Origin of the sequence: Thalassospira sp. MBR-102, assembly GCF_040549275.1 — a bacterium.
GTDB lineage: Bacteria > Pseudomonadota > Alphaproteobacteria > Rhodospirillales > Thalassospiraceae > Thalassospira > Thalassospira xiamenensis.
The window spans coordinates 287470-345140 of record NZ_JBEPTC010000003.1; the positions used below are offsets into that span (position 1 = coordinate 287470).

Consider the following 57671-nt stretch of genomic DNA (forward strand, 5'->3'; position numbering starts at 1 on the left):
AATATATGCTGCCCGCCCCCTATGAAGTCTGGCTGACCCTGATCAAGCGTCATGACGTGTTGCTTGATCATGCCAGATACACGATTGCCGAAACCGTGATCGGGCTTTTTGCCGGGGCGGCATTGGGGGCTTTGGCAGCGCTTCCGATGGCGCTTTTTGCCCCCGTGCGGTTCTGGCTGATGCCGATCCTGCTCGTGTCGCAGGCGATCCCGTTTTTTGCGCTGGCACCGCTTCTGGTATTATGGCTGGGCTTTGGTCTGGGCTCAAAAATCGCGATGGCGGCCTTGATCATTTTCTTCCCCGTCACGGTCGCGTTTTTTGACGGGTTATCACGCACCGAACCGGGCTTCCTCGACCTTGCCCGCACCATGGGTGCCAGCCGCTGGCGGTTGCTGACCCATGTGCGCCTCCCCGCCGCATTGCCTTCATTTGCCTCTGGTTTTCGGGTCGCGACCGCGGTTGCCCCCATCGGGGCTGTGATCGGCGAATGGGTCGGATCAAGTCATGGCCTTGGCTATCTGATGCTGCATGCCAATGCCCGGGTTCAGATCGACATGGTCTTTGCCTGCCTTCTGATCCTGTGCGCGTTTTCGATCACGCAATATTTCCTTGTCGACCGGGCGTTACGTGCGGCTTTGCCATGGCAGCCCGACAGCCTGAAACCGGCAAAATAAACCGAATTCCCCGCGAAAAATTGCGGGCAGAACATCAAAAATATTCCGATATCCGATAGGAGGTTCATCCATGTCACGCCTGAAATCCATGATCACCGCGGCCACGATTGGTGCGGTTGCGATGGGAATGACCAGCCCGGCCTTTGCCGCCGACAAGCTCACCATTCTTCTCGACTGGTTCGTCAATCCCGATCACGCGCCCCTGATTGTCGCCAAGGAAAAGGGCTTTTTTGCCAAGCATGATCTGGATGTTGAACTGATCGAACCGGCCGATCCATCCGCCCCGCCGCGTCTTGTTGCCGCCGGTCAGGGTGACGTTGCCGTCAACTATCAGCCGCAGCTTCACGTGCAGGCCGCCGAAGGCCTGCCGCTAACACGCATCGGTACGCTGGTCGCAACCCCGCTTAATAGCCTGATTGTCCTCAAAGACGGTCCGATCAAGGAAATTGCCGATCTGAAAGGCAAGAAAATCGGTTATTCGCTGGCCGGTTTCGAAGATGCGTTACTCGGCACGATGCTTGGCAAATACGGGGTTTCGATTGACGATGTCGAGCTGGTGAATGTCAATTTCTCGCTCTCGCCCTCGCTGTATTCCGGGCAGGTCGATGCGATCATCGGCGGCTATCGCAATTTCGAGCTCAACCAGATGGAAATCGAAGGCAAACCGGGCAAGGCATTTTATGTCGAGGAAGAAGGTGTTCCGCCCTATGACGAGCTGATCCTGACCGTGCGTAACGACAAAACCGATGATCCGCGCTTTGCGCGCATGCTGGCTGCCCTTGAAGAAGGTGTGCAGTATCTGGTCAATCATCCCGATGACAGCTGGCAGGCCTTTATCGCGGCCTATCCGAACCTGGATGACGAGCTTAACATCAAGGCATGGGCCGATACCCTGCCGCGCTTTGCGCTCCGTCCGGCTGCTGTTGACCGCACCCGTTATGCCCGCTTTGCCGATTATCTCAAGGATCAGGGCATTATCGAAACCGTTCCACCGCTTGACAGCTACGTAACCGTGATAGAATAAACCGACTGGAATGCAGGCCGGAACCAAACGCGGTTCCGGCCTTTTCCATTGATCAGCCCGCACTTGCACAATTCCCGATCCGCGACACATTCATAAGATCGAAAACAACAATCAGCCGATCAGGGGATTTGACCGCGTGACTGACGAAAAACGCCCAACGCACCACACAGCATTCGGATTTGAAAACCGCTATCCCCTGCCGGAAACCGGCAAAAGATCATTCTGGCGCTTCCTGAAGCGGCGTTATTTCGGCTCTGAAAACTGGCCAAAAGCCAAACACCAGCACGGCAAAATCCCGACCGAGGCCCCGGATATGGACGCGATCCACAATCCCGATCCGGCGCGCCTGCAAGTCACATGGATCGGCCATGCAACGGCTCTGGTGCAATATGGCGGGCTCAATATCCTGACCGACCCGGTCTTTGCCAAACGGGCATCGCCGTTCCGATATGTCGGCCCCAAACGATACAGCCAGCCGGGATTGCGGATCGATCAGTTGCCAGATCTTGATCTGGTGCTGCTGTCGCACAATCATTACGACCATTTCGATGTGGAAAGCCTTGGAAAGATTGGCAATGGCCCGCGCTATATCCTGCCGCTGAAAAACGGAACTCTTCTGGAAAAGGCCGGAATGTCCCCCGACCAGTACGAAGAACTCGACTGGGACCAAAGCCTTTCGCATGGCGGCGTTACCATCACCCACGTGCCCAGCAATCACTGGTCCGCGCGCACCACCAAGGACCGCAAGGAAATGCTGTGGGGCGGCTACATCCTTGAATTCTCAGATGGTTATCGTTTCTATTTCGTCGGCGATACCGGCTGGAATGAACGGCTGTTTGCCGAGATGGGCGAACAATATGGCGGGATCGATTTCGGCCTGATCCCGATCGGGGCTTACGAGCCCAGCGATTTCATGCGCAACGCCCACACCAACCCCGAAGAAGCCATTCAGATCATGCAGGTAATGGGCATCAAGCAGGCGCTTGCCATTCATTGGGGGACTTTTGTCCTGACCGCAGAACCGGTTGACGAACCGCCGGTGCGATTGGCATCGGCACGCAAGGATGCCGGCATTGGCGCGAATGACTTCATTGCCGCCCCGATTGGGGCAACACGGTTTTTTGACGGCAAAACCAATCATCAGACGAATGATTTACCCGAAACCAAAGCCGCGCAATAGAGCATAACAGATAGGTGAAGACCGGCAACGTGCAGATCGTTGCCGGTCTTCGAAAGCCGAAACCCTGGCCGCAATGTTTGGGAGAACTGCGATCATGGTCCCAGCTTTAGGCGATTTGTGCTGCACCGAAAAGAGCCAGACCAACACCGGCGACCGATGCAAATTTCATCATGAGCCTCAAATTAAAAGTTACGTTATAACATAACATTTAATTGCATGACAGATACCCTGCGTCAAGACCGTTTGAAAACGATCCCGACGCCAGATTATTCCTCATACAAAAAGATCAGACCCGCGTGCGCGGTTTGCGGATGGTGCCGTCCTCAAACCGTGAAAGCGCCATCCCGGCAAGCGTAATGGATGGCTGTCCGGTCGTGATCCAGTCCGCCAGCACCTTGCCGACAACCGGCCCCATGGCAAATCCGTGGCCGGAAAAACCGGTGGCGACAAAGAAATGTTTTGGATTGTCGAACTGATCGATCACCGGTATGGCATCGGGGGTAACATCGATATCGCCCGCCCATTTATCGGCAATACCGACCTGTTTGATTTGCGGAAAGACCTTTTGCAAATTGGCCATCGCGTTATTCACGCGCACCTCGTAGGGCTGCGCCTGATTTTCCCGCCGCCCGATCAATGGCTGCTTTGATGCCGCCGAACCCGGCAGGCGATCAACAAGGTCATCAACAAACCGCCTGTTCAGATGGAATTTGAAGGTCGCCCAATTAGCAAACAGGCCCGGTGCAAAATCGCGGGCATATTTGAACCGGCCCAATGTCAGATCCAGATCGGTCATGAATTCGTCAGCGATATTCATCGAGCCATCGGCACGTTGACGAAACGCCAGACCGGCGGCCAATGTACCGGCGGCTGAAATTTCCGGCACCGGGGTGGTGCGGATCACCGTGCCGCGCGTGGTTTGCTGCGGCAGGCGACGGCCGAATTTGGCAACGAATTTATGCGTCGCGGCCCCAGCGGCACAGATCACGTATTTGCATTTGATCTCGCCACGTTCGGATATGACCGAACTGATTGCACCGCCACTCGTTTCAATGCCAATGGCACCGCAACCTTCGGCAATAAAGGCGCCGAGTTCACCGGCACGTTTTGCGATTGCCGGGGCGGCCTTTTTCGGTTCGGCCTGCCCGTCAGACGGGGTATAAATCCCGCCAACGCCGGGGCGCGTGATGCCCGGTGCGATCCTGGCAACCCCCTTGGGATCAAGCACCTGCGTTTCGATATCAAATCCTTTGGCGTCTTCGATCCATTGCTCAAATTCCGCCATTTCGGCATCATCACGCGCAACGAACATGACCCCGCCCTGCCGCCATTCCAGATCAGCGTCCAGTTCCTTTTCAAGCCCCTGCCAGATGCGGTTGCATTCGATCATCAGGGGCAGTTCAACCGGATCGCGGCCCTGCTGACGCACGAACCCCCACGCCCGCCCCGACTGATGCGAGGCAATGGTGTCCTTTTCCAGAAGGACAACCTTCATGCCCGCCTTGGCAAGGTAGTACGCGCTGCTGGCACCATGGATACCGCCGCCGATAACGACAACATCGCATTCTTTGGGAAGGTCGAATTGGGGATCGTTCGTGATATGGGGCATCTGAATCAGTCGTTCTTTTGTTTTCGTTTTGGGATGTGGCGTGTTCCACGTTATGTTGCGCGGCAATAAATGACAACAAAATCAGGTGCCACCATGTCTGCCGATAACAAGAAACAGAACCCCGCAACCATCACGGCTCAGGCCCTGGGCTGGGTCGAGGAAACCACCCGTTCGGTCACCCCGCCGATCTATCCGTCGACCACGTTCGAACGCAATACCGATCTTAGCTATCACGATGGCCGATGCTATACTCGCACCGACAACCCGACCTATGATCAGGCCTGTGCAGTTCTTGACGCGCTCGAAGGTGGCACACAGACGCGGCTTTTCGCATCGGGCATGGCCGCAGCCGTTGCATTGCTGCATGCGTTATCACCAGGCGATCATGTGGTCGCGCCAAAGGTAATGTATTGGGCACTGCGCAGCTTCATGCTCGATAGCGGTGTGCGGGCCGGACTGACATTTGATTTTGTCGATAATGGCGATACCGCCCAATGGGTAAAACATATCCAGCCGGGCAAAACCAGAATGGTCTGGCTGGAAACGCCCGCCAACCCGGACTGGCAGATCACCGATATCGCCGCCGTTGCCGATGCCGCGCACAAGGCCGGGGCAATTGTTGCGGTTGACAATACGGTTGCCACACCGCTTCTGACCCGCCCGATTGAACTGGGTGCAGATATCGTCATGCATTCGGCAACCAAATATCTTAACGGACATAGTGATGTTCTGGCCGGCACACTTACCACTGCAAACAAGGACAGCGAATTCTGGCAACGCGTTTGCAAACAGCATGCAGGCGGCGGCGGTGTTCTGGGTGTGTTCGAAGCATGGCTGCTTTTGCGTGGTATGCGTACCCTGTCAATCCGGGTCGAACGGGCCAGTGCCAATGCCATGGCAATCGCCCGCCATTTCGAAAACCACCCTGAAATCGCGCAGGTCCAGTATCCCGGCCTTGAAAGCCATATCGGCCATGACATTGCCAAGCGTCAGATGACCGGCGGATTTGGCGGCATGATGTCGATCCGGGTCAAGGGCGGCGGCAAACGGGCCGTGGATTTCCACAATCAGTGCAAACTGTTTAAACGCGCGACGTCACTTGGCGGGGTCGAAAGTCTGATTGAACACAGATCATCGGTCGAAGGCCCAACAAGCCCTGTGCCCGATGATCTGTTGCGTTTGTCTGTCGGTATCGAAGATGCCCACGATTTGATCCATGATATTGAAACCGCCCTGAATTTGAGTAAATAAAGTCGGAATGAAAATCGGCCAATCAACGGACTGGAAATTCCACGCGTGATGAAAACTGTGTTTCGTGCCCGCACACGATCTTGTTTCAAACAATCACTTTCGCTGTGTCTTGCTTTTGCAGCAATGATCGCGGCGACGGAATTTCCGGTTCGTTCGGCGCAGGCGCAAGCCCGCACCTCAAGCCAACCGGCAGGCATGCGTGATATTCCCGATGCCAATTCCCTGCCCCCGGCACCGGGACTGATTTTCGATATGGCCGGGCAGCGCTATATCATGTTTGACGACTTGGTTTCGCATCTTGCCGGGACGCGTTTTATCCTGATCGGGGAAAAACACGACAATCCGATCCATCATCATCATCAGGCACAATTGGTCCGCGCGCTAAGCAAACGCGAAGGCACCAAGCGTGCAGTTGTCTGGGAAATGTTTAATCGCGACCAGCAGGAAAGCCTTGATCTGGCTTGGCAGGCTGTACCGCCCGAGGAACTTGGCAGTGAAATGAAGTGGGGCGAAAGTGGTTGGCCATCATGGCATGACTATGCCCCGATTGCCGAGGCGGCAAAGGAAAACGGGCTGCCGATGGTTGCAGGCAATCTGCCCCGGGATGTCCTGCGGCCCATGATCAACGAAGGTATCAGCGCCCTGCCGACCGAGCTTGCGCAAAAGCTCTCCCTGCCGGCGCTACCCGATGATATTGCCGCACGATTTGATCAGGAAATTGCAGACGGTCATTGCAACATGTTACCCAAATCGCAATTACCTGACTTTTCGCTTGTGCAGTTTGCCCGCGATGCGTCGCTTGCGCGCGCAATGATTGATGCGAACAAAACCATTAGCCCGGATGGCGCATTCCTGATTGCCGGTGCCATGCATGTGCGTGATGACATTGCGGTACCCTACCATCTGCGGCGTTATGCACCTGATATCGACGATAACGATATTGCAGTTGTCATTCTGGTCGAGGCAGATGACCCAGGTGAAGACCTTCCTGGTGCGCGTGATTATGCGCTTCGGATGGGATCAGAAAATGTGGCGGATTTCATGTGGTTCACCAATGATCTGCCACGTGCCGATCCGTGCGAAGATATTCAGATCGGTCAATAGCGCTACACAATTATCGAAAATTATTTGATTCGACGGGGCAACCAATCGGTGGTCGCAACCGGTTTGCCCTTATGCGAACGCATGACACGCGGGCGGACAACTTCTTTTGCCTCAGGCGTGGTGGCACTTTTACGGACCGAGGCATAGAAATCCACCATCACCTGAAACGGGATCACTGTCCCCGGCCCCTGTTTATATGCATCAAGATAAGGCGGATGATTGCGCACGGTTTCGCTAAGATGTTCGACAGAGTGATGACCAAACTGCGACCAGATACTTTCGATAAAATGCTGCGTTTTGGGATCAACCGATTTAAGCCGCACATCCGGTCGACTTTCTTCCATGACGGCATAGACGTTCGGTTCAATCGGACCAATATCATCTGCGATGAAAACAGCGGGCATCAACATGCGACCGTGATAATTGGCCCCGTAATAGGCCTGCGCCAGATACAGCAGACGATGAAGCTTTTGCGGTTGCAGATATTCGTTGTCGTTTAATGCATGATCAATCAGGCGAAAAACGGCTTCGAATACGGAATTGAGGACCGGCTTGTTCTGCATATCTGCCCCAGCAAACGAAACGCATGGCGGATCAGGATCATAATGCCGCTTGGGCACGACAACAAGGACCGGAACGGAATGTATTCACTTTTCAGGGAAATCCGGGAAGCTGTCAGATCAAAGCATCAACCCGTGTGCCGCGAATACCCGCACCATGCACAACAGCATTAACCACCGCATAGAATGATGTTCCGCTATTCGCGCTTAGATCGAATGGAATTTCCGGATCAAGAAGGCTTGCGAAATCGATATCGCTTTCGGGTGAAATCGCACCTTCGCGGTCGCTTGCCCGACGAGCCGCCGACAGACGGCTTTGTTCGGCGCGCTGGTCTTTCTGATCACCCGCACTTCCCTGCCCGGATTGCTGTTTGCCTTTGCCGTCGATATAGGCATTGAACAGGATATCGTCATTATCGGGGTCATAAGTGTAATGTTCGCTGGGAGCCTGAATCTGGCTATTGCGGTCAACCGTCGCAACACCGCGCGCACCAGCAGCCGCAAGTCGGCCATACTGGCTGACCTGGCTTATGGACTGGTTGTTGACGACAGGTGCGACCATTTTCCTCTCTCCAGCCGGAACCGGAACATGTTGCAGTATTATTCAACTGTAAGATTATATCCGAATTACGGCTCAAAAGAGACAAGAATCGTCATTTTCGGTGGGTATCGAGCTGTTTTGAAGCATTAGTCGCCGTCAAATTCGACCAGATGGAAGACATCGACACCGCGATCACGGATTTTTTGTGCCCCGCCAATATCAGGAAGATCGATAATAAAGGCACAACCGGCAACTTCGCCGCCTGCCTTTTCGATCAGATCAATCGCGGCAAGAGCCGTGCCACCGGTTGCGATCAGATCATCCATCACCAGAACACGCTGTCCGGGCTTGATCGCATCGGTGTGCATTTCGATCACGTCCGATCCATATTCCAGTTCATATTCGACTTCGATGGTTTCAGCAGGAAGCTTGCCGCGTTTGCGGATCGGAACAAAACCGACACCAAGGGCTACGGCGACCGCCGGGCCGATGATAAAACCGCGCGCCTCAATCCCGACGATCACGTCGATCTGTTTATCCTGAAATTCGGCAGCAAAACTGTCGATCACATCACGCAAACCATCTGCATCGGCAAACAGGGTCGTGATATCGCGAAACATGATCCCCTTTTTCGGGTAATCGGGAATGGTACGGATCAGCGACTTGATCGACATGGGAGAACTCCGGCCGGGGTTAACCTGAAAAACAAAACCGCCATCTTTAACACCAGATGGCGGTTTAAAATCAAGCGTTCCCGAATATTGGCAGCAAATCGGGTTTGCCGCCTGCAATCGCAGCTAGGCCGCGTGCGCCGTGTTTCGATGCATTACGGCGTTGTTTGCCGTGACAAAGTCATTTGCAAGTTTCTTGCTGATTTCAGCACGTGTACCACGCGGCAAACCGGTCCCGGCGGCCTGCCGGTTACCCCATACTGCGCGATAAAGGCGGTAATCATGGTCATTGATCTGACCAAATACTTTTTCAACTTCCATCAAGGTCTGGACATAACTTTTGTTCATGTCAGCCATCCTGTTGCTCGTGATGTTCCGAATGACAATCCCCTTCGGAATAACGACGCCCGGCTTTGCCAGCGCATCTTCAAGCAGCGATATAATCCCCTAAAGGCCGCCTCTCAACGGCAGGACGGTGACAAGATCGGGAATATTTTGTGACACCTCGCCTTAATCGAAAAAAATGCAATCAGAACAAACTGCTATCAGACAGAAAAAAGACGCCAACCGGCGAATAGCCAGCCCGGTTCAGTGCATCTTTTTCTGGGCTTCGGCCTGACGCGCTTCTTCATCAAACTTCTTTTGCAGCGCATCGGCATATTCGCCGTAGATACGGCCTTCGATCGACAGCTCCAGAAACCGGATATAGTCCTGCTGGTTGTCGATTTTGGCGCGTGCAACCGGGATCACATCAAACGGACTTTCAGCATCCAAACCATATTTTCGGATCAGCTCCAGCATTTCGGCTGTGATCTGTTCGAGCTTTTTCTGCGCGTCCGAGAATGAAATGCTCATGATGTTTCCTGTTCTGATGCGATAACCACGCGCCTTATGCCCTGCCAGTTACCAGATGACAAGTTTCCGCCCCCGCGAACTATACCGGCGCGCCCTTACCTATCCGAATGATCCAGCCATTTTGCCATCCGACTTGAGACAAATCAAAGACCTGCATCCCGCATGGTCCGATGCTGCATTCGGGACAGTTTGATACGGACCATCAGTGGATCATTGATGGTCTGTGCGCGTGCATTTGCATAATCCATTCGGGGATCAGTGATGAAGTTGTTATCGGCTTTCAATGCCATGGGCATTCGCAAACGCTTTATGTGGGCGTCGGCCTTCGGCGTTACTTCCACGGTGATCATCGCACTTGCCATGATGATGTTTGCCGAAGAAAAGGCAATGGATGCCAAGCTTAATCAGCTAAGCCAGAATGAACTGACATCGCTTCATGCGCTGATTGTAAATGTGATGGCCGCCCGTCCTGATGACTCTGATGACATCGGTATTGATGTTTTCAACAACTGGTTTGAAAGCCGAAATCTGGATTATCCCGGCGAATTATGGTCGGCATGGGGCCCGACCACGCTGGCCTATATGAAGGAATATGGCGACAAGGACCTGAAAACGCCGCGCGATGCGATTGATCAGGAAGCCATTGAAACCGGTCAAACCATTGGACGTTATACCGACGAAGGCACCTATCGCCTGTCGATGCCAATTGTTCTTGGTGTGACCAAAGGTGCTGATCGCGAGGTTTGCTTTAGCTGCCATGGCGCAATGGAAGCCGAAAAGGGCGACGTGATTGCAGTTCTGTCATCAAGTCTTTCGGTTGCCCCCGAACAGGCGAAAACCAATCAGATCCTGATCGGTATTGTGATTGGCGGCATCATCATTGCACTTGCCACCATCTTTGGCATGCGGTTGCTGCTGTCGAAAATCGTTACCGAACCGCTTAGCAAGCTGGGTTCGGTGATGACCGAACTTGCCGATGGCAAAACCGACCTGATCATCCATGACCTTGACCGCAAGGACGAAATCGGTCGCATGGCACAATCGGTCGATGTGTTCCGCACCAATGCGATTGCAAAAAAACGCATGGAAGTCGAACAGGAAGCGGCATCGCGCAAGCGCGAAGAACGCATGAAAACGCTTGAAAAACACATTGGCGGGTTCGAAGGGGTAATTGCCAATATTGTCGGTTCGGTTTCCACATCGGCCGACCGGATGCAAAGCACGGCCCGTGCCTTGGTCGGTGCCGCCGATCTGGCAAGCAAAAGTGCCACAACCGTTGCTGCCGCCTCCGAAGAAGCCACGGTTAATGTCCGCACCGTGGCCGACGCAGCGGAAAATCTGTCGCATTCGATCACCCAGATCGGCAATCAGGCGCATCATTCAACCGAAATCACCGCCGAAGCATCGCGCGAAGCCGAAGTTTCCAGCAAGACCGTCGCCGGACTTTCAGAAGCCGCCGGTCGCATTGGCGAGATTGTCGAACTGATCAGTGACATTGCTGGTCAAACCAACCTTCTGGCGCTTAACGCAACCATCGAGGCCGCCCGCGCAGGCGAAGCAGGTAAAGGTTTTGCCGTTGTTGCCGCAGAGGTCAAAAACCTTGCCAACCAGACGGCACGCGCAACCAGCGAAATTTCCGAACAGATTTTGGCCATCCAGGAAGAAACCGGAAAAACGGTCCAGTCAATGGACGACATTTCCAACGTTATTTCGCGGATTACCGACATCACAAACACGATTTCCGATGCAGTTCGTGAACAGGCCGATGCCACCGGCGAAATTGCACAGAATGTCGAACAGGCCGCTATTGGCACGCAGGAAGTCAGCAGCAATATCGAACGCGTCAGCGATACGGTGGCCGAAACCGATCAGGCCGCCCACCAGGTCCTGAATGTGGCTGAAGAACTGGGGCAACTTTCGACAGAACTTCGCCGAGAGGTCGATAGTTTCCTGATCAGTATCCGGTCGGCTTGATCCTGAAATTTTCCGGAACTGCATTTTGTGCCTCGCACCATTTCTGGTGGTGCGGGGTTTGTTTTTTGGTGTACAGCAATTCCCCGGCAAAATCTTGGCATTAAAATTAACCTGACGATAACCGCCAATTTGTCTATTCTGAAAAAAAGGTGTTAAACCTTTAAAATTCTAATCGGGTTGGGGGTATTCGAGCGGTTCACGCTTGGAGAAAATAAAAGACAATGTCTTTTACGACGATCTTGGGGATTCTGGTCGGTTTGGGGCTTTTTGTCGGCTCCATCTTTATTTCGACCGACAACTATTTTGTGTTTATCAGTCTGTCGAGTGCGTTGATGGTGATCGGCGGGACCTTGGCAGCGACTTTTATTGCCTACGAAGCACGCTATGTTCTGCTTGCGCTCAAGCTGATTTTCAAAATCTTTCGTGCACCGCAGATGGGCCGGGGCCAATTGACCGGCGAAGTCGGGCGTGTTGTCAAATGGGGCTATCTGCTTCAGAAAAAAGGCATCAACGCGCTGGAGCAGGAAGCACAGCGCGTCGGTAAGGACGAGCCATTTCTGGGCTGGGCGATGGAAGTCGTCATCACCGGTTATAACGGTGATGAAACAGCCGAAATGCTCCATAACGCGATTGAAAACGCGTTCAGCCGCAATCTGGTACCTGTATCCATCCTGAAAAGCATGGCGGGTGCCGCGCCGGCATTTGGCATGATCGGAACGCTGGTTGGTCTTGTCATCATGCTTGATAAAATGGCCGATGATCCGACACAGCTTGGTTCGGGTCTTGCGATTGCGCTGATCACGACCCTTTACGGGATTGTCGCCGCCCGATTCTTTTTCATGCCGGCCGCCAGCAAAATCCAGCAGCGCGAGGAAATCATGCGGTTTCGCAATTACCTGATTGCCGAAGGCCTGATCATGCTAGCCGATCGCAAGGGACCGCGCGCCATACAGGACAAAATGAATTCGTTCCTTGATCCGGCGATCCATTTCAATATCGACAAGTCCGCAAAATAGCGGCCACAGACGATATGCTTGACGACAGGAGGCCATGATGGCCCGACGCAAATCACCGATGGGGCGACGCCAGGAAGAACTGGTCGAAGAAGACTGGATCGTAACCTATGCCGATGCGATCACGCTTCTGATGGCGTTCTTTGTGATGCTGGTCAGCTTTTCCAAGGTCGAAATCCCGCTTTTCGAAAAAGTACAATCAGGTATTGCCGAACAGATTGGCAAACGCGAGATCGTCCGCCCGACGCAGGTTCTCGAAACCGATCTGAAGGATGTTGTGTTCAACACATCAATGGATAATGCCGTCAATGTTTCGACCGACGACGAAGGTATTCTGATGGAACTTGGCGGCGGCGCATTTTTCCATCCCGGATCAGCCAATTTGACGCAGGATGCGGTCCTGTTCCTTAAAGATGTTGGGGACCTGTTAAAAGAACCCCGTTATCTTGGCTTTCAGGTCGAAGTGACCGGGCATACTGACGACAGCCCGATCAACACACCACGTTTCCCGTCGAACTGGGAACTGGCGGCCGGGCGATCCATTGCCGTTGTGCGCTTTTTAAGCGCGGTCGGGGTTGATCCGGAAAGTGACCGCATGCGGGCAATTTCCTATGGCGATACCAAGCCGAAATTGCCAAACCGCGGCGATGATGGCAACCCGATCGAAGAAAACCGCGAAGCCAACCGCCGTATTGAAATTCGCATTTTCCCAAAATATTCGCGCGTATTCTGATGTTGGTGGTGCGCGTTCTGCCGGGTACCCTATTCGATAACGACGACCATTTCATCGCGCGCGGCAAAGACATTTGACCATTGGCTGCGTGCCTGCTGTTCGATCCCGGCCATTACCGCATCATTGTGATCGGGATCATGATGAAACAGGGCAAGCCGTTTGACGTTTGCCGCCTGACACAGCCGAACTCCCTCCTGCCAGGTCGAATGCCCCCAACCAACTTTGGCCGGGAATTCATCGTCGGTGTAGGTGCTGTCATAAATCACGAGATCAGCATTCCGGATGAAATCAAGAATCACCTCGTCAGGTTGGCCCGGCATATGTTCGGTATCGGTGACATAACAGACAGACTTGCCGCCATGCTCCACACGATACGCCGTCGCCCCGTTGGGATGACGCAACGGCGCGGTCCGAACGGAAATCCCATCGGCCGGGTATAAAACCGTCCCGACCGTGAAATCTTCGAATGTCAGTTTTGACTGCATGGCCGAAAGCGGTACCGGAAAGGTTGGATCGGCCATCTGGGCCGAAAACACGCGCTCGACCCCGCCCTGCTCTTTCAAATGTCCGGCCAGCACGTGAAAACGTGCAGCAGGATTATAGGCCGGGACAAAAAACGGGAACCCGTTGATATGGTCCCAGTGGGTATGCGTCAGATAAATGCTGGCTTCGGTTACCTTGCGCCGGATCAGATCCTTGCCAAGATTGCGAATACCGGTTCCGGCGTCAAAGATCAGGGTACGATCACCGATCCGCATTTCGATACAACTGGTATTGCCGCCATAAACAACATGGTCGGGGGAAGGACAGGCAATGCTCCCACGAACTCCCCAGAACTTTACATCAATTGCCATTCGCTGCCCTTCACATATGTCTGTGGCTGTCGTCCGCGACAGACGAATGCATCAATCCCGTTGAAATATAACACTCATTTCGCAAAAGAAAATTACCCGCGTTCTAATTCTGCGGCTTGATAAACACCGCTGTACCGATCTCTGCCCCGAACGCCTGATCGGCACGTCCACAGTTTACGGCAACCTCACAAAGTCCGATTGAATTTCGGTAATGAAAGCCCTGCCCCAGCGCGACATCGGAGAATGTCCGGGCAGGCGAAAGAGACTGTCCGTTGATCAAAAGCTTCAGATTGCGGTTCTGCCACCCCGGTGCGGCAAGAAGACCGGTCATCAGATTGCCATAGCTGTCGATATAAATGATTTCTGAAAGCTCATCCGGCCAGCTCTGGGGCGGGACATAACACAACCCGACATCGATATCGCCAAGTGCCACAGGTTCACCCTTGGCAATCATGCAGGCCACCGGGGCGAAAATATCTCGCCCGTGAAAGCTTGCCGATGCATTTTCGGGATGCCAGTTGATCACTCTCACCCGGCATGTTTTCGACCGCCGGATCAGTATTTCGAACAATCCGTTGTCGGGACCGACGTAAAAAACGCCATCGCATTCAACAACAATGCCGCGACGCTGGCTGCCGACACCCGGGTCAACGACGCAAAGCACGACATCGCCCGGTTGAAATTCGCGCGACAATGCGGCCAGAAGATAGGCTGATGCACGTGGATTGCGATCCGGCGCATCGACCATCAGATCGCAAACCGTAATGTCGGGGGCATTGCGATGAACAACCGCACGCATCGCCCCACTATAAGGGCCGATTACGCCAAAATCGCTGAAAATCAGGATCATGTCGGACATCCGGATCGTCGGCAAACCTGCCTGATTTCAGTCAGGTTGCACGCAAAGCGCTGTTACTTGACCTCGCAGAACTGACCGCGACGTTTAAGCTCAGCACAGATTGCACTGGCAGAACTGTCACTAAGCCCGGTCGCCATCAAACGGAAATAGGTCCCCTTGCCAGGAATGTTTGCCTGCGTGACTCCGTGCTGAAGTGGCGCAAGCTCGGCATAACGTTGCGTCAGGATTTGCCAACCGCGTTCGGCCTGTGCCTGATTGCGATAAGATGCCAGATGAAGGCTTTTGCCCCCGGCTGTTGCAGCAACCGGATTTGCCGTCCCCATGGTCGGGGCCGCGGCCATTTCGCCGCCCGACTGAACCGCACGGCTTTCGCCGGTGGCGACACGACGAACAGGCTCGCCCGCGCTTAAGGTCGTTACATTGGCCTTTGCCGGTTCGACAATGGCGGCTTCGATTGCATCACGCTCTCGTTTGAATTCGTCGGGCGTCACCAGTTTCATCTGCGAAAAATCTTCGATACGCGCAATCTGGCGTGCGGCATCCATCAAGCCTTGTGGTGCCGGCGGCGGGGTTGCGCGCTGGCGCGGTTGGGCCGGTAAAAGCGCATCCAGAATAGCGGTACGTTCATTGACATGTTCCTGCACCGTGATCGCCCCGATCTGAAGGGCACGGTTCAACTGGTTCAGGCGCTGCTCGATTTGCGTGCTGTCCGGTGGCGGATTATCCAGAAATGCCGCCGGTGCTGACTGGCTCATGGGCAGCAATGCCCCCAGATTGGCAGACCGGCGCGCTGAAAATTCCTCCGGCGTGACAAGGCCAGCGGCCTGTAAATCACGCAGAATGGCAAACCGCTTTGCGATGGCTTCGTCACCCGTGCTCAATGCAGCACCGGCAGGCATATCGGCACTTCTCGCACGCGGTTGACTGCTGGCGACCATCGGGGCTGCGACCATGGCATTCGACGGTGCCATGACGGATTGATTTGCCGTCCCCAACCCGGCCGGAGCCGTCGCAATCTGGTCATTGATGCTAAGCGATCCCGGAAGACCGCGCTGCAAACGCATCAGGTTGAATTCAGCCGCATCGCGCAACGGGCGCGGTTGCGTGCCGTTGGCCGTTGTCATCAAAACCGTTCCGGGCGGGTTCATGGCGATCAGGGTATCGTAACCATCCCGCGCACGATCGGCACGGTTGGTGTTTTGATACATCACCGACCGCCATAAAAGCGCGTGCCCGTCCTGGGGATTTTTGCGTAATGCTTCGTCAAAGAATTTTTCCGCAGAGGCATAATCGCCGGTTGCAAGCTGCTGCAAACCATTGGCGGTATAATTTTCGTCGGTAAATGAAGTCGCCTCGTCCCAGAAATCCTGATCAAGCAGTGGCGCACAGCCAGACACCCATGAAACCATGCCGACAACGGCAAGGCTTCTGCCGCCGATCTTCAGCCAGTTCCCGGTCCGCATTGCGGATACCTTCATGGTGTCAACCCCCTATTATTAAAAGACAATTCAGGGAGCATGTTTCGCAGGCTGTCGTCAAGTCCAACGCGCACCGCCCCATCATTTCCCTGATGGTGATCCAGTTTGCCCGATGGCTGCGAACAATTCGTTAAAAGCATTTTCCAATGTCAGAAACTATGCAATAGGACATGTCCAAAATATAATTCGTAAAAGTAAACTATATAACTGTCGCACCTGTTAACGCAGCATTCAGGGACAATATGGTTTGATAGATCGTCCCATACCATTGTATGAATTCAAAATATCAGGAATTAATCCTGTCTCTTTCGGGGAAGTAGATTGATTGAGCCCAAACAATATGGCCAACAGGCCCTTCAGGAATACCTGATGCTTGATTATGTCCAGCGCCTGGAAACCCGCAAATTCGGGCACCGCGCTGTTCATATCCATTTGTCCCGGCTCAAGCCATTTCACCGACGCGATTATCATATCCGGGTCGCGACCAATACCTTTGAAAGCTACGTAAAGCTTTATGTCGGCCGTATCTTTGTTCTTAGTAACGATGACCTTCTGTTCATCTGGAAAGACAAATCGATCGCCGACGTGGAACCGGCAGTTGACACGCTGCGCTACCTGTTCCGCGATGATCCGCTTTCGCAGGACGAAAGCGAGGAAACCGGATTCTGCACATGGTACAATCTGAATACGGAATTTCAGGAATTCCTGCTGCTGTGCCAGCATCTTGATGAACGCGCCAAAAAGCTGCAGCAAAGCAGCAATATGCGCCCGGCTCAGAAGCCAACCAATGTTCTGAGCCCGATCAATGCGGAAAATCTGGCCCAGTTGGAAGACACCATTCATTCGGCTGATCTTTCCGAACATATCCGTCAGCAACCTGTTTGCGTGTTTGCCCGCGCGGGGTCCAAGGAACTGCATCCGGTTTTTGACGAATTCTTTGTCTCGATCTCGGACTTGCGCAACGCGATCATGCCCAACATTGACCTTGCGTCAAACCGCTGGCTGTTTCAGCATATGACCGAAGTGCTTGATAAACGCATGCTGAATTATCTGTGCAAGCGGACGTTCAAGACACATGCCAGCTCATTCTCGATCAACCTCAATCTGGAAACGCTGACATCCAAGGATTTCGAGCGGTTCGATGAAGTTGTCCGTAAAAAATGGCCGGGCAATGTGATCATCGAGCTCAATCAGGTCGATCTGTTCTCAAACCTCGAAACCTATCTGCGGCTGCGTGACGAATTCCATGAACGCGGCTATCGCGTTTTGATCGACAATCTGACTGTCGAAGCCCTTTCGTTTGTGGATCGCAAAAGCCTTAAGGCTGATTTCATCAAGGTCGCCTGGCGCGAGGAAATGACAGACAACGTCATTCGCAAGAAATATTCCGAAATGGACAATCTTGTGAAAGACTCTGGCCGGGAACGTGTGATCCTGTGCCGTTGCGACAGCCCGACTGCGATCAAATTCGGTCAGTCGCTGGGCATTACCCTGTTCCAGGGGCGCTATATCGACAACATGATTGCCCGTCAGCGCCGGGCCAAACGCGCGGCCGCCGCCCAGAAACGCTAATCCCGCCTGATCCTGACAATTCCTGTCACCTGACCGCTTTGTCCCGCGTTTCTCCTCTTGGCAGATCAGGAACAAAAGCGGTACAAACAAGCATGATCTATGCACTTTGTCCCGATTGCCATCACAAATGGCGCTTCCATATTGACCGGCCGCTTGCCAAAAGCGGCGAAGGTGCCTATGCACCCTGCCCGGTCTGTGGCGGAAAACGCGGGATCGCGCATGCCGAACTGCCCGAACTTTTCATCGGGCACCTGGATTGCGATGCGTTTTATGCCTCGATTGAAAAGCGTGACCGACCGGAACTGATGGATCAGCCGGTGATTATTGGCGGCGGGCATCGCGGGGTGGTTTCCACCTGCTGTTATGTCGCGCGCAAATTCGGCGTGCGATCCGCCATGCCAGCCTTCAAGGCGCGCGAACTTTGCCCCGACGGTGTTTTCCTGAAACCCGACATGGCAAAGTATCAGCGCGAAGGATACCGGGTACGTGACATGATGCGCGCCATAACCCCGGACATTGAACCGCTTTCAATTGACGAGGCGTTTCTTGACCTGACCAACGCGCAAGGAACGCATGGCAAAACAGCCGCCGAATGCCTGATTGATCTTCAGGCGGAAATCAGGCGCGAAGTCGGCATCACGGTTTCCATCGGGCTTTCCTACAACAAATTTCTGGCCAAGATCGCATCCGACCTCAATAAACCGTTCGGCTTTTCAATGATTGGCACGGCAGAAGCCGTATCGTTCCTTGCCGATAAGCCGGTACGCATGATGTGGGGCGTTGGACCGGCGATGGAGCGCAAGCTGCGCGACGATGGCATCACCACCATCGGACAGATGCAACAGCTTGATATACATGCCTTGCAGGGCCGTTACGGCAGCATTGGCAAACGGTTCTTCCATTTTTCGCGCGGGCAGGACAATCGCAGGGTCGAACAAAGCAGCGAGCGTAAAAGCCTGTCATCAGAAACTACGTTTAACGAAGACATTTCCGACCTTGATGAACTGGTCGATATCGCCAAACGCCTGACCGCGCGCGTTGCCAGTGATCTGGCACGCAAGGAAATCGCGGGCCATACCGTTGTCCTGAAACTGAAATCAGCGGATTTCAAAACGCGGACGCGCAATATGCGCCTGACCTACCCGACATTGCGCGAGGATCTGATCCTTGAAACAGCCCTGACACTTCTGAAAAAGGAAGTCGATGGCACGCGTTATCGCCTGCTGGGTGTTGGCGTTGCCGATCTTTTCCCGGCCGAAACAGCCGACCCTGCCGACCTGTTTGGCGAAGCCGAGGAAACAGCCCCCGTCGAATTGATCGAAGATAATGGCGAAAGCACCCTGCCCCCGGCCCGCCTGATCCCGCAAATCCCGCGCCCGACGGCGGAGCAATTACGCGAAAGCCTGACGCGGCGGTATCGCCAGCACAAGAAAACATCACGCCAGCATCGTTTCGGGTTTTAGCGTTTCAATTGCCTGAACGGCTGGAAACGAAAAATGCCCGTCGCGAACCGAACGAGCATCACAGATTGAACAATCTTTTTAAGAGAAAGTGGCGTCCCCTAGGGGATTCGAACCCCTGTTGCCGCCGTGAAAGGGCAGTGTCCTAGGCCTCTAGACGAAGGGGACGCAAATCGCGGTGCGATCTTATGTATGGTCTGCTTTGGTGGCGTCCCCTAGGGGATTCGAACCCCTGTTGCCGCCGTGAAAGGGCAGTGTCCTAGGCCTCTAGACGAAGGGGACACAGTCACCAAAATGCAGTCCGTGTTAACGAGTGGCGTCCCCTAGGGGATTCGAACCCCTGTTGCCGCCGTGAAAGGGCAGTGTCCTAGGCCTCTAGACGAAGGGGACGCAGCGCGTTAACGAGGCCGGTTTTTAGCGATTGGGTCGGGCAAGGTCAAGCGCGTTTTTCGCCGCTGTGACGTTTTTTTTAATCCCCCACCGCAAATAGGGCGATAACACGCCAAAAGCCGGGAAATCCAAGCATCCTGTTTAACCGCTAGGATCATAGCCCGATCCTGCAATATCCTTGTCCAACACATATACGAACGCATGTCCGCAACGACAACCGCAAAGACACCTGCACAAAACCGTTTGAAATCAATTCGACCGTTTTCGGGTTCCCATCCAGAAGGCCGTTCCCGCAATCGCAAGGCAGACACCAAGGAAGGCAAACATCACGCGATAGCCCTCCGTTGCGCCCGGTTCAAACCGGCCGATGATCACACCTGCAATCCCCTGAAGGACAAACAGCCCGCCAAAGGTCGCCAGATTGACCGTGGTCAGGGCACGGCCAATCAGATGTTCGGGCACCGCGGCCCGCGATGCGGCATAGTTAAGCGTTGCACAGCTGCCCAGAAGCCCATGTGCGACCATCAGGATCGCGGCGAGCCAAAGAGCTGTCGTCCCCAGCAGCGCCTGCAACAGGCACAGCACAGCCGCAATCAGAACGGCAAAGACGATCAGGGGATGTGCCGCACCGCCCATCAAGCGCGAAAGTTGCCCATAGGCGGGCGGTCCGATGATCATGCCGATTGTCATCACCAAAAGAACGTTACCGACATCCACCGCCCCGAGAAGGAAGACGTCCTGTAGGTACGGCCCGCCCCAAAGCCCACGTACGGTCAGGATCGCCGGATAGCTGAAGAAGGCAACTCCAACCAGAAACCAGACCTGCCGGTTTTTCCAGACAGAGATCATGCCGCGCAATGCCTCACCCACGGTTTCGCCCTTTCGGGAATGGAAGCTGTGGTTTGGCGGTGCGTCGCGCACCATGGTGAATGTCAGAACAACCGAAAGCGCGCTGAGCACGGCAAGCCCGTAATAAACGTCGCGCCAGCCGCGAAGCTCGATCAGGGCGGCCAATGGCGTTGCCGATGCCAGAACGCCCAGCAAACTGAATGCCACAATCAGGCCAGAGGTCGCGGCAAACTTTTCCGGCGCCACCCAACGCGATGCCAGCACCAATGCCGCCATGAAGGCCGCTGAACAGCCAAGGCCGATCACCGCCTGCCCGATCATCAATCCAGCCACACTATGCGCATTGGCAAAGATCAGAACACCGGCCACCGTGATGATCATCATAGCACCATTGGTCAAACGCGGCCCGTACCGGTCCAGCATCACACCGACGGGAATTTGCATCAGGGCGAAAGCAAAATGAAAACTGCCCGATATCAGGCCAAGTTCCTCGGGAGAGGTCGAAAGCTCCGCCCGAAGGGATTCGGCCAGCAAGGCTTGTGCTGAACGGAAAAACTGGCTGAGCGAAAAGGCCAGCACGACCGGTGCCAGGATCCATAAAAATGTCCCTACCCCGTGCACGGCCTGCTTTGGTGTTTTTGTATGATCATTCATGATGCCAAATGGCATAATCCGATCACGGGATACCCGCAAGCCCCCGTAAGATATATCCTGATGTATTGCCGTGATACGTTTGGCGCGATGACACAGGCGGGTTCAGATCACCCTCTGTCGCGATCAGCGCGTCATCAGATTGAATTCTTCACCTGACGGAACTTCGGCACCCTCATGCAGCATCGAAACACCGTATTTGCGGCCGATTTCGGCAAATGTCCCGTCACTGCGCAGATCGTTAAGAACCATCTGCCATTGATCCACGATGAAGTCCGGCGTTTGCAGTGAGAATGCCAGATAAAGCTCGTAAATTCCCAAGCCGATAACCGGTTCAACTTCGGACCGGTCAATTCCGAACTTGCGACGCTGATGCTCCAGAACCAGATCGGATGCTTCCCATAGGTCTATCCGGTCACTGGCCAGAAGCTGTAACGCATTCCCGGGTGTATAAAGTGCCGCAAGGTTTTTAAAGCCCTGTTCGCGCAACATTCGTTCCGCCGCACCGCCTGCCTGCACACCGATGGCGGCAACTTTGCTTGCGTCACTCAAATCGCGGATTTCAAGGTTGCTGTCGGTCATCTTATAAAGCCAGCCGCGCGTCACAATGATTGGCCCAACCCATTTATACTCATCTTCGCGCTCAGACGTTCGCACCATTGAAAAAACAGCCGTGCCGGGTTCATTGTCGACAATTTGCAGGGCCCGTTTCCACGGAAGTACCTCGAATTTTCCGTCATGCCCCAGACGCGCGGCCATTTCACGGACCACATCCGTCCCGGCACCGGTCAACCCCTTATCCGACATGTAATTAAAGGGTGCAAAATCCTCGGTATAAATCTTTATCGACCGGGCCGCGGCAAGCATATCCCCCGTCTGGGCAGCTGCGACCATACCGTGCGACCACAGGATGACGACAGCAAAGGCAACAATTACGACAATGCGCCGCAAAATCGTAATGCCTCGCCGCTCCTTTGAATGAAAGAATATACCCGTCCGTCGCATATGTTTCCCTGTCAGCCATGAAATGCAAAAAGCCGCAAAAAAGAAACTTGCAGGACCGAAAGAACAAACTGTCACATAACCTGTTTATTCAACATGGTAGCCCGACATGTTGATTGCCAGTAACGTCGTACATATCTAGATTCAAAGGGAACCATCCATTTGAACAAGAATGCGCCTTCACGTGACGCTAACATGCCACGTGCAAGGTGGATTCCGCCCGAAAGGGTAGCAGTCTAATTTTAGAACATGTTGATGTAGTATGCTGTTTTCGATTCTTTCGGCGCCCACTCTTCGCCGATCCCCAAGCCCGAACAACAAAACCAAGCCCCTTGGTTAAAAAAGCCAGTTAAAGTTGAACATGAGCAAGATTTACAACGAAAAAATTCGACATTCAACTAAAAAATTTCGTTGCTCCGGCATTTTGCGGAAACCGGGGAACGACTTTTCACAGCCGGCAATATACTGCGTGCATCATGGATAGGCGGGATACAGACGCCCCTTTGCCCGTACTTGATAGCGCGCTTGGGGATCGCATTCGCCATGTCGTCGATATGTTTGATCGAAAAAAAGATGCGGCCCGGATCGCCGGCATCATCCCTGAACAATTGAACAGATGGTGTCAGGCACAATCGGAACCTCGCTTTGTCGGCGTTGCCCGCCTTGCCATTTCAAAGGGTATCTCTTTGCAGTGGATCGCAACAGGTGAGCCCCCAAGGGGAACCGCGAAGAAACCGAATACAGTGAACGAACCTGAAACAACCCGGGCACCAAATCCATATTGTACCGGGCCAGCAGAACGCGAGGTCCTTATCGCCATCATAAGCGGATTTCTCGCAGCCGAAGGCATCACGAACAGCCCTCAAATTGCCAATGACATTATTGGTGCCTATGACCAGATCGTCGAGAACCTCGAAAATAATCGAGATAGCAGCGAGATGGCCACCATATTGTCGCAGGCGATCACCATTATTCTTGATCGGCAACAAGAACGCCGCGCGGACAAAAACTGAAAGAACGGTCAGGGCAGTTTCCGCATTTACTTCCGCGCGTTACCGGGCCGCTTTAACGGCCCGGTACAAGGACCTGAGAATGTAGCTTAGCCAAGAACCGGTAGGGCAATGTCGTCAATCATCAATTGCACACCATCACGCCCCTGCCAGCTGTCGCGCCGCAAATGGCCAAGGATATGCAAGGGCCGCCCGCCATGCTTCAGCAGGGTCTGGCCCATGTCATTGTCAAGGCAGCGAAATGCAATGGCCTTAAGGCGCCCTTTGCCGTTACTGCCCGATAAAATGCAGCGCACGTGATCAGCGCCGACAACATCGGCCTTGACCACCCGGCATTCCGGGAAAACAAAGCGCGGCTCGGCATTGCCGGCACCAAACGGGCCAAGCTTTTCGAGGGCCTCGATCAGATCAAGCGTCGCCCCCATCGCATGCAGGCCACCATCAACCGTCATAGTCGGGCGAATATCATTTTCAGCGATGATTTTGGCAAACCGGGTTTCAAGAAATTCTTCGAATGCCGGGCGTTTTTCCGGATCAAGGGTGAAACCAGCCGCCATCCCATGCCCGCCACCATTGATCAAAAGCCCTGCCTGCCGTGCAGCAATGATCGCGGCCCCAAGGTCAATCCCGCGTACCGAACGCGCCGATCCCTTGAACACGCCATCAACCATGCCCATCACAAGGGCGGGAACATGATAACGATCCTTCAAACGGCTGGCGACAATACCGATCACACCAGGGTGCCAGTCTTCGCCGCCGACCAGCACCATTGCACCGACCTTTGATTGACTTTCAACCGCGCTGATCGCCTGATCAAGCACGATATCCTCGATCGCCTTGCGTTCACGGTTGTATTCATCAAGCTTGCGCGCGATATCCAGCGCCTGGGCGGGATCATCGCCCGAAAGCAACGTCGTCCCAAGGAACGATTCCCCGACACGCCCACCGGCATTCACCCGCGGCCCCAGCATGAATCCAAGATGATAGGCACTGGGCGTTTCATTTACCCCGGCAATATCGGCCAGCGCCGCCATGCCGACATTGTGGCGATGGCGCATGATCTTGATGCCTTGCGTCACGAATGCCCGATTAAGCCCACGCAGCGGCACCACATCGCAAACCGTGCCAAGTGCCACAAGGTCAAGCCAGTTACGCAAATCGGGCGCACGAATGCCTGCCTGTTCCAGCCAACCGCGCGAACGCAATTCGCGCAGGATCGCAACCGAAAGCAAAAAGGCAACACCCGCGGCGCACAAATGCCCAAGGCCGCTTTCATCATCAAGACGGTTCGGGTTGACCACGGCAACGGCGGGTGGCAATTCTGGCTCGGCCGCGTGGTGATCAACGACGATGATCTCGATCCCGGCTTCCTTGGCATCGGTCAGCGGCGCATAGGCCGTCACCCCACAATCGACCGTCAGGATCAGATTGGCACCACGACGTTGCAAATCCAGCAAGGCCGGACTATTGGGACCATATCCTTCTTTCTGGCGGTCCGGGATATGAACCACCACATCGCGCCCAAGGGCTGCGAAAAGGCGCTTTAACAATGCGGTACTGGTCGCGCCATCAACGTCATAATCGCCAAAAACCGCGATATTCTCGCCCTTGATCACCGCATCGGCAATACGGGCGGCTGCCTTGTCCATATCCTTCAAGGTCGATGGATCGGGCATCAGGTCGCGCAAGGTCGGGTTCAGGAAACTTTCGGCATCATCCAGCCCGATATCGCGGGCCGCCATCACCCGCCCGACAACTTCGGGAACGCCAAAACGCTGGGCAATGGTGGTTGCCAGCCGATCATCCAGATTGCGTTCCCGCCACCATTTACCGGTAACGGATCGCTCTATCCCCAAAAATGTCTTTTCTTGCGCATGGTCTGTCATGCCCATTGAAATAGCCTAATCCGGGGCGCGCTTAAACCGGATATTTTAATCCATCAGCCCTTTGGATTATCGCGGCACCAGCGCAAAACATTTTCGGCATCTTGCGCCGGGGCATCAACCGGATAGAAAACCTTGGCAATCCTGCCATCATCAATGATCATGGTCAGACGCTTGAACAGCCGCATGTCATCAACGATGAAGTCCGGCATCGCCATGGATTCCTTGAACCGGTGATCCGCATCGGACAAAAGCGCGAATGGCAGATGCAGCCGTTCGGCAGCTTCCTTCTGATATTCCGTGGTCTGGCTGGAAAGCCCAAATAGGTGATCCACACCCACAGCCGACAGCTCCTTGGCGTGATCGCGGAAGGAACAGGATTGCGGCGTGCAACCCTTGGCACCGGGGATTTCATCCCACCCATCGGGGGATGCCTTGTCAGGTTCGGCTGTGCGCGGATACGCATAGACAACGCTGCGCCCGGTCAGGATCGCAAGATCAACCGCCTGGCCATCGGTTGCCGCCAACGCAAGGGACGGCAGCATCTGGCCCGTCAACCGTGCAATAACATGTGCGTCACTTTCACTGCTCATCAATCATCCTCCCTGAAAAAGCTCATCGGGCCTTATACAGCAACGAATGCCCGCCCCTTGATAACCTGAAGATAAGTGTGATCGATCTCTCACAAAAAGAAGTGACGATTTCGCATCGTGAAAAACATGCGCCTGCCTGCAACTTCTTGCACACACGTCAAAGCTGTGCAGACTGCCGGGATAAACAACAACGGATACACGCAATGAACCATAGAAAAGGTCTTCGGATCGGGCTGACCGTGCTTTCCATTCTGGGCGCACTGATGGCCGCCCCGCTGGTGATGTTTTCACCGATGATATTCGATGCACCGGGATCGGACGAAAACAACCTGACCTGGTTTCTGTTTTTTGCCGTTCTGGCGTTTCCGGTGCTGTGCCTGATGGGCGGCATCCTGCCGTGGATTTTAAAGAACCACCCGAAATCGCTGTGGCTTTACGGCCTTGGCGTGATCGGGTTTGTCCTGATAACGGTGGCCGTGATCCTGCTTGAAACCCAATGCCAGGGCAGTTTTAGTTGCTAAACGATCCCCTCATCCGCTGCAATTAGCGCAAGACCATGCGCAACCGACAGGAATGGTTGACCAATTTCGACCCGTTCATTGCCAAAGCCGTCTTCAAAGATTTTGCGCACCGCCGGGACATAGGACGTCCCACCCGTCATGAAAACGCGTGATACTTCGTGGGCCTGAATACCCGCCTGTTCAAGACAAAGCTTTGCAGCCTTTTCAATATCTGCAATATCGGGCGCAATCGCGGCTTCAAAATCGGCACGTGTCAGACGTTCCTCGATCTCGACCCCGGCATGGTTGAATTGCAGGATCGTGCTTTGCTCGCTTGAAAGCTCCGCCTTGGCTTTTGACACCGCCTGATACAGGTGGAAACCCAGTTCTTCTTCGATGATTGTTACCAGATCTTCGATATCGTCGGGTTGTTCCGCGGTACGGATCAGGCTTCTGATTTCGTTAATCACCTTAGGCTGGCGCATCATCGAAAGGTAATGCCAGCGCGAAAACGCGGTGTAATACTGGCGCGGCACCGGCAATGCGGCCCCCATGGTGCGATATTCGCTGCCAAAACCAAGACGCGGCCAGATGGCTTTCTGGATGATGCGGTAATCAAAGCTGTCGCCCGCAATGCCAAGACCGGTATGCGAAAGCGCCTGAACCCCGCGAATCCCCATGCCCGGTGTAAAGCGGATCACCGAAAAGTCGCTGGTACCGCCGCCAAAGTCTGCAACCAGAACGGTTTCGGGTTTATCAAGCTGACGACCGTAATAATAGCTTGCCGCTAAGGGTTCGAACACCATGGCCTCAACCTCGAACCCGGCCTGTTCATAGGCCGCCCGCAGGCGCATTTCGGCATAATCGTTATCGGGATTTGTTCCGGCAAACGCAACCGGACGCCCGGAAATCACCCGATAGCCAAGGCCGCCAAGGCTGTATTGCGCGTGATGATGTATCTGGGTCAGGAACGTCGCGATCAGATCTTCGATCGTATAGACATTGCCGAAAATCTCGGTGCCCTCGAAATCCTTGGACGCCAGATAGGATTTGATCGACTGAATCAGTCGGCAATCCTGACTTTCCTTCAGATATTCGGCCATGGCAAACGGCCCGGAACAGCTTTGCAAACTGATCGGCGCACCGGGTGTGGTCAGCTTCTGTTCTTCCCAGAAATACAGGATGGTTCGATAGGTATCGAAACTGTTCTGCCCGACCTCAAACGTTGCCGATTGCACATTGCCGTTGCTGTCGGCCACGGCAAGCACCGAATTGGTCGTACCAAAATCAAGGGCGATAATTTCGGACATATGGCGGCTCCGGCAAAGGCGTTTCATTTTCAAGGGGCGGAGGATGTAACCCGGACAGCCTATCCCCGCAAGCGATAAACGAAAAAAGGGAGCGCAAAGGCACTCCCTTGTTTTCGCGATCCGCTTTGGCGAATTACTTGTACCAGATTTTCCGGCTGAAATCGTGAACCGCGCGCACATAGCGCACCGTGCCCGACTGCGACCGCATCACGATGCTTTCGGTTTCCGCACCATTGGCGAAACGGCGCACACCGCGCAGCATTGCACCATCGGTCACACCGGTTGCGGCAAACATGACATTGCCCTTGGCAAGTTCGGTCAGTTTGTATTTACGGGTCAGGTCCTCGATGCCCCATTTTTTGGCGCGCGCGATTTCGTCATCATTGCGGAAGACCAAACGTCCCTGGAACTGCCCACCGATGCAACGAAGGGCGGCCGCCGCAAGAACACCTTCGGGCGCACCACCGGTTCCCATATACAGATCAATACCCGACGTTTTCTGCGAGGTCGCGATAACACCGGCAACGTCACCATCACCGATCAGCATGATACGCGCACCGGCTTCACGGGTTTTGGCGATGATTTCCTGATGGCGCGGACGATCAAGGATGCAGACCACCAGATCGGAAACATCGCAGCCCTTTGCCGAGGCAAGGCTTTTCAGGTTTTCGGCCGGGCTGGCATCAAGGTCGACAACATCATCTGGCAGACCACCACCAACGGCGATTTTGTCCATATAGGTGTCCGGTGCGTTCAGGAACCCGCCCTTTTCCGCCATGGCAACAACGGCCAACGAGTTCGGGCCACCAGTCGCGCAGATGGTCGTGCCTTCAAGCGGATCAAGTGCGATATCGATTTCCGGGCCTTCGCCCGAACCGACTTCTTCGCCAATAAACAGCATTGGTGCTTCGTCGCGTTCACCTTCGCCGATCACGACAGTACCGCGAATATCCATGCTGTTAAGGGCATTGCGCATCGCGTCCACGGCGGCCTGGTCAGCGGCCTTTTCATCACCGCGCCCCATAAGCCCGGAACAGGCAAGTGCTGCGGCTTCGGTAACACGAACGGTTTCAAGCGCGAGATTTCGATCCATAACTTCATCCTCGTCATTAACGCAGGGTCTGGGGGCCCCGTCTTTCTGTTTCCCGGCGTGTCCCGTTTGGCTCGGGACTTATAATTACGCCTCGCGGTATTATACCTGCGAGGCGCATATGTCTTTTTTTTGTTTTGTTACGAAGTAAATCCTTCGATCCGCATCAGGACCGGCGGCTGCGAATTGCTTTCGAACGCCGAAATGTCGGAAAGCGCACCGGACATCGCCGCTTCGCTGGTTTCGTGGGTCACGAACACCACCGGAACAACCCCACCCTCGGTCTCGGCCCGACCATGCTGGATCATGGACGCCATCGACACACCATGCTTGGCAAGGGTCGCGGTGACCTCGGCCATGACACCCGGGCGATCCCAGACCATCAGGCGCAGGTAATAAGGCCCGACATGCTTTTCGAGCGAGGCCCGCACATTCTTTTTCAAACGATCCGCCGGAACGCCAAAGACCGGCGCATTGCGCCCGGCCGCGATATCAACAAGGTCGGCAACCACAGCCGATGCGGTCGGACGTTCGCCCGCCCCACGCCCCTGCAGGACGACCGGCCCGACATAATCGCCTTCAAGCACGACTGCGTTAAACACACCTTCAACTTTTGAAATCTGGGTGCTGCGGTCAACAAGAACCGGTGAAACACGCTGCTCGATGCCCTCAGACGTCTGTTTGGCAATCGCCAGCAACTTGATGCGATAACCAAGTTCTTCAGCCAGTTGGATATCAAGGGCAGAAACGCTGCGAATGCCTTCAACCGCAATCGCGTCAAAGTCGACTTCGACCCCAAAGGCAAGGCTGGTCAGGATCGCAAGCTTGTGCGCGGCATCAATACCATCAACGTCAAAGGTCGGGTCGGCTTCGGCATAGCCAAGTTTTTGCGCCTCGGCCAGAACATCGGCAAAGTCACGCCCCTGTTCGCGCATGGTGGTCAGGATATAGTTGCACGTCCCGTTCAGAATCCCGGTCACGCGCGAAATGACATTCCCCGCCAATCCTTCGCGCAGCGCCTTGATCACCGGAATACCGCCAGCAACCGCGGCCTCATAGGCGATGGTCACGTTATTTGCATCGGCAATGCGTGCCAGTTCCACCCCATGTAATGCAATCAGCGCCTTGTTGGCCGTCACGACATGCTTGCCGTTTTCAAGGGCGGCCTTGCAGACGTCATAGGCAATGCCGTCCGAACCGCCAATGGTTTCAACAACCACATCGACATTCTTGTCAGTTGCAAGGTCACGGGCATCTTCGTACCAGGTAATGCCTTCGGTCGAAAATCCACGGTCCCGAGTTCGATCGCGCGCCGATACTGCTGTGACAATCATCGGGGAACCGGAACGGTCCGTCAGATTATCCCTGTGTTCGCTCAGCAGTTTAACGGTTCCGGCACCGACCGTACCAAGGCCTGCCACACCGATTTTTACGACGTTTTGCACGATAACTCCTCATGCCGTGGTTGGATTTGCGCATGCGCGACGGAGTCTTTTACAACATCTGATACGCACACAAAACTTCGCCCGGGACATGTCCCGGGCGAAACATAGAATGCTTTATCGAATATCAGACGGATTTCTTCAACAGTTCACGTGCAGATTCTGCATCGGGATATTTCTGGAAGAATGCCTTGATATTACGATTGGCCTGCCGGATGCGATGTTTGTTTTCAACAAGCGCGATACGCACATGACGATCACCATATTCGCCAAAGCCAAGTCCCGGTGCCACCGCAACGCCCGCTTCCTGCAAAAGAAGCTTGGAAAAATCAAGCGATCCGAGTTCTTCAAACGCCTTGGGAATCGGGGCCCAGGCAAACATGGTCGCCGCCGGGACCGGAATATGCCATCCGGCACTTTGCATACCTTCGATAAAGATATCGCGACGGTCACGATACAGGTTACGGAATTCTTCGACACAATCCTGCGGGCCGTTCAATGCCGCCGTTGCCGCGACCTGAATCGGGGTAAATGCACCGTAATCAAGATAGGATTTGATCCGCGTCAGTGCATTGATCAGCTTTTTGTTGCCGGTGGCAAAACCGATGCGCCATCCCGCCATCGAATAGGTTTTCGACAGGGAATAGAATTCAACGGCAATGTCTTTCGCCCCTTCGACCTGAAGGATCGAGGGCGGCGGATTGCCATCAAAATAGATTTCCGAATAGGCGATATCCGACAGGATATAGATTTCCTGCGCCCGGCAGAAATCGACAACTTCCTTATAGAAATCAAGGTCAACCACCAGCGATGTCGGGTTGGCCGGGAAGTTCAGGACCACCGCACTCGGTTTCGGGACCGAATGTTTCACCGCCCGATGCAGTTGCTCCATAAAGCTTTCGGCGTTGAATTCGCCCTGTTCGTCATGACCAATCGGAATGTGGCGCAACGCCGCACCGGCAATGATGAAACCGAACGCATGGATCGGATAGGACGGATTGGGCACCAGAATGATGTCGCCCGGGCTGGTGATGGCTGCGGCGAGGTTCGCAAGCCCTTCCTTGGAGCCCAGCGTCACGACGGTTTCGGTTTCAGGATCAATATCCACCCCGAACCGGCGCCCGTAATAAGCCGCCAGCGCCTTGCGCAGACCGGGGATACCGCGCGACATGGAATAACCATGCGTGCGCGGATTCTTGATCGTTTCAACCAGCTTGTCGACAATATGTTGCGGCGTGGCCGGGTCCGGGTTGCCCATGCCGAAGTCGATAATGTCCTCTCCCGCTCGCCGCGCCGCCGCTTTCATCGCATTTACTTCAGCAAATACGTATGGCGGGAGGCGTTTTATGCGATGGAATTCCTGGGACATTATCCTACATCCTCGTCATTTCGCCGATTTTCGAATTTCCTGCGAAAACCGGGTCGTCGAATTGAAAAAAATTGCGCGCCACACGACAAAATGCGGGTGGCGCGCCGTACAATTCGAAGGATGTACCTTTTTTAGGATCAATAATCCATAAAGATTTCAACACGGCGGTTTCCGGCTTCACCGGCAGGAACGCCTTCATAATAGCGCGGGTCAGCCGATCCGTCGGCCCCGACAAAGATCGCGTCAGGGTTAACACCGAGAGACACAAGCTGCGACACCACCGCCGAAGCGCGCTGTTCCGAAACCTGACGGTTGATCGCCAGATGTTCTTCAAGGCTCATATTCGCGGTACGCATCGACGCATGGCCGATAATACGAAGGATACCGCCGGTCTGACGCCAAGCCTGGGCAACCTGGCTCAGGACATTGTTATCCGTGCCCGACAGATTCGACGAACCATGGCCAAACTGGATTTGTGCGACCTGCACACCATTCACACTTGGTCCCAGCGTATCAACGGAACGCACACCAAGACGCGATGCCAGAACCTCGTTCGCGGTTTCGGCATAGGGCATGGCAGAATCGGACAGATAGGCATTGCCACCGCTACCAAGCTGGCTTTCATCGACAATTACCGCCCCGTTATCGGAATAGGCAGAATAGTCAAATGATTGTGCCGGCGGTTCATTGGCAAACACGCCCTGACCTTCTGCAAGACGCCGATTGTACTGGTCCATCACCGGGTCACCGGTTGATGATCCTGACGATCCGGGCGCAACTTGTGAAGACTCGGCTGTTTCCTGTTCAGATTTCAGAACATCGGGCTTCTCGGGCGCAGGTTGCGGTGTTGGAACGGGTCCAGAAGCCGGTGCCTTGGCACTCCATTCATCGGCAATCCTAGAACCGGACTGCGCCGAAGTCACAGCACTGCCCGTTGCGGCGCTAGCAGCTGCAGTTGCCTTGGTTTCAGCCGCTTTTTGCGGCTCCGCCATCGCGCTACTGCTAACAGATGTGGTTGGTGCCGGCGCAATCGTCGGCATATCAACACTTTCGGCACTTTGCTGCGGCTGCGGCTGAAGCGCGTTGACCGGCGGCGTGCTTTGACGACGGCCCGACTGGGAATATTGCGCATTGGCGCGGTCTGCGGCCAAACCGGCGACAAGCGCATCACGTTCGGCATCACCGGTCACAACCGGCTTGGCCGGCGTATCGGCCAGACGCGGATAATCTTCGTCTTCACCCGGAATCGGTTGATCCGACTTGGCAGCAGTTTCCTCGTCGCCGTCAAAAGCATCACCAATCGATTTTCCCCATTCGACCGGATTGATTGCATCAGGGACCGAAGAACAGGCGCCCAGCATCAGCACAACAGCAAGCGCCGATCCCGCATGCAGCAAGGGCCGCAATTTAACTTTCGCGGACCCGTGCCCCGACCACCGCCATGTCGTCGATTTCAGAACGCCCATTTGATTTCGCTGCTCCAAACTATGTTATGTGTGACGTTGCCGTTGAAGATTGCGACAAATCCGTCACCTTATAATTCTTGTATTACCCCTCATCAGCGAGCTAGGCTAAGGCCATGATAAGCTTGGGATCAAGCAGAGTTTCAACCCAGCACGCAGTTTGAGAGCATTGGATCATAAAACGGGAAAATGATTGCGATATCGCAAAGATCGGATTTCCCGTTTTATGTTCCGATGCACCGGCGGCCGTATCATAAGGGAATGCGCCATGAACGATCAACAGGCCAAAGAAACCGAAATTCATCTTCCTGATCCCGAAGAGCTGTCATCAGCGATGGCAGAAATAGCGGAGAGAAGTCAAAGACTTGTGTCAGACTTCCTTGCAAAACAGGCAGAAGACCCGGAAATTTCCGACCCGGACCCGCTTAATATCGGATCGGCATTTGTCGAACTGACCACCCATATGATGCAAAATCCGACGAAACTGGTCGAAGCACAAATGGACCTGTGGCAGCAATATTATATGCTCTGGCACAATACAACGATGCGTATGCTGGGGCAGGAATCGGAACCTGTCGCCTTCCCGCAAAAGGGGGATCGTCGATTCCGCGACGAGGCGTGGGAAAACAACGAACTTTTTGATTTCATCAAACAATCCTATCTGCTGTCCTCGCAATGGATGCAGAATGTTGTCCATGATGTTGACGGGCTGGATGAAAAAACCGCCCAAAAGGTCGAATTTTATACCCGGCAGTTTGCGGACGCGATTTCGCCGACCAATTTCATGATGACCAACCCGGAAGTCCTGCGCGCCACCATCGAAAGTGGCGGTGAAAACCTTCTTAAGGGACTTAGCAACCTTCTGGACGATCTGGAACGCGGCAAGGGCAAGCTTCAGATCAAAATGACAGATCTGGACGCTTTCAAGATCGGCGAGAATGTCGCAACCACCGAAGGATCGGTGATCGGTCGGACGCAGCTGATGGAACTGCTGCAATACAAACCGGCAACCGACAAGGTCGCGAAACGGCCGCTTATGATCGTGCCGCCATGGATCAACAAATATTACATCCTTGATCTGCGCCCGGAAAATTCATTCATCAAATGGGCTGTTGATCAGGGCCACACGGTTTTTGTCCTGTCGTGGGTCAACCCGGACAGCAAACTTGCCGAAGAAAGCTTTGAAGATTACGGGCGTGACGGCGTGCTTGCGGCACTCGACATGATCGAAAAGGCAACCGGCGAAAAGGAAGTCAACGCTATCGGCTACTGCCTTGGCGGAACGCTTCTGGCGGCCATGCTGGCCTATATGGCCAAGATTGGCGATGAACGCATCAAATCGGCGACGTTCTTTACCACCCTGACCGACTTTGAAAAACCCGGCGAACTTTCGGTTTTTGTCGATGACGAACAGATCGAAAGCCTTGAAAACCGCATGTCGAAGGAAGGTTATCTTGACGGCCGCGACATGGCGATGTCGTTCAACATGCTGCGTGCCAATGACCTGATCTGGTCATTTGTGGTCAACAACTACATGCTGGGCAAGGATCCCTTCCCGTTCGATCTTTTGTACTGGAATTCCGATTCGACCCGGATGCCCAAGGCAATGCATAGCTTCTATTTGCGCAACATGTATAACAAGAACCTGCTGCGTGAACCGGGTGGCATTACGATTCTGGGCGAAAAGATCGACCTTCGCGACATCAAAATCCCGGTCTATTTCCTCTCCACCCGCGAAGACCATATTGCACCGTGGCAGGCAACATATGCCGGAACCCAATTGATGTCAGGCCAGGTGAAATTCGTGCTATCGGCATCGGGTCATATTGCCGGTGTGGTGAACCCGCCCGCAGCCAACAAATATTGCCATTGGACTTATAATCGCAATCCCCCAAATCCCGATGACTGGCTCGCCAAGGCGGTCCAGCATGAAGGATCATGGTGGACCGATTGGCAAAACTGGATCAGCCGCCGTTCCGGGGGGCAAGTCGACGCCCGCAAACCGGGCGATGGCAAGCTTAAAGTGCTTGGCCCGGCACCGGGTGAATATGTCAAAGTGCAGCTTTCCTGATCATCTCTTGATAACTGGAATTTCCGGCCCGCCCGAGGTGGCGGGCCGTTTCTTTGGTCCGAAGGAAAATATCATGCCCCAGAAAATCGGTTTCCTAGGCGCAGGCCGCATGGCGTCTGCAATGATTTCGCGCCTGCTTGAACAAGGCTATCCGGTCAAGGTCTGGAACCGTAGTGCTGCCAAAATCGAACCGTTGGTTGCCAAGGGGGCCATTGCCTGCGCGACACCAGCCGAGGCGGCAAGTGATGTTGATGCGGTCCTTTCCTTCATGGCCGACGATATTGCATCTGAAACCGTTTGGCTGGGCGAAAATGGGGCGCTTGGTGCAATGACGCCGGGGGCGCTTGCCATCGAGTGTTCCACCCTTTCGCACGGGTTCGTTCTGGAACTGTCCGGCAAGATCATGACGGCAGGCTGCCTTTATGTCGATGCACCGGTCACCGCAGTGCCGGCACAGGTTGCCGCGGGCGAAACCATGTTTTTAATCGGTGCGGATGACGCCGTCCTGAAACAGGCACGCCCGATCATGGAAGCCGTTGCCAACCGTATCGTGCATTTCGGGCCTATTGGATCGGGGACAATCTACAAGCTGATGAACAACCTTTTGGGGGCGGTCCACATTGCCGCTGCCGCCGAACTGGTTGCGGTGGCACAAAAGGCCGGACTGGATGGCGATCTGGTTGCAGACGCATTTGCCAATGGTGCCGTTGCCAGCCGGGCCGGAGTCATGACGATCCCGGGCATGATCAGCGGCAATCACAATGAAGGCATCCATTTCACAACCGCGTTGCGCGCCAAAGATGCCGGTTATGCCATGTGGCTTGCCGATGAACTTGGCCTTGACCTGCCGGTTGGCAGATCAGCCACCGAAATGTTTGACCGCGCCATCGAAGCCGGACTTGGCGATCTTGCACAAAGTGCCGTGCTGGAAACCATCCGCGGCCGGTAATCCTATTTCTTCTTGGCCCTGGCTGCGACTTCTTCCTGCTCGGCCAGAAGCGGCTCGTAACGGGCGTCGGTCAGTGTTTTAAGGAACGCGACCAGCGCATCTATGCGCTTGGTATCAAGGGCGTCCCCCTGCTCCAGCTCTTTAAGGGAAAGGGTCTCGGGGACTTCGGCATCGCCCCACGGCTGTTTGGTTTCCGGATTCAACTGGGCCGATTTCGCGCGACTGTTATATTTGTTGTAAAACTTGATCACCGTGCGCAAATCGGAAAACACACCGTTATGCATATACGGTCCGGTGACGGCGACATTGCGCAGCGACGGCGTTTTGTACTTGCCCTTATGGGCCGGATCATCAATTGCCGGATTATCAAGCAATCCATTGTCGGTAAAATCCGGGTCCTTGGCATTTTCCAACCGCACGGCAACGTTTCTGGGGACGCCGATGTTATGATATTCGTAATTTGTGAATGTCTCGCCCTCTGCCGTCGGCGACGATTTAAGCTGATGGCAGACATTGCAGTTGGTGAATTGCTGCGAGAAGAAAAGCACACGCCCCAATTCTTCCTGCGGCGTCATTTTGTATTCCCCGCGCAGGAAACGATCATATTTTGAATCAAAGGGTGCGAACTGATCGGTGCGTTCGAACGCGGCAATCGCATCGGTCATTGCAGCATAAGCACGGTTCGTATCGCTCCAGACATCGTCACCAAACAATGACTTGAAGCTTTCGACGTAATCTTCATCTTCCTGAAGGCGCGCGACAACGGTTGCCTTGTCAGGCATGCCCATTTCAACCGGGTTAAGCGGCGGCCCACCGGCCTGCTCGGCCAAATCCTTCGCACGCCCATCCCAGAACTGCCCGCCAACCGGCGTGCCGTCTTCTTTGAAATGGAAATCGGGTGCGAACTTCGCATATGCCGCCATCGGCGCATTGCGGTCGCCAAGCGATGCACCATCATCGCCAAGCGAATAGGCCCCATGGGCGATTTCGGAACGCGGATCACGGAACCCAGTTGTCGGTTCATGACAACTCGCACAGGCCTGCGTCCGGTTTTTTGACAGGTTGGTATCGAAATAAAGTGCTTCGCCCAGTGCCGCTTTATCTGCAAACGAAGACGTATTGCTTGCCAGTTCCGCCAGCAAGGCCGCGGACGAATTCGGCGCGCCAAGGCCATTTTGCGCCTTTGCACTGGTAATCCCGACACCACCGGCACCAATCATCAGCATCGTAGTTGCAAACGCACAACCAAGGTGAAGAAACCCGCGAAGGGGCATGCTGGAAACGCGCGACAAGACAGGCATGTTCGATATCCGGTATTCACTGGTGGCCGCATGATCGCGACCAATAATCACTTACAATACCTTAATTGCACCCTGCCTTGATAAAGGTCAATGGTTACCGTCCTTTAATTCGGGGCGATGAAACCCCCGATATTGATCAAATGGCAACTTTGGGCCGACGCCCCATCATCGGCAACAACTGCACCCCAATGATCGCGGCAAGGATAACACCGCATCCGGCATATTCGGCGGGTGCCAACCGCTCGCCCAAGAAAAACGCCCCGGCAATTGCGGCAAATACCGCCTCGGCACTCATGATGATCGCGGCATCTGCTGCTTCGGTATAATTCTGCGCCACCGCCTGCAGGGTAAAGGCGATCCCGGCCGACATGATCCCGGCATAAAGAATTTCAAATCCGGCATTCTGGATATCGGCAAAGCTGAAAGTCTCGAACATGCCGCCCATCGCCATGCCAAGCAGACCGGTAATAAAGAACTGAACGGCAGCGACCAGCGCGGGGGTATTTGTGCGCGTCACCATTATACCGATCATCACCACCTGAACAGCCCAGAACAGCGCACTTCCCATCACCCAGAAGTCACCTTTACCAAGTGCCGACAGGTTCCCGCCACTCAGAAGATATGTACCCAAAACGCACATTATTCCGCCCGGCCAAACCGACCAATGCGGCTTTGCCCGGAAAACAGCGAAAGCCAGTACCGGTACCAGAGGCACATAAAACGCCGTCAGAAACGCAGCATTGGTCACGGTCGTATCCATGATGCCGATCTGTTGCAGGATGCTGGCCAGATACATTGAAACGCCGGTAACGATAAGGCCAAGCGTGTTGACCCTCGAAAGCGTCCGTCCTTCGCGCTTCATTTTGCGCAATTCACGCAGCGCAAACGGCAGCACCACAAACGTCCCCAAAAGGAACCGCACACCGGTAAAATATTGCGGGCCAATATTGTCCATGCTGGTTTGCTGGACGACAAAAGTCGTACCCCAAATAAGGGCAACAAAGACGATTACACCGTTCGCCTGCCAACGCGTCATTTCCCGGTTCCGTTTCCTGATCGCCGGGCGTGGTGGCGCGCGGCCTGTTCATATGGTTTTTCTGAATTACTTGCTATCGTAGCGTCCTGCCACAGGCAAGAAGATCCTCTGCGTTTGACAATCGCGATTGTTACTCAGATTTCAGGTCCTCGGGAATTGTCACACGATATTCCTGCGCAAGATCGGCATAACGATCCGCAGATACTTTGAAAAACTCGATTTCTTCCTGCGTCAGATCTCGCACCTTGCGTGCCGGGACACCTGCCCAAAGTTCCCCCGCCGGAATGCGTTTTCCGGGTGCCAAAAGCGCCCCCGCCCCCAGCATTGCGCCCTGCTCGATCACGCAACCATCCATGACCGTGGCACTCATGCCGACGAAACTTCTGTCTTCAAGTGTGCAGGCATGGATGACGGCGGAATGGCCAATAGTAACATCGTCGCCGATATAGGTTCCAAACTTTCCCTTGGCGACATGCACCATGGTCAGGTCCTGAATATTGGTCCGCGATCCGATACGAATTTCATGCACGTCACCACGAATGACGCAGCCAAACCAGATCCCGGTTTCCGCCCCGATTTCAACATCGCCAATGATGGTCGCATTCGGCGCGATAAAGGCCGTCTCGTCAATAGTCGGGCGTACCCCGCGATAGGACAGGATCATGGTCTAACGACCTTTCACTTCTGGGATCGGTTTTCACTGGCACTGCACTTGCCCGTTACCGGGAAAATAGCGGCATCTTGATTTGGCAGTTTAAATTCTAACATGTGGATATGGAAACCCCGTTCTCATTCAAATCGTGAAGATGCACGCAATTCAGTATTTTTCCCTCTTTGCAGGCTTCCGTCGCGCCAGCATCATGATAATGATGGCGGCAACGGCGTTTTGCGGCACAATCCTTACGAATGGCGATGCGTACGCGCAGTCCACCGGGCCAAGCTCAAGCGAATTGCGCGTGGCATTTTCGATCTGGGAACCATTCGTGATCGACGATGAAACAGGACGACACGGGATCGACATGGCGATCCTGACAGAACTGTCCCATCGCATGGACAAGGCTCTGTCGCTACATCCCTGCCCGTGGCGGCGATGTCTTAAAATGCTTGAATATGGCAATATCGATATTCTTTCAAGCTTTGCCTACACCGCCGAACGCGAAAAATTCGCGTTTTACATCAAACCACCCTATAGCCGCGTCAGCCCGGTTTTCTATGTCCGGCAAGGCAAAAATACGCACATCGCGCAATATACCGATCTTAAAACGCTTGCAGTCGGATCAGTCGTTGATTCCCGCTATTTCGAACCATTCGATAGCGATAGATCGCTGAACAAATTCGAAGCCAGCAGCGAAATGCTGCTTCTGCGTATGCTTGAGGCAAATCGCGTCGATACCATTGTCGGGTCTGATGCCAATGTCGATTTTGAAATCCGGCGCAACAACCTTGATGATATCATCCGCAAGGCCGCATTTCGCCCGGACCATCACAACGACATCCACATTGCGGTATCGCGCAATTCCCCGCTAATGAGCCAGACAGACCAGATATCGAAAATCATCACCGACCTGCGCGAAGAGGGTTTTATTGCCAGGGTACATGCACGTTACTGGCCTGCCAGTGACGATGCAGCGGATGCAGGCAAACCAATCCACAGCGAATGAATAAAGCCGTCGTCTTATCGGGAAAACCGCTTTGCCCCGGCAACACAGGCAACGACCCCGACGGTGACCGCCATCATGGTCACGCCAACAGGTTCCGCCAAGACCATTCCCGCCAAAAGCAGACCAAAGAACGGCTGCAACAATTGCAATTGCCCGACCCCGGCAATGCCGCCAAGCGCCAGTCCCCGATACCAGAAGAAAAAACCGATCAGCATGCTGAACAGAGAAACATAACCAAGACCAAACCATGCAGGACCGCCAACTCCGGCAAAGCTATCTGGCAAGGTCGCAACGCAGAATGCCGCCATCGGCAAAAGCGATATCACCAACGCCCAGCAGATCACCTGCCATCCACCAAGACGGCGCGACAGTTTTGCACCCTCGGCATAGCCAAGCCCGCAAACGATAACCGCGCCAAGCATAAAAAGATCACCGCGTAACGCCCCGGCACTGCTTCCCGTGGCGGCAAATCCGGCGACCAAGCCGCTACCGACAATCGAAAACAGCCAGAATACGGGTTGTGGCCTTTCACCACCGCGCAAGACGCCAAAAATCGCTGTCGCCAAAGGCAGCAAACCGATGAAGACAATTGATCGTGCTGACGTGATATGTTCAAGCGCAAGGGCCGTTAACAACGGAAACCCGACAACCACCCCACCGGCAACCACCAGTAACGACATCCAGTCTGATTTCTGTGGACGGTTTGGCCGCGATATCAGAAGCAAAGTCGCGGCAAGCAGTCCGGCAATCGTTGCACGCGCCACCGTAAGAAACAGCGGATCGAAATCCATGACAGCAATCCGGGTCGCAGGCAGCGATCCGCTGAAAATCAGGATACCGATCAACCCGCTGATCCAGCCGCCACTTGATCTTTGAACTGCAATTGCCATCAAAACCTCCGTCATGTGCGAAGGTTTATCTATGGCTTGCCAGCATCGAATCGAACAGACACAATAAAATACAATTTGAACAAACTGTACTGATTACAGGAGCAATACAGTGGCACCTGACGGGGCATCAAAACAACCCGATGACGGAACACTTGTCACCCGCGTCATGAATGTCATTCGCGACCGGATTGGCACGCGCAACCTGCTTGCGGGGGATCGTCTGCCATCCATCCGTGGCTTTGCCCGTCAAATGAAGGTGTCGAATTCGACGGTTGTCGAAGCCTATGATCGACTGGTGGCCGAAGGCGTTATTCAGGCCAGACGCGGATCGGGGTTTTATGTCGCCCCTCATACCGCCCCGCTTTCAATCGCCCGGATCGGACCGAAACTGGACCGGGCGATTGATCCGTTCTGGGTCTCACGACAGTCGCTTGATGCGCGCCCCGATATGCTAAAACCCGGTTGCGGCTGGCTTCCGGCGGACTGGATGCCCGAAACCGCAATCAGGCGCGCCTTGCGCAAACTGTCGCGCGCCGATGACGCCACACTGGTCGATTACGGAACTCCGCTTGGCCTGGCATCCTTGCGTCATTTCCTGTCGCGTCGCATGGCGGGTTACGGCATTGATGCCCATCCCGACCATCTGCTTCTGACAGAGTCAGGAACCCAGGCAATCGACATGCTGTGCCGTTTTTTGATCGCACCGGGCGATACGGTTTTGGTTGATGATCCGTGTTATTTCAATTTTCAGGCACTCTTGCGCGCGCATCGCGCCAATATCGTTGGCGTCCCCTTTACCGAAAATGGCCCGGATGTGGGTGCCTTTGCCCGGATAGCCGTAACAACGAAACCGCGCCTTTACATTACCAATTCCGGCTTGCACAACCCGACCGGTGCGTCACTTTCGCCAATGGTTGCGCATCGGGTTTTGAACATCGCCGAACAGCACGACCTGATCATCATCGAAGATGATATCTTTGCCGATTTCGAAAACACCCCTGCCCCGCGGCTGGCCGCACTGGGCGGGCTAGATCGCGTAATCCATATCGGCAGCTTTTCCAAAACCCTCTCGGCGTCGGTTCGATGCGGATATATCGCAGCCTCTGCGGACTGGATCGACGGTCTGACCGATCTTAAAATCGCAACCGGTTTTTCCAGTCCGAATTTATCCGCCGAACTGATTTTTGCGGTTCTCAAGGACGGCACCTATCGCAAATATATGGAAACCCTGCGCGATAGACTGGCACGCACGATGACCATCACAGAAACCCGGCTTCGCAACCTTGGCATCACACCGGCAATCAATCCCGATGCTGGTCTGTTTTTATGGTGCCGCTTGCCCGATCACATGGATGCGGCAACCCTGGCCCGAAACGCGCTTTCCGATGGTGTGGTTCTTGCCCCCGGAAATGTTTTCAGCATCTCGCAAACAGCTGGAAACCTGATGCGCTTTAACGTCGCCCAATGTCAGAATGAACGCATCTTCAGGGTGCTTGAACGCGCGCTTGAAAAATAAAAAGGGGCGCAATCCTTTTGGACAGCGCCCCATTTTTTTCTGTTTTGACGATCCGATACCGGATTACGGGAACAGCGGCTCGATCTCGAGCCCCATGGTTTCCGGCAGGCCCAGCATGACATTCATGTTCTGGACAGCTTGGCCAGATGCCCCTTTAACAAGGTTGTCTTCGACCGCCACAATGATCACGCGGCCCGGCACACGATCCTTGACCACCCCGATCAGAACATAGTTCGATCCACGTACGTGACGTGTCTGCGGGGTTACGCCAAACGGCAGGACCCGAACGAACGGCTCATCGGCATAACGTTTTTCAAGGGCGGCCTGAATGTCTTCGACCGTCGTGCCATCGGTCATTTTGACATAGATGCTTTCAAGGATACCGCGGCTCATCGGCATCAGGTGCGGGGAAAAGTTCACCACGACATCCTGCCCTGCGGCCCAGGCAAGGCCCTGCTCGATTTCTGGCGCATGGCGGTGCCCGCCGGTGCCATAGGCATGAATGCCTTCGGTGACCTCGGCATACAGAATGCCTTCCTTGGGCGAACGGCCCGCACCGGTGACACCGGATTTCGCATCAATGATGATGTCATCGGCATGCACCAGCTTCTGTTCCAGAAGCGGTGTCAGCGAAAGCTGCACCGGGGTTGGATAACATCCCGGATTGGCCACCACACGCGCCTTTTTGATCTTTTCACGGTGCAGTTCAGTCAGGCCATAAACGACCTCTTTCTGCAAATCCTGTGCGGCATGTTCCGCCCCGTACCATTCCTTGTAGGTCGCGGCATCAAACAACCGGAAATCCGCCGACAGATCGACAACTTTGACATGATCAGGCAACCCGGCAATCACTTCCTGCGTCGTGCCATGCGGCAGCGCACAGAAAATGACATCAACCATCGACCAGTCGGCATCCTCGATCCGGATCATGGTCGGCAATTTCAGATGGGCAAGATGCGGGAAAACCTCCCCGAACGGACGCCCGGCGCGTCGGTCTGCGGTCAGCAGGGTGATTTCAGAAGCGGCATGGTGCGCAAGAATACGAACCAGTTCCGCCCCGGTATATCCGCTGGCACCGAGAATTCCGACTTTGACCTTAACGTCGCTCATTTCAAATCCTGCTCCTTTAGGCTCGCCCAGACCTTTATGGTCACCGGGCGCGATCAACGGGCGGATGTTGGCAAACAAGCCCCGGAGATGCAAGCCCTTAGGCGGTATTTCCCCTGCATTGCGCGATCATGCCCCATGCAGGGATGACATGCATCACAGGGAAAAGTTGCCTTTTACGGACGTCGGGATTTGCGCACATTGGCCGGACAAGCGCGCTTATCCTCAGGCAGAACAGTATAAAACCGTTCGATTTTCTCAAAACCCGTCGGTGCTGCCACCGGATAATCAGCAACATATCGATGATCCGAAAGACCAAAATCGCTGGCTTTCAAGCCCGATCGCTGTTGCCAGATACGGCGATGGGTATCGGACAATGTGATTTCCGGATCATCAATCAGGAAAATCGCATCACGTGCGATCCGGTCGTTATATTTGTGCTGGGATGGCAACCACGCGGCAAGCTGGCGGCGCAATTCTCCCGGGCTTGGCACCTTGCGCGTCCGGCTGGCAAACCTGACCATCTTTGACGACAGATCGGAAACATTGCCGGGCGGGGCCATGCCATGTGTCGCCATGTCGATAAAATAAGCCAGATCAATTTCCGTCGGATCACGACCGATAACAGGCTTTAGCGCAGCATAAATCTTGAAAAACCGGGCGATTTTTCCGCCATCGGCATTGGCTGCATCATAAACGCGGCGATAGGCACGCTGCACTTCGGGCAATGCACCATATCGTGCGAACCTTTCGGTGAAATCGGCCCGACGTTTCGGATCGATCCAGATCGCACACAGGATATCAAACGCACTTTGATTATTGCCCAGCGCCAACCGGTGCATCGCATCCGTATGCGGGCCAAAGACGGCATTGAGCAATCCGGGATTGGCCCGTTCGGCGGCAAAGACAATCTGCTGGATTTCCGCCCCTGCCCCGGCGGTCGCCCCGCGCGGCCCCCAGGTCAGATAGGCATTGGGATCGTTAGTATAACACCACGGATCCCCTTCCAGATATCGCTTGCCGCTCCTCGGGTTGCGCGACTGGCAGAAATTGAACTGGATCGCGTCGTAATCCGTGCCTTCCAGTGCGAAGGTCAGATGATTGGCACGGGTAATGGCATCGGGCGGCGGCATTTGGGCTGGCATCATCAATCGCCAAAGCCCGACCGTAATGGCTCCGTAACTCTCGGCCCCCAACGCAGCACGCACCGACGCATTCAGGCAAGTCTGCAGATCAATGATCGCCTGTCGTGTCTTTGCACCGACAATGCCGTCCGGCGCGCCATAGCTGCCGGCCGATTTGCCCGCACAGTTCGCCGCCTGACTAAAAAGCCGTTCCTGAAACACCGCCACTGCGCCATAACGGCCCAATGTCAGCGCGCGGTTCTCAAAGCGATAGAGGACTTGCGACAGATCCTGCGCAGATGTTGGACGCAATGATAAAAATACAGTGACACACACAAGCGCGAACACTGCACTGGCACGGCACGCTGTAACTTTCAGACGCGTGAGTGCTCTGGCCATGGTGATCAGCCTTAATGAGTGAATTCCAGAAGTGGTTTGGTGAAATCAACCTGCGGATATTTGATGACACTGTTCAATGCACGACGCTGCAGTGCCTTGCGCTTGGTCGTATCTTGAACCAGGTCACATACGGCGTCCACCAAACCGGCATATGGGACATCGACAACCCCCTTGCGGAACCGGTCATCAATCACCGTTTCGGGGTTTACTTCCGCCACCACGGCCTTGGCGTTGGTCAAAAGGTAGGACACGCGCACGATTTCAAAAATCTGACTCTCATAGAAATGATGGTTCAGGATGACTTTGGATCGCGCGATCCACTGATCCCGTTCCTTGCCGTAAACCCCCATCAACACCTTGAGGTTAAGCCCCCTGCCTTCGATCTCTTTCAGGATTTCGCGCCGACGCTCATTGATTGAACCATAAAACAGAACATCAATGTCCTGTTCGACACTGATATCAATGCGCTGGAGTTCCCTCTGGAAGCCAATCGGCAAGTGGCGGACCTTCTCGGCCCCCAGAGCCTTGATGACATCGATATTGGCCGGGCTGTAATCCCAGATTTCAAGACCTGACTCAAACCAGCCCGTAAGTTGCTCCCGCCATTTTTCTGCAACCCCGGTCAGCTGTTCGGTATTGAGAATAATCGTCCCCTCCGGCACAGCACGCAGAGCCGACACACCAAGCAAATGCGCCCCGACAATAACGTTAACCGCCCCTTGCACAAACTGATTGGTCTGGATCTGCGCCGGACGCCCGGCATCGCGGATCGAATACATCAGAAGCTCTGCCAACTCTGCAAACGCCAGCGAATGAATGTAACCAGGAGGCTGAACGATACAGATGTTGTAGAGTCTTTGGGGAGTCATAATCAAAAATCTTTTCTGTTTGCAGAAGCGAACGATTTCCGCCAACGGTGACAGCGATACATCAATTTTAAATTAAAGGCCGATTTCAAACTTGTGGTGCACCACACTGCGCCCGCCAAAGCCCTCCTTGAACGATGCAAGCTGTTCGTTCAGGTACTTCCCATCATTTTCCGTTGAAATTCCGAAGTCAAAGTACCGTTTTCCAATACTTCGATACTGTTCAATGACCTCAAGAAACAACAGGTCCAAAGCCCCGTTATTCATTCCGTCAGGGGTCGCCGAAATATACTGGGCATGCGCAACAGTCTCAGTCTCAAAAATCACGGTACCACCTTGTGGAATTCCCTGATCGTCGTTAACCAAGAACAGTTTTATTTGCTTTGGAAACCGAGCCGCCAAAAGGATGATCTCTTCACAGGAATGCACGGGCATTCGCTCATACTTTTCTTGCAACCGAGCGCTTAAAATTTTCCAGAACGACGAGAAATCATTACTTTGAACTACTGAGAATCCAGCTTTCAAAGCGCGTTTGCGACCACGCAGCCTCAGGCTCGACGGCTTTGCATCTGCCTTCAAATCCACAGTTGTCGTAACTTCAGTCAAACACCTCGCATCAGCAATCGCGTTAAGAGCATAAATTTCGCCCTCTGCGGGTACTCGATGATAAATCCATGGAACTGGTTTAACGAAGGCCGCCTTAACGCCCTGCCCGAGCAGAGTGGAAAACAGCATATCATACACTTCTTTAACGACTGATATTCTGTTGAACTTGGGCAACAGCAACAGACCACCAAAGGTCAAACCGCCATGACTACACCACGCCTCACCTCGAATATTTCCCGGAACAACCCCAATTAGATGCTGATCCCGGTACACGAGGAAAGAGCAGTCATCAAAGCGATCTTCGTGATAGTCCATATAGGCCCAGTCAAACATAAAGTGACCGTTGTCGGCAACAACAACTATTGAGCGCCAAGCTTCCGCTGAGCTACCGTCATATCGAACTATATGAACTCTGTTATTGCCCGAACTCTGTATCACTTTTGCACCAATCATTTAACGCTGGTTCAAATCTCACGCAAACTTAGAATGTTTCGGCAGACTTCGCATGCTAAAGTTTTGAACAAACACCCTGATCCGCCAAATAAGGACCGATGCGATGAGCTATTCTCCCAGTAGCACGAAGAAAACAGACTATACCGGGCATTATAAAGCATCCGAGGTAGACGTGTATCCGTCGGAGTTTCTGGTGAGAGCCTTCTTGGGGACCTACGAAAAACTCAAAATCGACCACAAACTTCTCCGGGGCAAAAAAGTTCTGGACTTAGGCTTTGGCGATGGCCGCAACTTTCAGTTGCTTCATGATCTTGGTATGGAGCTTTATGGCACCGAGATCACCGAATCCATATGCAAGCTGATCACAGAACGGCTCTATCAGAGAAAAGGCATCAGCGTCGACGCCCGGGTTGGACGCAATACTTCAATTCCGTTCGCGAACTCCTTCTTCGACTGTATCGTCGCTAGTAGCTCATCGTACTACATGGATGAAGGGAACAAGTACGAGGATAATCTCGCAGAGATCCACCGCGTTTTAAAACCCGGCGGGCTTTTCATTCATTCCCTGCCTATGCCCAGCACGTTCATCATGAGAAATGCGATTGATACTGGGGAAGGCCATATGAGGATCACCGAAGACCCATACGGCGTTCGTGTTGGCACATTGATGAAGCAGTTCAAAACCGAAGACGAAGTCCGAAGTTACTTGACGCATGGGTTTAAGGATATTTCCATTGGTAGCGCCAAAGATGATTTTTGGGGCGACGCAGTTCACCTATGGCTAGTCGTCTGCACCAAAACTTAATGCTGATCATAGGCATGTGCGAAAATGCAAAAATCACTTCAAATTGAATGGAATCTTGGATGCAGTGGTTAAAGAAAGGTCTCATCTGCAACAATAAGACGTTTAATTTACCTTGGTACCAACGCAACACCATGGTTCCGGTACCTCATCTGATCAATGACGACCGACTTCGCATTTTCGTCACCATGTGCGACGAAAACAATGTCGGCAGAATTGGTTATGTCGATGTATCTCCAAGCAATCCTTCTGAGATTCTTGATTACAGCCAACAACCCGTTCTTGATATTGGTGCCGACGGTGCCTTTGATGACAATGGCGTCGTAACCGCTTCCATTCTAGAGGATGGCAATAAGCTGTTCCTTTATTACTCTGGATATCAACTATGCGTAAAAGTCCCCTACATGATTTTTGCTGGCGTAGCTGTAAGTGATGACAACGGCAAGTCTTTCCGCAAAATCAGTTCGCATTCACCAATGCTTGATCGCACGACAGGAGAGAAGTCAACTCGGTGTGCTCCCTTCGTGCTAAAAGAAGGTGGAACTTACCGTATGTGGTATACTGCCGATACTGAAGACGGCTGGATCAACAGCAACGGCAAAAAGCTTCCGCTTTATGACCTGAAATACCTATCCTCCAACAGCCCAACGGAATGGCCTCGGTCGCCCGGAAAAACTTCTTTAACGTTCAAAAGTCGCGATGAACATGGAATTGCGAAATGCACACTATGGAAAGAAGCCGACTTGCACCACATCATATACTCAATTCGGAGCCTTTCGCAGGGGTATCGTCTTGGATATGCGATCTCAAAAAATGGTATCGATTTTGAAAGAAGAGACGAGGAGATCGGTATTGATGTGTCCAACTCAGGTTGGGATAGCGAAATGATTGCTTTTGCCGAGCGCTTCCAATTCAAAGATAAGGTCTATCTGTTCTACTGTGGAAATCATTACGGTATGGATGGCATGGGTTATGCCGAACTCGTATCGGACACTCAAGAACAATGAAAAAAATTATTATCACAGGTGCAGGAAGCGCTCAGGCTAACGGGGTTATAAATTGTTTGCGCATGGCCAACAGCGGCGAACAAATCATCGGGTTTGGCTCTGATCCAATCGACCTAGTGATGTGTGATGCCGACGTTCGTTACTTGATACCACACTCACAACATCCTGATTACAAGACTAAATTTCTTGCAACACTCGCGGCACTTAAGCCCGATATGATTCATTTTCAACATGACTTAGAGCTTTGGACCGCGCTTAAATTTCGTGACGAGATTGAAGCCACCGGCGTAAGAATGCTGGTCCCTGATTTTGAAACGATTGATACTTGCGTTCACAAATTCAAGTCTTGGGAAAAATTCAAAAGTCATGGCTTAGTGGTCCCAGAAAATATACTAATTAACACTCCGCAAGACTTAAAAGTCGCACTAGAAAATTTAGGCGACGAAGAAGGCACAATCTGGCTTCGCTCTACTGAAATTGGTGGCGGAGGAAAAGGTGCCTTTCCCACCAACGACTTAAATGAAGCAATCGAATGGATTGAGCGGTATGATGGTTGGGGACATTTTTCTGCAGCAGAACTGTTAACAAGCCAAACAGTGACTTGGCTATCAATCTGGAAAGATGGCGATCTGGTCGTTTCCCAATCAAGGCGGCGCAAAGGCTGGGCCCACAGTTCCCTTAGTCCTTCAGGGGTAACCGGGGTTACGAAAATTGGTGAAACCTGTTCTGATCCCGAAGTTGAGGAAATAGGAAAAAATGCCGTTCGGGCCGTAAGTAAGACGCCTCATGGTATATATGGTGTCGATATGACTTACGATAAGAATGGCGTCCCGAACCCTACAGAGATCAATATTTCTCGTTTTTTTACCACGATTCAGTTCTTCGCAGAAGCCGGCCTCAATATGCCTGCGATCCTGAAAGACATCGTACTGTACAATCGCCTTCCTCCCAAAGAGGCCAAGATGCGGAATCCTCTTCCTGATGGATTGCTTTGGTTAAGGGCTATGGATCGCGCCCCGCTTCTGACGACAGCAGCAGAAATTCGCGCTTTGCTCAACGAGGCCCCATGAAAATGAATGTCGCAAAATATATTGCTGAATTCCTCGTTTCCAAAAATGTAAGGCATGTTTTTGGATACTCTGGTGGCGCCATTCTGAAGATGCTTGACGAAATGGTCGCAACCGGACAGATCGTGTATATTCAAAACTACCATGAACAAGCATCTTCTTTTGCGGCCGATGCGTATGGTCGAGTAACCGATACTGTCGGTGTCGCTTTGGCAACTTCTGGCCCAGGCGCCACCAATCTGGTTACAGGTATTGCCAATGCCTATCTGGATTCAACCCCGACACTGTTTATCACTGGCCAAGATTACCGTAGCAATATACTCACAAAGGGAAACGCACGCCAAAATGGCTTTCAAGATCTTAACATTACTGCAATTGTAAAGCCGATCACAAAATACGCCAAACTTATCGACAATCCACAAGAAATCAGGTTTGAGCTGGAAAAAGCTTATCATCTTTCGGTATCCGGTCGCCCTGGTGCTGTGCTTCTCGATATCCCTATAGATGTTCAGTTTGCAGAAATAGTACCTGAGAGCCTTCACGGATTTACCCCTCCAGCCCTGAGCATTCCTGACCTAAAAATCCCCCAAATCAAAAAACTGATTGCCGGTTCTATACGTCCTACAATTTTGGTCGGAGGTGGCATTCGAACAGCAAAAGCCCACACAGAAGTACGAGAATTTGCAAAACTGTCGGGTATACCAGTTATAGCTACCCTAATGGGCTTGGACAGTGTTGAAGAAAACTATGGTTTCGCGGGGCTTCACGGAAATACTTATGCCAATATGGCAATTCAGAATTCCGATCTTATCATCGCCCTAGGAGCGCGTTTTGGGCAACGGCAAGTAGGAAAAGACCCGTCCAAATACAGTGGCGCTAAGGTTGTTCATGTCGACATAGACGAAAATGAGCTTCATCGAATTTTTAAAGAAGAAATAACCGTAAAATCACACTTGAAGCACTTCCTGCAAAACATAAACTCTGAGTGTGCCGGTTTTTCATTTCCTGACTTTTCTCATTGGCATGCGATAATCCAAGAGTGGGAAAAAAAATATAAGAAAAATGCTTACCTTAACACCGTGGGTCTCGACCCCGTTAAAGCAGTCGAAAAACTGTCCGATATTATAAGCCATAATGCGATAATCACTTCTGATGTTGGTCACAACCAAATGTGGGTCGCTCAAGGTTTCAGATCCCGCGGGGAGCAGCGCATCCTAAATTCCTCCGGACTGGGAAGTATGGGATTTTCGCTTCCCTGCGCTATTGGGGCCCAAATAGCTCATCCGGACAAGCAGGTTATTTGCTTTACTGGTGATGGAGGATTACAAATGAACATCCAAGAGTTGATGTTCATTGGACACCGCAAACTCCCCATCAAGTGCCTAGTATTTAATAATAATACGCTAGGAATGATGAGAGAGGTTCAGTCTCGATATTACAACAATCATTACTACGGCTCCAATCGAGATGAGTTTCAATGCGTCGATTTAAATGCAGTAGCGACGGCGTACGGTATCGAATATGTCTGCATCAAGACTCTCGATGAAATTTCCACTCTCAAAGAGTCTCTAGCCGACCATAAGCCCTACATAATTGAACTCGAGATTGCATTCGACTCAAAACTGTCAAACAGATACGACGAAGCAGAGTTTTTTGAGGCAGAGCGAATAAATGACGCTTCCATCTGACAAAAACCTCTATGTTGATTTTGACGGTACGTTGATTGATCCGAGCAAACGTCTGTACAGACTCTTCAGTGAACTCAATCCAACAAGCCGAAAAATTTCGTTCTCAGAATACTGGGACCTCAAGAATACCGGACTGACTCAAGAATCCCTGCTGACGGATATTCTTCGGTTAAACCCTCGGCAAGTCACAAACTTCAAAGCCGGATGGCTATCAGAGATCGAAAATCCCGAGCTTTTGGCACTAGACTGTCCCCTCCCGGGCGCCGAGAACTTTTTATCGAAGTTATCGACTTACTCAGATTTGCATCTGGTCACTGCTCGTCAGTCCTCCATCGGCGTGGAAAAACAGTTAGCAGATCTGGGTTGGAGCAGGTTTTTCAAAAATGTAATCGTCACGCTCGCAAAATCGAGCAAGGAAGAAGCAATAAAGTCGCGCACAGTCCCACGCGCAGCCGACATTATCGTCGGGGATACCTGCGAAGATATCTGTACGGGCAAAGCACTAGATATCTTAACCGTAGCTGTAGAAACCGGTCACACTCTTAAATCGGCCTTTGAAGCGTGCTCTCCAGATGCCATTATTCCGTCCGTATCGATGTTTGATGCTTCTCTCTGGGAACAACTGCTCCTACGCAAACACCTAACCAACTAAACCTTCTGCCAAACACAAAAGCGAAAACTGAGCGTTATATTCTCCCAAAAGAATGTGCTACTGTGTTGGAGTTGAAGCGTTTTACAGACAGCCACGGGGCCCTTTCGATGTCGATTGATGGGTGCAAAATCATCGAACTACCAAAAATATCCAGCGATCAAGGCAGCCTGACCTTTGTTGAGGGAACTCACCATATCCCCTTCGATATAGCGCGCGTTTATTATCTTTATGACGTTCCAGGAGGTGGAGTCCGTGGCGGCCATGCCCATAAAAACCTTCATCAACTTATAGTTGCAATGTCAGGTAGCTTTGACATCACCATTGACGACGGAAAAGATAAGAAAACTTACCATCTCAATCGCTCCTATTATGGCCTTTATATCTGCCCTATGATTTGGCGTGAACTCGACAACTTTTCCTCTGGGTCTGTCTGCATGGTACTCGCATCGAGTGTTTATCGCGAGGAAGATTATCATCGCGATTACGCTGAATTCATGCGTGCCCGATGGAGCAACGAATGACTGTTGCCTTTTTGGACCCCAGAGCTAGCTACCTGGAGATCAAGGAAGAGCTCGACCAAGCGTATCAGACGGTTATGGATTCAGGCATTTATATACTTGGCGAGTTTGTCGAGAATTTTGAACGTGACTTTGCAACATATTGTGAAGCACGTTTCTGTGTTGGCGTGGCAAGTGGACTTGACGCGTTGGTGCTTAGCCTAAAGGCATTAGACATAGGCCCAGGCGACGAGGTTATTGTTCCCTCACATACCTTTATTGCGACCTGGCTGGCTGTGTCCGCTGTCGGTGCTGTGCCAGTAGCAGTCGAGCCCGATCAGCGAACGTTTAATCTGAGTGCTGAACAGCTTGGCAGCGCACTAACTCCCAGGACGCGTGCTGTCATAGCAGTACACCTATATGGGCTTCCTGCCGATATTGTTGGGATACAACAGTTCTGCAAAAGAAACTCTATCTTTCTAATTGAAGACGCAGCTCAAGCTCATGGCGCGACTTACAATAACAAAAAGATTGGCAGCCACGGAGATGCAGTCTGCTGGAGCTTCTATCCAGGAAAAAATCTGGGAGCTTTCGGAGATGGTGGCGCCATCACAACCAATTCAAAGAAGATCGAACACAAACTAAAGTTAATTCGAAACTATGGCTCTGCGGTCAAATACCAGAACCAGCTTAAAGGAATGAACAGTCGGTTAGACCCACTTCAGGCTGCAATGCTACAGGTCAAGCTTAAGTACCTCGACACTTGGAATGCGCGCCGTAAGGATATTGCGAATGTTTATTTTGATAAACTCAGAGATACCGAACTTGTTCTCCCAACCAGCCCCGCAAACTGTGGTCATGCATGGCATCTGTTTGTCATAAGGCATCCAAAGCGGGATCGACTGCAAAAAGCCCTTGCAGCCAATCAGATAGGTACCCTAATTCACTACCCAATTCCGCCCTACCGTCAAGAAGCATATTCAGAACTACGAATTGCCGCTACGAGCTATCCAATTGCCAATCAGATGGCGCAAGAGGTCCTGAGCCTACCGATGGGACCACATATGTCCAAAACGGACGCAAATATTGTCGCGGACCACGTCCTTGATTTTCTCGGCTAGAAAAGCTTATTGGACCCCCGAAAGAGAAAGCAAGTTGAATGCACGGCCCAGCTAAAGAACAACTCGCAATCAAGATTGATGGTGTACTTCTACAAGCTATAGAAAAAAGTGAAGATTTAAACCAGCTATTCAATCTGGCCGAACATTACGGGAAGTTTCACTGGCTGAATACAACCAGTAGATGGGCATGTCCGGAGGTCGAAAGACACGTATTTCACAAAGTTTCCTCCGCAATCACGACGAACGGTAAAACAGTTACAAAGGGAGCGATAACCCATGTACTGTCCGAAGGGTACGACGTCGGTGGTCATACCCCCCTGTGTGTTAACCTCGCAAAAGAGCAAGCTCAGCGAGGCGAGCACGTACAACTTGCGATCACGCGAAATGTCACGCCGAATGTAGCATCAGATATCAAGCAGTCGGGTATTGCTACGCACATCTGCAGCGGCTCACACCTAGAGAAGCTCAATAGCCTGACGAACTTGTTTTTGCAGAGCAAGGCGGTCGTATTACACATCCATCCAGATGACATCGTCGCATGTTGCGCAGCAATATTTGCAGAACGCGAGGGGATACCGTGTCTGTTTGTAAACCATGCAGATATTCATTTCAGTTACGGGCCGTCTCAATGCTCTACCGTACTCGAAATCTCGGCAGGAAGTTGGTTATCAACGCAAGCATTCCGTCATCCCAAAAGCCAATCTTTTCTTGGAATTCCATGTACGGATCTGAATGTCAGTAATGAGCCAACTGAAGACAAAGTTACCGGCAACTACTTCATTACTGTCGGCGGCGCCCACAAATATCATCTGGATAATTCCACAATCTTCGTAGATTTCGTTGAAGAACTTTGTGGAAAACTTGATGAAAAACTTAAAATTATTGGAGTGGGTAACGCCACCCCCTTCAGTAAGCTGTCTGATAAGGCAAAAAGAAATTTGGAGATCCTCGGCACACAAACCAGGGATGCTACCATTCGTCAGATGAGGAATGCCAAGGCTTACATTGACAGCTTCCCCGAAGGCGGAGGAACGTCAGTTACCAATGCGATGCTTCTGTGTCTCCCGATCTTTGGGTGCAAAGCGAAGGGAGGCATGTTCGGCGACGACTACCTGTCCGCCTCAACAACAGAACTAATTGATCGAATACAACACTTTAGAAAAGACGGGCCGAACATAAAAAAGTTGCAGGAGCGAGCTGAGTTCATTCGTAAAACGTTTTCGCTAAAGACATGTGCGGACCGTCTTGAATCGACCATCGCGGGGGGGCGATTGCAAGTCCCCTTTGATTTTCAAGCTGATGAGATCGACCTCACTTTCTATCAAAAGCAATGGTTATCATCAGAACGCTTCTACGTTCCGCCGTTCATCAAAATCAATTCACCGAAGCAGCAATAGCAACCGAAACACTTTGGCATGTGTTTTAGTCCTAACATGCAAAGCTTACTTGATGCATTCCGAAGCAGGCTCGCTGAACACATCAATACTCACTTCAACAACGCCAACCGATACCGCCCGACCTTCTCAAACCCAAGCGCTTCATAGGCCTTCGCGGCCGGGTCACTATCGGTTGACAGAATAGCACGTTTAACGCCCCTCGCCCGCACAGCCAAAAGCGTTTTGGCAACAAGAATACGGGCATAACCGTTGGAGCGCTCCTCTGGCGGGGTCCAGACGGGGCCGACTTGCACCATGTCGGGCACGATCGCGTTGAAGCCTGAAAGCGACACGCTCTTGCCATCAACGATCAGGCCCCACATTGTTCTTGCATCAAGTGCATGGACAAGGCGCGAAGCAATTTTACTATCAAGGCTTGGTGTGTCTTCTGCCCCCAATGCCTCGATCTCGTAGGCGCGCAACCAGCGCAACAGGGTATTGCGGTCAATCTTTTCCGCATCGACCATCTGAAAATCGTCAGCGCGTGCATTTTGTGGCACGATCAAATTGCTGAGATCAAGCTCGTAAAGCACATCCGATACGTTGATCGCGTAGGCCGCGTCCTCAAGCCCCAACTGGCACAGCATATCCTGCGCTGCGTCGGCATCACCAAACACACCAGAAACCGGCTTGAGTGGATCGGCAATAAACGCCGCAGTCAACCCCTTGGGGATAGCCTTCTGATCGCCAACCTCAACAAACACCTTACCATTGCCAAACTGCGCGACAATCGCGCTGATGCCACCATCAGGGGCAACTTCCCCGAACCAGTTCCCAGAAAGCGGGTGACGACGTCGCTCGATACCGGCAGCTCGCAGGTTCCCGCGCAGCACCATGCAAGTCGCAGCATGTTTGGCAAGGAATGCGGTTGCGGCATCAAAATCGGTGTCGTGCAGCTTTCTGTACTGCATATCGGGGGTCCCTTTCTTTGGGCTTCAGGTAATTGCCAACCTTCCGAATTGGCATAAAAAAAGACCGCTCCATCAGCGGCCCTTCACTTATCGCAAGGTAATCCAACAGAGGTTCAAACAATTATGTCTTGAAAGCTCGTCGCATTGTTCCAACCATCGGATGTCACCTTAAATTCAAAAAATATCTCTTCGATGGATTGTTATTATCACAACCTTTCGAATTTTCGATCCTTCTTTTTAAAATTCTTTTCCGACCACAACATCACCCTGATTCCGGAATACGGAAACAATTTGGGCCCTACAAGAAGCTGATTTTCAATTCGGTTTGCGATAACCTCCGAAACTGGTATTACCATTACCGAGCGCATTTTATTCGGAGTTGACCTCATGCCAGTGATTACCTGCGTCGAAGACCTGAAACGCATCTATAAACGTCGCGCACCGCGCATGTTTTACGATTACGCAGAATCCGGAAGCTGGACCGAGCAGACATTCCGTGAAAACACCACCGACTTTCAGGATATTCACCTGCGTCAGCGGGTCGCGATCGACATGGCCGGGCGCTCGACCAAAAGCCGGATGATCGGTCAGGATGTCGCCATGCCTGTCGCCCTTGCCCCGGTCGGACTGACCGGCATGCAATGTGCAGACGGCGAAATCAAGGCTGCCCGTGCGGCGGAGAAGTTCGGCGTCCCTTACACATTGTCGACCATGTCAATCTGTTCGATCGAAGATGTTGCCGAGAACACATCCAAGCCCTTCTGGTTACAGGTTTACACACTCAAAGACGACGATTTCATGAAGCGGCTTTTTGACCGGGCGAAAGCAGCCAAGTGCTCGGCCGCGGTCATCACGGTGGATCTTCAGATGCTCGGGCAACGCCACAAGGATTTGAAGAACGGCCTTTCCGCCCCGCCCAAGCTGACCGTCAAATCGGTCGCCAACATGATGACAAAGGTGCAGTGGGGGCTGGGTATGCTTGGCACCAAGCGCCGCTTCTTTGGTAACATCGTCGGCCATGCCAAGGGGGTTGCCGACCCCTCTTCACTGAGCACCTGGACCGCCGAAGCGTTCGATGAATCACTTGATTGGGACCGTATTCGCGAGTTCCGCAAAATGTGGGATGGGCCCTTGATCATCAAGGGGATCATTGATCCGCGTGATGCCCTGGAAGCCCTTAACGTTGGCGCAGATGCCATCATTGTTTCCAACCATGGCGGACGCCAGCTTGATGGTGCCTTGTCGTCAATCCGCGCATTGCCAGCCATCATGGATGCCGTCGGTGACAAGATCGAGGTCCATCTGGATAGCGGGATCCGTTCCGGCCAAGATGTGCTGAAGGCACTGGCACTGGGTGCCAAGGGCACCTATATCGGGCGCGCTTATGTTTATGGTCTGGGTGCAATGGGCGAAGCCGGTGTGACCAAGGCGCTTGAGATCATTCACAAGGAACTTGAAGTTTCCATGGCGCTTTGCGGCCATACTGACGTGACCAAGGTGGATCGCGATATTCTGATGATCCCGCGCGATTTCTCGGATCGCTGGCA

General features: G+C 53.2%; 52 protein-coding genes and 3 tRNA genes (2 of these 55 only partly in view). 25 read left to right on the plus strand and 30 right to left on the minus strand.

Annotation, left to right across the window (positions count from 1 at the left end; translation table 11 throughout):
• From ABIE64_RS07890 to ABIE64_RS07900, 3 genes are all read left to right on the plus strand, one after another.
• Positions 1–674, plus strand: the 3' portion of a protein-coding gene (locus tag ABIE64_RS07890) for an ABC transporter permease (RefSeq protein ID WP_354377071.1). It extends 124 nt beyond the left edge of the window; 674 of the gene's 798 nt are visible here — the last part of the coding sequence; its start codon lies off the left edge, out of view; the stop codon is at positions 672–674.
• Positions 675–744: 70 nt separating this feature from the next.
• A complete protein-coding gene (locus tag ABIE64_RS07895; RefSeq protein ID WP_037987700.1) occupies positions 745–1698 on the plus strand; it encodes an ABC transporter substrate-binding protein in 954 nt (317 codons plus the stop codon).
• Between the two features lie 136 nt (positions 1699–1834).
• Positions 1835–2878 (plus strand): MBL fold metallo-hydrolase, encoded by a 1044-nt coding sequence (locus ABIE64_RS07900; protein ID WP_354377072.1) that lies wholly within the window; start codon positions 1835–1837, stop codon positions 2876–2878.
• A gap of 286 nt (positions 2879–3164) precedes the next feature.
• On the opposite strand, the gene ABIE64_RS07905 is transcribed toward ABIE64_RS07900, so the two are convergent.
• Positions 3165–4487 (minus strand): NAD(P)/FAD-dependent oxidoreductase, encoded by a 1323-nt coding sequence (locus ABIE64_RS07905; protein ID WP_354377073.1) that lies wholly within the window; start codon positions 4485–4487, stop codon positions 3165–3167.
• Between the two features lie 69 nt (positions 4488–4556).
• Here ABIE64_RS07905 and ABIE64_RS07910 point away from each other — a divergent pair, with 69 nt between their 5' ends.
• A complete protein-coding gene (locus tag ABIE64_RS07910) occupies positions 4557–5738 on the plus strand; it encodes a trans-sulfuration enzyme family protein (protein ID WP_007091594.1) in 1182 nt (393 codons plus the stop codon).
• Between the two features lie 48 nt (positions 5739–5786).
• Positions 5787–6842, plus strand: coding sequence for a ChaN family lipoprotein (locus ABIE64_RS07915; RefSeq protein ID WP_354377074.1), 1056 nt, complete (start codon positions 5787–5789; stop codon positions 6840–6842).
• A gap of 20 nt (positions 6843–6862) precedes the next feature.
• Here the strand turns inward: ABIE64_RS07915 and ABIE64_RS07920 are convergent, their stop codons facing one another.
• From ABIE64_RS07920 to ABIE64_RS07940, 5 genes are all read right to left on the minus strand, one after another.
• Positions 6863–7405, minus strand: a complete 543-nt coding sequence (locus ABIE64_RS07920) for a Panacea domain-containing protein (RefSeq protein WP_007091596.1) — start codon at positions 7403–7405, stop codon at positions 6863–6865.
• A 112-nt stretch (positions 7406–7517) separates the two neighbouring features.
• Positions 7518–7964: a hypothetical protein gene (locus tag ABIE64_RS07925; protein ID WP_354377075.1), complete on the minus strand. Its 447-nt coding sequence runs from the start codon at positions 7962–7964 to the stop codon at positions 7518–7520.
• Between the two features lie 125 nt (positions 7965–8089).
• Entirely contained in the window at positions 8090–8617 is a 528-nt protein-coding gene (locus ABIE64_RS07930) for an adenine phosphoribosyltransferase (protein ID WP_071241368.1), read from the minus strand.
• A gap of 123 nt (positions 8618–8740) precedes the next feature.
• Positions 8741–8962 carry a hypothetical protein gene (locus tag ABIE64_RS07935; RefSeq protein ID WP_007091599.1) on the minus strand — a complete coding sequence of 74 codons (222 nt, stop codon included), beginning with the start codon at positions 8960–8962 and terminating at the stop codon, positions 8741–8743.
• 240 nt (positions 8963–9202) lie between these two features.
• A complete protein-coding gene (locus ABIE64_RS07940) occupies positions 9203–9469 on the minus strand; it encodes a hypothetical protein (protein WP_007091600.1) in 267 nt (88 codons plus the stop codon).
• A 261-nt stretch (positions 9470–9730) separates the two neighbouring features.
• Here ABIE64_RS07940 and ABIE64_RS07945 point away from each other — a divergent pair, with 261 nt between their 5' ends.
• The 3 genes from ABIE64_RS07945 (at position 9731) to ABIE64_RS07955 (ending at position 13189) form a co-directional block, all read left to right on the plus strand.
• Positions 9731–11443, plus strand: coding sequence for a methyl-accepting chemotaxis protein (locus ABIE64_RS07945; RefSeq protein WP_354377076.1), 1713 nt, complete (start codon positions 9731–9733; stop codon positions 11441–11443).
• Positions 11444–11664: 221 nt separating this feature from the next.
• Positions 11665–12459: a motility protein A gene (locus tag ABIE64_RS07950; RefSeq protein ID WP_007091602.1), complete on the plus strand. Its 795-nt coding sequence runs from the start codon at positions 11665–11667 to the stop codon at positions 12457–12459.
• Positions 12460–12496: 37 nt separating this feature from the next.
• Positions 12497–13189 (plus strand): OmpA/MotB family protein, encoded by a 693-nt coding sequence (locus ABIE64_RS07955; protein ID WP_354377077.1) that lies wholly within the window; start codon positions 12497–12499, stop codon positions 13187–13189.
• 29 nt (positions 13190–13218) lie between these two features.
• On the opposite strand, the gene ABIE64_RS07960 is transcribed toward ABIE64_RS07955, so the two are convergent.
• From ABIE64_RS07960 to ABIE64_RS07970, 3 genes are all read right to left on the minus strand, one after another.
• Complete coding sequence (locus ABIE64_RS07960) at positions 13219–14043, minus strand: MBL fold metallo-hydrolase (RefSeq protein WP_354377078.1); 825 nt, start codon at positions 14041–14043, stop codon at positions 13219–13221.
• Between the two features lie 103 nt (positions 14044–14146).
• Positions 14147–14893 carry an SAM hydrolase/SAM-dependent halogenase family protein gene (locus ABIE64_RS07965; protein ID WP_354377079.1) on the minus strand — a complete coding sequence of 249 codons (747 nt, stop codon included), beginning with the start codon at positions 14891–14893 and terminating at the stop codon, positions 14147–14149.
• Positions 14894–14955: 62 nt separating this feature from the next.
• A complete protein-coding gene (locus tag ABIE64_RS07970; RefSeq protein WP_354377080.1) occupies positions 14956–16380 on the minus strand; it encodes a tetratricopeptide repeat protein in 1425 nt (474 codons plus the stop codon).
• Between the two features lie 321 nt (positions 16381–16701).
• Between ABIE64_RS07970 and ABIE64_RS07975 the strand changes: the two genes are divergently transcribed.
• Both ABIE64_RS07975 and ABIE64_RS07980 read left to right on the plus strand, forming a co-directional pair.
• Entirely contained in the window at positions 16702–17952 is a 1251-nt protein-coding gene (locus ABIE64_RS07975) for an EAL domain-containing protein (protein ID WP_007091607.1), read from the plus strand.
• Positions 17953–18044: 92 nt separating this feature from the next.
• A complete protein-coding gene (locus ABIE64_RS07980; RefSeq protein ID WP_354377081.1) occupies positions 18045–19415 on the plus strand; it encodes a DNA polymerase IV in 1371 nt (456 codons plus the stop codon).
• Positions 19416–19504: 89 nt separating this feature from the next.
• On the opposite strand, the gene ABIE64_RS07985 is transcribed toward ABIE64_RS07980, so the two are convergent.
• The 5 genes from ABIE64_RS07985 to ABIE64_RS08005 all read right to left on the minus strand — a co-directional run bounded on the left by ABIE64_RS07985 (position 19505) and on the right by ABIE64_RS08005 (position 22253).
• Positions 19505–19580: transfer RNA gene (locus tag ABIE64_RS07985), tRNA-Glu, on the minus strand.
• Between the two features lie 38 nt (positions 19581–19618).
• Positions 19619–19694 (minus strand) — tRNA-Glu (locus tag ABIE64_RS07990).
• Positions 19695–19726: 32 nt separating this feature from the next.
• Positions 19727–19802, minus strand: a tRNA-Glu gene (locus ABIE64_RS07995).
• Positions 19803–20051: 249 nt separating this feature from the next.
• Positions 20052–21305, minus strand: a complete 1254-nt coding sequence (locus ABIE64_RS08000; RefSeq protein ID WP_354377082.1) for an MFS transporter — start codon at positions 21303–21305, stop codon at positions 20052–20054.
• Between the two features lie 123 nt (positions 21306–21428).
• On the minus strand, positions 21429–22253 hold the full coding sequence (locus ABIE64_RS08005; protein WP_354377083.1) for a substrate-binding periplasmic protein: 825 nt from the start codon (positions 22251–22253) through the stop codon (positions 21429–21431).
• A 554-nt stretch (positions 22254–22807) separates the two neighbouring features.
• Here ABIE64_RS08005 and ABIE64_RS08010 point away from each other — a divergent pair.
• Positions 22808–23317 (plus strand): hypothetical protein, encoded by a 510-nt coding sequence (locus ABIE64_RS08010; protein WP_071241377.1) that lies wholly within the window; start codon positions 22808–22810, stop codon positions 23315–23317.
• 86 nt (positions 23318–23403) lie between these two features.
• On the opposite strand, the gene recJ is transcribed toward ABIE64_RS08010, so the two are convergent.
• Complete coding sequence (recJ, locus tag ABIE64_RS08015) at positions 23404–25206, minus strand: single-stranded-DNA-specific exonuclease RecJ (RefSeq protein ID WP_114094338.1); 1803 nt, start codon at positions 25204–25206, stop codon at positions 23404–23406.
• Positions 25207–25253: 47 nt separating this feature from the next.
• Positions 25254–25790 (minus strand): peroxiredoxin, encoded by a 537-nt coding sequence (locus ABIE64_RS08020; RefSeq protein WP_354377084.1) that lies wholly within the window; start codon positions 25788–25790, stop codon positions 25254–25256.
• Between the two features lie 203 nt (positions 25791–25993).
• Here ABIE64_RS08020 and ABIE64_RS08025 point away from each other — a divergent pair, with 203 nt between their 5' ends.
• A complete protein-coding gene (locus ABIE64_RS08025; protein WP_007091614.1) occupies positions 25994–26311 on the plus strand; it encodes a hypothetical protein in 318 nt (105 codons plus the stop codon).
• Here the strand turns inward: ABIE64_RS08025 and ABIE64_RS08030 are convergent.
• The 5 genes from ABIE64_RS08030 to ABIE64_RS08050 all read right to left on the minus strand — a co-directional run bounded on the left by ABIE64_RS08030 (position 26308) and on the right by ABIE64_RS08050 (position 32967).
• On the minus strand, positions 26308–27600 hold the full coding sequence (locus tag ABIE64_RS08030; protein WP_354377085.1) for an Hsp70 family protein: 1293 nt from the start codon (positions 27598–27600) through the stop codon (positions 26308–26310). The two genes, ABIE64_RS08025 and ABIE64_RS08030, sit on opposite strands and share 4 nt — an antisense overlap.
• A gap of 133 nt (positions 27601–27733) precedes the next feature.
• On the minus strand, positions 27734–28693 hold the full coding sequence (gene glpX / locus ABIE64_RS08035; RefSeq protein WP_007091616.1) for a class II fructose-bisphosphatase: 960 nt from the start codon (positions 28691–28693) through the stop codon (positions 27734–27736).
• A gap of 137 nt (positions 28694–28830) precedes the next feature.
• A complete protein-coding gene (locus ABIE64_RS08040) occupies positions 28831–30135 on the minus strand; it encodes a homoserine dehydrogenase (RefSeq protein ID WP_037987720.1) in 1305 nt (434 codons plus the stop codon).
• A gap of 124 nt (positions 30136–30259) precedes the next feature.
• On the minus strand, positions 30260–31501 hold the full coding sequence (locus ABIE64_RS08045) for an LL-diaminopimelate aminotransferase (RefSeq protein ID WP_007091618.1): 1242 nt from the start codon (positions 31499–31501) through the stop codon (positions 30260–30262).
• 137 nt (positions 31502–31638) lie between these two features.
• Positions 31639–32967: an OmpA family protein gene (locus ABIE64_RS08050; RefSeq protein WP_354377086.1), complete on the minus strand. Its 1329-nt coding sequence runs from the start codon at positions 32965–32967 to the stop codon at positions 31639–31641.
• Positions 32968–33232: 265 nt separating this feature from the next.
• On the opposite strand from ABIE64_RS08050, the gene ABIE64_RS08055 reads away from it, so the two are divergent.
• Positions 33233–35035, plus strand: coding sequence for a PHA/PHB synthase family protein (locus tag ABIE64_RS08055; protein WP_341363831.1), 1803 nt, complete (start codon positions 33233–33235; stop codon positions 35033–35035).
• A gap of 73 nt (positions 35036–35108) precedes the next feature.
• Positions 35109–35984 (plus strand): NAD(P)-dependent oxidoreductase, encoded by an 876-nt coding sequence (locus ABIE64_RS08060; RefSeq protein WP_040060734.1) that lies wholly within the window; start codon positions 35109–35111, stop codon positions 35982–35984.
• Positions 35985–35986: 2 nt separating this feature from the next.
• On the opposite strand, the gene ABIE64_RS08065 is transcribed toward ABIE64_RS08060, so the two are convergent.
• From ABIE64_RS08065 to ABIE64_RS08075, 3 genes are all read right to left on the minus strand, one after another.
• Complete coding sequence (locus ABIE64_RS08065) at positions 35987–37285, minus strand: cytochrome-c peroxidase (protein ID WP_247643642.1); 1299 nt, start codon at positions 37283–37285, stop codon at positions 35987–35989.
• Positions 37286–37421: 136 nt separating this feature from the next.
• The gene (locus tag ABIE64_RS08070) at positions 37422–38321 is read right to left on the minus strand and encodes a DMT family transporter (protein ID WP_071241385.1); all 900 of its coding nucleotides are present in this window, start codon (positions 38319–38321) and stop codon (positions 37422–37424) included.
• 130 nt (positions 38322–38451) lie between these two features.
• Positions 38452–38985 (minus strand): gamma carbonic anhydrase family protein, encoded by a 534-nt coding sequence (locus tag ABIE64_RS08075; protein ID WP_354377087.1) that lies wholly within the window; start codon positions 38983–38985, stop codon positions 38452–38454.
• Between the two features lie 202 nt (positions 38986–39187).
• Between ABIE64_RS08075 and ABIE64_RS08080 the strand changes: the two genes are divergently transcribed.
• Positions 39188–39982: a substrate-binding periplasmic protein gene (locus ABIE64_RS08080; RefSeq protein ID WP_354377088.1), complete on the plus strand. Its 795-nt coding sequence runs from the start codon at positions 39188–39190 to the stop codon at positions 39980–39982.
• A 14-nt stretch (positions 39983–39996) separates the two neighbouring features.
• On the opposite strand, the gene ABIE64_RS08085 is transcribed toward ABIE64_RS08080, so the two are convergent.
• A complete protein-coding gene (locus tag ABIE64_RS08085) occupies positions 39997–40872 on the minus strand; it encodes a DMT family transporter (protein WP_354377089.1) in 876 nt (291 codons plus the stop codon).
• A 109-nt stretch (positions 40873–40981) separates the two neighbouring features.
• Here ABIE64_RS08085 and ABIE64_RS08090 point away from each other — a divergent pair, with 109 nt between their 5' ends.
• Positions 40982–42388, plus strand: a complete 1407-nt coding sequence (locus ABIE64_RS08090; protein ID WP_354377090.1) for an aminotransferase-like domain-containing protein — start codon at positions 40982–40984, stop codon at positions 42386–42388.
• A 63-nt stretch (positions 42389–42451) separates the two neighbouring features.
• Here ABIE64_RS08090 and argC read toward each other — a convergent pair whose 3' ends face one another.
• From argC to ABIE64_RS08110, 4 genes are all read right to left on the minus strand, one after another.
• The gene (gene argC, locus ABIE64_RS08095) at positions 42452–43498 is read right to left on the minus strand and encodes an N-acetyl-gamma-glutamyl-phosphate reductase (RefSeq protein ID WP_354377091.1); all 1047 of its coding nucleotides are present in this window, start codon (positions 43496–43498) and stop codon (positions 42452–42454) included.
• A 173-nt stretch (positions 43499–43671) separates the two neighbouring features.
• Positions 43672–45018: a hypothetical protein gene (locus ABIE64_RS08100; protein ID WP_354377092.1), complete on the minus strand. Its 1347-nt coding sequence runs from the start codon at positions 45016–45018 to the stop codon at positions 43672–43674.
• Between the two features lie 11 nt (positions 45019–45029).
• Complete coding sequence (locus ABIE64_RS08105; protein WP_354377093.1) at positions 45030–45887, minus strand: CgeB family protein; 858 nt, start codon at positions 45885–45887, stop codon at positions 45030–45032.
• A 72-nt stretch (positions 45888–45959) separates the two neighbouring features.
• Complete coding sequence (locus ABIE64_RS08110) at positions 45960–46943, minus strand: GNAT family N-acetyltransferase (RefSeq protein ID WP_354377094.1); 984 nt, start codon at positions 46941–46943, stop codon at positions 45960–45962.
• Positions 46944–47046: 103 nt separating this feature from the next.
• Here ABIE64_RS08110 and ABIE64_RS08115 point away from each other — a divergent pair, with 103 nt between their 5' ends.
• From ABIE64_RS08115 to ABIE64_RS08150, 8 genes are all read left to right on the plus strand, one after another.
• Positions 47047–47748 carry a class I SAM-dependent methyltransferase gene (locus ABIE64_RS08115; protein ID WP_354377095.1) on the plus strand — a complete coding sequence of 234 codons (702 nt, stop codon included), beginning with the start codon at positions 47047–47049 and terminating at the stop codon, positions 47746–47748.
• A 59-nt stretch (positions 47749–47807) separates the two neighbouring features.
• The gene (locus tag ABIE64_RS08120; RefSeq protein ID WP_063093398.1) at positions 47808–48752 is read left to right on the plus strand and encodes a glycoside hydrolase family protein; all 945 of its coding nucleotides are present in this window, start codon (positions 47808–47810) and stop codon (positions 48750–48752) included.
• Positions 48749–49822, plus strand: a complete 1074-nt coding sequence (locus tag ABIE64_RS08125) for an ATP-grasp domain-containing protein (RefSeq protein ID WP_063093397.1) — start codon at positions 48749–48751, stop codon at positions 49820–49822. The genes ABIE64_RS08120 and ABIE64_RS08125 overlap by 4 nt, the downstream gene beginning before the upstream one ends.
• Positions 49819–51507, plus strand: coding sequence for a thiamine pyrophosphate-binding protein (locus ABIE64_RS08130; RefSeq protein WP_354377096.1), 1689 nt, complete (start codon positions 49819–49821; stop codon positions 51505–51507). The genes ABIE64_RS08125 and ABIE64_RS08130 overlap by 4 nt, the downstream gene beginning before the upstream one ends.
• A complete protein-coding gene (locus ABIE64_RS08135; protein WP_354377097.1) occupies positions 51491–52159 on the plus strand; it encodes an HAD family hydrolase in 669 nt (222 codons plus the stop codon). The genes ABIE64_RS08130 and ABIE64_RS08135 overlap by 17 nt, the downstream gene beginning before the upstream one ends.
• 107 nt (positions 52160–52266) lie before the next feature.
• A complete protein-coding gene (locus tag ABIE64_RS08140) occupies positions 52267–52680 on the plus strand; it encodes a sugar 3,4-ketoisomerase (protein ID WP_063093394.1) in 414 nt (137 codons plus the stop codon).
• The gene (locus ABIE64_RS08145) at positions 52677–53777 is read left to right on the plus strand and encodes a DegT/DnrJ/EryC1/StrS family aminotransferase (protein ID WP_063093393.1); all 1101 of its coding nucleotides are present in this window, start codon (positions 52677–52679) and stop codon (positions 53775–53777) included. Before ABIE64_RS08140 ends, ABIE64_RS08145 begins: the two co-directional genes overlap by 4 nt.
• A gap of 38 nt (positions 53778–53815) precedes the next feature.
• Positions 53816–55174 (plus strand): glycosyltransferase family protein, encoded by a 1359-nt coding sequence (locus ABIE64_RS08150; RefSeq protein WP_071241396.1) that lies wholly within the window; start codon positions 53816–53818, stop codon positions 55172–55174.
• An 89-nt stretch (positions 55175–55263) separates the two neighbouring features.
• Here ABIE64_RS08150 and ABIE64_RS08155 read toward each other — a convergent pair whose 3' ends face one another.
• Positions 55264–56124, minus strand: a complete 861-nt coding sequence (locus ABIE64_RS08155) for a GNAT family N-acetyltransferase (RefSeq protein WP_071241397.1) — start codon at positions 56122–56124, stop codon at positions 55264–55266.
• A gap of 387 nt (positions 56125–56511) precedes the next feature.
• Here ABIE64_RS08155 and ABIE64_RS08160 point away from each other — a divergent pair, with 387 nt between their 5' ends.
• Positions 56512–57671 carry the 5' portion of an alpha-hydroxy acid oxidase gene (locus ABIE64_RS08160; RefSeq protein WP_354377098.1) on the plus strand. The gene runs 4 nt beyond the window's last position, so the window shows 1160 of its 1164 coding nt (coding positions 1–1160); its start codon is at positions 56512–56514; the stop codon falls past the right edge of the window.

Coding starts and splice junctions, on each gene's coding strand:
- ABIE64_RS07895 (WP_037987700.1), top strand. CDS start 745: ATGTCACGCCTGAAATCCATGATCACCGCGGCCACGATTGGTGCGGTT.
- ABIE64_RS07905 (WP_354377073.1), bottom strand. CDS start 4,487: ATGCCCCATATCACGAACGATCCCCAATTCGACCTTCCCAAAGAATGC.
- ABIE64_RS07910 (WP_007091594.1), top strand. CDS start 4,557: ATGACAACAAAATCAGGTGCCACCATGTCTGCCGATAACAAGAAACAG.
- ABIE64_RS07915 (WP_354377074.1), top strand. CDS start 5,787: ATGAAAACTGTGTTTCGTGCCCGCACACGATCTTGTTTCAAACAATCA.
- ABIE64_RS07920 (WP_007091596.1), bottom strand. CDS start 7,405: ATGCAGAACAAGCCGGTCCTCAATTCCGTATTCGAAGCCGTTTTTCGC.
- ABIE64_RS07925 (WP_354377075.1), bottom strand. CDS start 7,964: ATGGTCGCACCTGTCGTCAACAACCAGTCCATAAGCCAGGTCAGCCAG.
- ABIE64_RS07930 (WP_071241368.1), bottom strand. CDS start 8,617: ATGTCGATCAAGTCGCTGATCCGTACCATTCCCGATTACCCGAAAAAG.
- ABIE64_RS07935 (WP_007091599.1), bottom strand. CDS start 8,962: ATGAACAAAAGTTATGTCCAGACCTTGATGGAAGTTGAAAAAGTATTT.
- ABIE64_RS07940 (WP_007091600.1), bottom strand. CDS start 9,469: ATGAGCATTTCATTCTCGGACGCGCAGAAAAAGCTCGAACAGATCACA.
- ABIE64_RS07945 (WP_354377076.1), top strand. CDS start 9,731: ATGAAGTTGTTATCGGCTTTCAATGCCATGGGCATTCGCAAACGCTTT.
- ABIE64_RS07950 (WP_007091602.1), top strand. CDS start 11,665: ATGTCTTTTACGACGATCTTGGGGATTCTGGTCGGTTTGGGGCTTTTT.
- ABIE64_RS07955 (WP_354377077.1), top strand. CDS start 12,497: ATGGCCCGACGCAAATCACCGATGGGGCGACGCCAGGAAGAACTGGTC.
- ABIE64_RS07960 (WP_354377078.1), bottom strand. CDS start 14,043: ATGGCAATTGATGTAAAGTTCTGGGGAGTTCGTGGGAGCATTGCCTGT.
- ABIE64_RS07965 (WP_354377079.1), bottom strand. CDS start 14,893: ATGATCCTGATTTTCAGCGATTTTGGCGTAATCGGCCCTTATAGTGGG.
- ABIE64_RS07970 (WP_354377080.1), bottom strand. CDS start 16,380: ATGAAGGTATCCGCAATGCGGACCGGGAACTGGCTGAAGATCGGCGGC.
- ABIE64_RS07980 (WP_354377081.1), top strand. CDS start 18,045: ATGATCTATGCACTTTGTCCCGATTGCCATCACAAATGGCGCTTCCAT.
- ABIE64_RS08000 (WP_354377082.1), bottom strand. CDS start 21,305: ATGAATGATCATACAAAAACACCAAAGCAGGCCGTGCACGGGGTAGGG.
- recJ (WP_114094338.1), bottom strand. CDS start 25,206: ATGGGCATGACAGACCATGCGCAAGAAAAGACATTTTTGGGGATAGAG.
- ABIE64_RS08020 (WP_354377084.1), bottom strand. CDS start 25,790: ATGAGCAGTGAAAGTGACGCACATGTTATTGCACGGTTGACGGGCCAG.
- ABIE64_RS08025 (WP_007091614.1), top strand. CDS start 25,994: ATGAACCATAGAAAAGGTCTTCGGATCGGGCTGACCGTGCTTTCCATT.
- ABIE64_RS08030 (WP_354377085.1), bottom strand. CDS start 27,600: ATGTCCGAAATTATCGCCCTTGATTTTGGTACGACCAATTCGGTGCTT.
- glpX (WP_007091616.1), bottom strand. CDS start 28,693: ATGGATCGAAATCTCGCGCTTGAAACCGTTCGTGTTACCGAAGCCGCA.
- ABIE64_RS08045 (WP_007091618.1), bottom strand. CDS start 31,501: ATGTCCCAGGAATTCCATCGCATAAAACGCCTCCCGCCATACGTATTT.
- ABIE64_RS08050 (WP_354377086.1), bottom strand. CDS start 32,967: ATGGGCGTTCTGAAATCGACGACATGGCGGTGGTCGGGGCACGGGTCC.
- ABIE64_RS08055 (WP_341363831.1), top strand. CDS start 33,233: ATGAACGATCAACAGGCCAAAGAAACCGAAATTCATCTTCCTGATCCC.
- ABIE64_RS08060 (WP_040060734.1), top strand. CDS start 35,109: ATGCCCCAGAAAATCGGTTTCCTAGGCGCAGGCCGCATGGCGTCTGCA.
- ABIE64_RS08065 (WP_247643642.1), bottom strand. CDS start 37,285: ATGCCTGTCTTGTCGCGCGTTTCCAGCATGCCCCTTCGCGGGTTTCTT.
- ABIE64_RS08070 (WP_071241385.1), bottom strand. CDS start 38,321: ATGACGCGTTGGCAGGCGAACGGTGTAATCGTCTTTGTTGCCCTTATT.
- ABIE64_RS08075 (WP_354377087.1), bottom strand. CDS start 38,985: ATGATCCTGTCCTATCGCGGGGTACGCCCGACTATTGACGAGACGGCC.
- ABIE64_RS08080 (WP_354377088.1), top strand. CDS start 39,188: ATGATGGCGGCAACGGCGTTTTGCGGCACAATCCTTACGAATGGCGAT.
- ABIE64_RS08085 (WP_354377089.1), bottom strand. CDS start 40,872: ATGGCAATTGCAGTTCAAAGATCAAGTGGCGGCTGGATCAGCGGGTTG.
- argC (WP_354377091.1), bottom strand. CDS start 43,498: ATGAGCGACGTTAAGGTCAAAGTCGGAATTCTCGGTGCCAGCGGATAT.
- ABIE64_RS08100 (WP_354377092.1), bottom strand. CDS start 45,018: ATGGCCAGAGCACTCACGCGTCTGAAAGTTACAGCGTGCCGTGCCAGT.
- ABIE64_RS08105 (WP_354377093.1), bottom strand. CDS start 45,887: ATGACTCCCCAAAGACTCTACAACATCTGTATCGTTCAGCCTCCTGGT.
- ABIE64_RS08110 (WP_354377094.1), bottom strand. CDS start 46,943: ATGATTGGTGCAAAAGTGATACAGAGTTCGGGCAATAACAGAGTTCAT.
- ABIE64_RS08115 (WP_354377095.1), top strand. CDS start 47,047: ATGAGCTATTCTCCCAGTAGCACGAAGAAAACAGACTATACCGGGCAT.
- ABIE64_RS08120 (WP_063093398.1), top strand. CDS start 47,808: ATGCAGTGGTTAAAGAAAGGTCTCATCTGCAACAATAAGACGTTTAAT.
- ABIE64_RS08125 (WP_063093397.1), top strand. CDS start 48,749: ATGAAAAAAATTATTATCACAGGTGCAGGAAGCGCTCAGGCTAACGGG.
- ABIE64_RS08130 (WP_354377096.1), top strand. CDS start 49,819: ATGAAAATGAATGTCGCAAAATATATTGCTGAATTCCTCGTTTCCAAA.
- ABIE64_RS08135 (WP_354377097.1), top strand. CDS start 51,491: ATGACGCTTCCATCTGACAAAAACCTCTATGTTGATTTTGACGGTACG.
- ABIE64_RS08140 (WP_063093394.1), top strand. CDS start 52,267: ATGTCGATTGATGGGTGCAAAATCATCGAACTACCAAAAATATCCAGC.
- ABIE64_RS08145 (WP_063093393.1), top strand. CDS start 52,677: ATGACTGTTGCCTTTTTGGACCCCAGAGCTAGCTACCTGGAGATCAAG.
- ABIE64_RS08150 (WP_071241396.1), top strand. CDS start 53,816: ATGCACGGCCCAGCTAAAGAACAACTCGCAATCAAGATTGATGGTGTA.
- ABIE64_RS08155 (WP_071241397.1), bottom strand. CDS start 56,124: ATGCAGTACAGAAAGCTGCACGACACCGATTTTGATGCCGCAACCGCA.